Source organism: Vreelandella olivaria (genome assembly GCF_023507745.1).
Classification (GTDB): Bacteria; Pseudomonadota; Gammaproteobacteria; order Pseudomonadales; family Halomonadaceae; genus Vreelandella; species Vreelandella olivaria_A.
In genome coordinates this window covers 114874-171956 of the sequence record NZ_JALPZO010000123.1, presented here as the reverse complement: position 1 = coordinate 171956, position 57083 = coordinate 114874, and the positions used below count along the sequence as shown (strand labels likewise).

At 53.4% G+C, this 57083-nt stretch carries 58 protein-coding genes and 1 pseudogene (2 of these 59 only partly in view); 36 read left to right on the top strand and 23 right to left on the bottom strand.

Translation table 11 applies throughout. From position 1 onward, the window contains the following. The 3 genes in view from HP566_RS13905 to HP566_RS13895 are tightly spaced (at most 40 nt apart) and all read left to right on the top strand, a layout consistent with a single transcriptional unit that may run on beyond the window. On the top strand, positions 1 to 402 hold the 3' portion of the coding sequence (locus HP566_RS13905) for a TetR/AcrR family transcriptional regulator (protein ID WP_249977865.1). The gene continues 219 nt to the left of window position 1, outside the view; the window shows 402 of its 621 coding nt (coding positions 220-621); its start codon lies off the left edge, out of view; it ends in the stop codon at positions 400 to 402. 40 nt (positions 403 to 442) lie between these two features. After that, positions 443 to 703 carry a type IV toxin-antitoxin system AbiEi family antitoxin domain-containing protein gene (locus tag HP566_RS13900; protein ID WP_249977864.1) on the top strand — a complete coding sequence of 87 codons (261 nt, stop codon included), beginning with the start codon at positions 443 to 445 and terminating at the stop codon, positions 701 to 703. Beyond that, a complete protein-coding gene (locus HP566_RS13895) occupies positions 693 to 974 on the top strand; it encodes a hypothetical protein (protein WP_249977863.1) in 282 nt (93 codons plus the stop codon). The genes HP566_RS13900 and HP566_RS13895 overlap by 11 nt, the downstream gene beginning before the upstream one ends. A 62-nt stretch (positions 975 to 1036) precedes the next feature. Here the strand turns inward: HP566_RS13895 and HP566_RS13890 are convergent, their stop codons facing one another. After that, entirely contained in the window at positions 1037 to 1957 is a 921-nt protein-coding gene (locus HP566_RS13890) for a LysR family transcriptional regulator (protein WP_249977862.1), read from the bottom strand. Between the two features lie 160 nt (positions 1958 to 2117). Here HP566_RS13890 and HP566_RS13885 point away from each other — a divergent pair, with 160 nt between their 5' ends. Further along, on the top strand, positions 2118 to 2981 hold the full coding sequence (locus HP566_RS13885; RefSeq protein ID WP_249977861.1) for a DMT family transporter: 864 nt from the start codon (positions 2118 to 2120) through the stop codon (positions 2979 to 2981). Positions 2982 to 3161: 180 nt separating this feature from the next. Here the strand turns inward: HP566_RS13885 and speB are convergent, their stop codons facing one another. Genes speB through HP566_RS13850 form a run of 7 tightly spaced genes read right to left on the bottom strand, consistent with a single transcriptional unit; the run spans position 3162 to position 9275 of the window. Next, positions 3162 to 4148: an agmatinase gene (speB, locus tag HP566_RS13880; RefSeq protein ID WP_249977860.1), complete on the bottom strand. Its 987-nt coding sequence runs from the start codon at positions 4146 to 4148 to the stop codon at positions 3162 to 3164. Between the two features lie 10 nt (positions 4149 to 4158). After that, positions 4159 to 5448, bottom strand: a complete 1290-nt coding sequence (locus HP566_RS13875) for a M20 family metallo-hydrolase (RefSeq protein ID WP_249977859.1) — start codon at positions 5446 to 5448, stop codon at positions 4159 to 4161. Positions 5449 to 5468: 20 nt separating this feature from the next. Beyond that, the gene (locus tag HP566_RS13870; RefSeq protein WP_249977858.1) at positions 5469 to 6188 is read right to left on the bottom strand and encodes a DUF1989 domain-containing protein; all 720 of its coding nucleotides are present in this window, start codon (positions 6186 to 6188) and stop codon (positions 5469 to 5471) included. Positions 6189 to 6227: 39 nt separating this feature from the next. Then, a complete protein-coding gene (locus HP566_RS13865; RefSeq protein ID WP_340163081.1) occupies positions 6228 to 7046 on the bottom strand; it encodes an amino acid ABC transporter ATP-binding protein in 819 nt (272 codons plus the stop codon). A 10-nt stretch (positions 7047 to 7056) separates the two neighbouring features. Continuing rightward, entirely contained in the window at positions 7057 to 7728 is a 672-nt protein-coding gene (locus HP566_RS13860) for an amino acid ABC transporter permease (protein ID WP_249977857.1), read from the bottom strand. Between the two features lie 13 nt (positions 7729 to 7741). After that, positions 7742 to 8398 carry an amino acid ABC transporter permease gene (locus HP566_RS13855; protein WP_249977856.1) on the bottom strand — a complete coding sequence of 219 codons (657 nt, stop codon included), beginning with the start codon at positions 8396 to 8398 and terminating at the stop codon, positions 7742 to 7744. Between the two features lie 49 nt (positions 8399 to 8447). Next, positions 8448 to 9275 carry a transporter substrate-binding domain-containing protein gene (locus HP566_RS13850; protein ID WP_249977855.1) on the bottom strand — a complete coding sequence of 276 codons (828 nt, stop codon included), beginning with the start codon at positions 9273 to 9275 and terminating at the stop codon, positions 8448 to 8450. A 152-nt stretch (positions 9276 to 9427) separates the two neighbouring features. Here HP566_RS13850 and HP566_RS13845 point away from each other — a divergent pair, with 152 nt between their 5' ends. After that, positions 9428 to 10396: a LysR family transcriptional regulator gene (locus tag HP566_RS13845; RefSeq protein WP_340163080.1), complete on the top strand. Its 969-nt coding sequence runs from the start codon at positions 9428 to 9430 to the stop codon at positions 10394 to 10396. A gap of 105 nt (positions 10397 to 10501) precedes the next feature. On the opposite strand, the gene HP566_RS13840 is transcribed toward HP566_RS13845, so the two are convergent. Further along, positions 10502 to 11479, bottom strand: coding sequence for a LysR family transcriptional regulator (locus HP566_RS13840; RefSeq protein WP_249977853.1), 978 nt, complete (start codon positions 11477 to 11479; stop codon positions 10502 to 10504). Between the two features lie 102 nt (positions 11480 to 11581). Between HP566_RS13840 and HP566_RS13835 the strand changes: the two genes are divergently transcribed. From HP566_RS13835 to HP566_RS13815, 5 genes are all read left to right on the top strand, one after another. Beyond that, positions 11582 to 12214, top strand: a complete 633-nt coding sequence (locus tag HP566_RS13835) for an alanyl-tRNA editing protein (protein ID WP_249977852.1) — start codon at positions 11582 to 11584, stop codon at positions 12212 to 12214. A gap of 104 nt (positions 12215 to 12318) precedes the next feature. Further along, positions 12319 to 13086 carry a 2OG-Fe(II) oxygenase gene (locus tag HP566_RS13830; protein ID WP_425348197.1) on the top strand — a complete coding sequence of 256 codons (768 nt, stop codon included), beginning with the start codon at positions 12319 to 12321 and terminating at the stop codon, positions 13084 to 13086. A 1-nt stretch (position 13087) separates the two neighbouring features. Next, positions 13088 to 13753: a LysE family translocator gene (locus HP566_RS13825; protein WP_249977850.1), complete on the top strand. Its 666-nt coding sequence runs from the start codon at positions 13088 to 13090 to the stop codon at positions 13751 to 13753. Positions 13754 to 14201: 448 nt separating this feature from the next. Further along, positions 14202 to 14561 (top strand): 2OG-Fe dioxygenase family protein, encoded by a 360-nt coding sequence (locus tag HP566_RS13820; protein ID WP_249977849.1) that lies wholly within the window; start codon positions 14202 to 14204, stop codon positions 14559 to 14561. Next, positions 14558 to 15478: a lysine exporter LysO family protein gene (locus HP566_RS13815; RefSeq protein WP_249977848.1), complete on the top strand. Its 921-nt coding sequence runs from the start codon at positions 14558 to 14560 to the stop codon at positions 15476 to 15478. The genes HP566_RS13820 and HP566_RS13815 overlap by 4 nt, the downstream gene beginning before the upstream one ends. A 301-nt stretch (positions 15479 to 15779) precedes the next feature. Here the strand turns inward: HP566_RS13815 and HP566_RS13810 are convergent, their stop codons facing one another. From HP566_RS13810 to HP566_RS13785, 6 genes are all read right to left on the bottom strand, one after another. Next, positions 15780 to 17900 (bottom strand): TonB-dependent siderophore receptor, encoded by a 2121-nt coding sequence (locus tag HP566_RS13810; RefSeq protein WP_249977847.1) that lies wholly within the window; start codon positions 17898 to 17900, stop codon positions 15780 to 15782. A gap of 54 nt (positions 17901 to 17954) precedes the next feature. After that, positions 17955 to 19130, bottom strand: a complete 1176-nt coding sequence (locus HP566_RS13805) for an ABC transporter substrate-binding protein (protein ID WP_249977846.1) — start codon at positions 19128 to 19130, stop codon at positions 17955 to 17957. 34 nt (positions 19131 to 19164) lie between these two features. Next, entirely contained in the window at positions 19165 to 19950 is a 786-nt protein-coding gene (locus HP566_RS13800) for an ABC transporter ATP-binding protein (RefSeq protein ID WP_249977845.1), read from the bottom strand. After that, a complete protein-coding gene (locus tag HP566_RS13795) occupies positions 19947 to 21005 on the bottom strand; it encodes a FecCD family ABC transporter permease (RefSeq protein ID WP_249977844.1) in 1059 nt (352 codons plus the stop codon). The genes HP566_RS13800 and HP566_RS13795 overlap by 4 nt, the downstream gene beginning before the upstream one ends. Positions 21006 to 21168: 163 nt before the next feature. Then, positions 21169 to 22053 (bottom strand): PhzF family phenazine biosynthesis protein, encoded by an 885-nt coding sequence (locus HP566_RS13790; protein ID WP_249977843.1) that lies wholly within the window; start codon positions 22051 to 22053, stop codon positions 21169 to 21171. Beyond that, the gene (locus HP566_RS13785) at positions 22040 to 22252 is read right to left on the bottom strand and encodes a DUF1127 domain-containing protein (RefSeq protein WP_249977842.1); all 213 of its coding nucleotides are present in this window, start codon (positions 22250 to 22252) and stop codon (positions 22040 to 22042) included. The genes HP566_RS13790 and HP566_RS13785 overlap by 14 nt, the downstream gene beginning before the upstream one ends. Before the next feature lie 164 nt (positions 22253 to 22416). Here HP566_RS13785 and HP566_RS13780 point away from each other — a divergent pair, with 164 nt between their 5' ends. The 5 genes and pseudogenes from HP566_RS13780 to HP566_RS13760 all read left to right on the top strand — a co-directional run bounded on the left by HP566_RS13780 (position 22417) and on the right by HP566_RS13760 (position 27360). After that, positions 22417 to 23856 (top strand): PLP-dependent aminotransferase family protein, encoded by a 1440-nt coding sequence (locus HP566_RS13780; RefSeq protein WP_249977841.1) that lies wholly within the window; start codon positions 22417 to 22419, stop codon positions 23854 to 23856. A 569-nt stretch (positions 23857 to 24425) separates the two neighbouring features. Then, positions 24426 to 24590, top strand: a pseudogene (locus HP566_RS13775) (integrase core domain-containing protein); the annotation flags it as partial. Between the two features lie 282 nt (positions 24591 to 24872). Further along, the gene (locus HP566_RS13770) at positions 24873 to 25382 is read left to right on the top strand and encodes a HalD/BesD family halogenase (protein WP_249977840.1); all 510 of its coding nucleotides are present in this window, start codon (positions 24873 to 24875) and stop codon (positions 25380 to 25382) included. 226 nt (positions 25383 to 25608) lie between these two features. Beyond that, positions 25609 to 26517 (top strand): DMT family transporter, encoded by a 909-nt coding sequence (locus HP566_RS13765; protein WP_249977839.1) that lies wholly within the window; start codon positions 25609 to 25611, stop codon positions 26515 to 26517. 192 nt (positions 26518 to 26709) lie between these two features. Then, a complete protein-coding gene (locus HP566_RS13760) occupies positions 26710 to 27360 on the top strand; it encodes a phosphoribosylglycinamide synthetase C domain-containing protein (protein ID WP_249977838.1) in 651 nt (216 codons plus the stop codon). Here HP566_RS13760 and HP566_RS13755 read toward each other — a convergent pair. Further along, on the bottom strand, positions 27353 to 28276 hold the full coding sequence (locus HP566_RS13755) for a LysR substrate-binding domain-containing protein (protein ID WP_284041467.1): 924 nt from the start codon (positions 28274 to 28276) through the stop codon (positions 27353 to 27355). The genes HP566_RS13760 and HP566_RS13755 overlap by 8 nt on opposite strands. Positions 28277 to 28929: 653 nt before the next feature. Here HP566_RS13755 and HP566_RS13750 point away from each other — a divergent pair. Then, positions 28930 to 29943, top strand: a complete 1014-nt coding sequence (locus HP566_RS13750; protein ID WP_249977836.1) for a zinc-dependent alcohol dehydrogenase family protein — start codon at positions 28930 to 28932, stop codon at positions 29941 to 29943. Positions 29944 to 29952: 9 nt separating this feature from the next. Here the strand turns inward: HP566_RS13750 and HP566_RS13745 are convergent, their stop codons facing one another. The 5 genes from HP566_RS13745 to HP566_RS13725 form a co-directional block, all read right to left on the bottom strand. Beyond that, positions 29953 to 30357, bottom strand: coding sequence for a VOC family protein (locus HP566_RS13745; protein ID WP_249977835.1), 405 nt, complete (start codon positions 30355 to 30357; stop codon positions 29953 to 29955). Positions 30358 to 30380: 23 nt separating this feature from the next. Further along, positions 30381 to 30989 carry a DNA-3-methyladenine glycosylase I gene (locus HP566_RS13740; protein ID WP_249977834.1) on the bottom strand — a complete coding sequence of 203 codons (609 nt, stop codon included), beginning with the start codon at positions 30987 to 30989 and terminating at the stop codon, positions 30381 to 30383. A 96-nt stretch (positions 30990 to 31085) separates the two neighbouring features. Further along, positions 31086 to 31811, bottom strand: a complete 726-nt coding sequence (pcsA, locus tag HP566_RS13735; protein WP_340163079.1) for a phosphatidylcholine synthase — start codon at positions 31809 to 31811, stop codon at positions 31086 to 31088. Positions 31812 to 31952: 141 nt separating this feature from the next. Continuing rightward, positions 31953 to 33437: a PLP-dependent aminotransferase family protein gene (locus HP566_RS13730; RefSeq protein ID WP_249977833.1), complete on the bottom strand. Its 1485-nt coding sequence runs from the start codon at positions 33435 to 33437 to the stop codon at positions 31953 to 31955. Positions 33438 to 33706: 269 nt separating this feature from the next. Next, positions 33707 to 34375, bottom strand: coding sequence for an aspartate/glutamate racemase family protein (locus HP566_RS13725; RefSeq protein WP_249977832.1), 669 nt, complete (start codon positions 34373 to 34375; stop codon positions 33707 to 33709). Between the two features lie 184 nt (positions 34376 to 34559). Here HP566_RS13725 and HP566_RS13720 point away from each other — a divergent pair, with 184 nt between their 5' ends. From HP566_RS13720 to HP566_RS13690, 7 genes are all read left to right on the top strand, one after another. Continuing rightward, positions 34560 to 35459: a LysR family transcriptional regulator gene (locus tag HP566_RS13720; RefSeq protein WP_249977831.1), complete on the top strand. Its 900-nt coding sequence runs from the start codon at positions 34560 to 34562 to the stop codon at positions 35457 to 35459. A gap of 339 nt (positions 35460 to 35798) precedes the next feature. Continuing rightward, positions 35799 to 36800: a TRAP transporter substrate-binding protein gene (locus HP566_RS13715; RefSeq protein ID WP_249977830.1), complete on the top strand. Its 1002-nt coding sequence runs from the start codon at positions 35799 to 35801 to the stop codon at positions 36798 to 36800. A gap of 80 nt (positions 36801 to 36880) precedes the next feature. Continuing rightward, complete coding sequence (locus tag HP566_RS13710; RefSeq protein ID WP_249977829.1) at positions 36881 to 37420, top strand: TRAP transporter small permease subunit; 540 nt, start codon at positions 36881 to 36883, stop codon at positions 37418 to 37420. Next, positions 37417 to 38721 (top strand): TRAP transporter large permease, encoded by a 1305-nt coding sequence (locus tag HP566_RS13705; protein WP_249977828.1) that lies wholly within the window; start codon positions 37417 to 37419, stop codon positions 38719 to 38721. The genes HP566_RS13710 and HP566_RS13705 overlap by 4 nt, the downstream gene beginning before the upstream one ends. A 22-nt stretch (positions 38722 to 38743) precedes the next feature. Continuing rightward, complete coding sequence (gene pxpB / locus HP566_RS13700; protein ID WP_249977827.1) at positions 38744 to 39478, top strand: 5-oxoprolinase subunit PxpB; 735 nt, start codon at positions 38744 to 38746, stop codon at positions 39476 to 39478. After that, on the top strand, positions 39475 to 40473 hold the full coding sequence (locus HP566_RS13695) for a 5-oxoprolinase/urea amidolyase family protein (protein WP_340163078.1): 999 nt from the start codon (positions 39475 to 39477) through the stop codon (positions 40471 to 40473). The genes pxpB and HP566_RS13695 overlap by 4 nt, the downstream gene beginning before the upstream one ends. Next, positions 40470 to 41213 carry a GntR family transcriptional regulator gene (locus HP566_RS13690; protein ID WP_249977826.1) on the top strand — a complete coding sequence of 248 codons (744 nt, stop codon included), beginning with the start codon at positions 40470 to 40472 and terminating at the stop codon, positions 41211 to 41213. Before HP566_RS13695 ends, HP566_RS13690 begins: the two co-directional genes overlap by 4 nt. Positions 41214 to 41240: 27 nt before the next feature. Here HP566_RS13690 and HP566_RS13685 read toward each other — a convergent pair whose 3' ends face one another. Both HP566_RS13685 and HP566_RS13680 read right to left on the bottom strand, forming a co-directional pair. Beyond that, complete coding sequence (locus HP566_RS13685; RefSeq protein WP_249977825.1) at positions 41241 to 42494, bottom strand: Zn-dependent hydrolase; 1254 nt, start codon at positions 42492 to 42494, stop codon at positions 41241 to 41243. Then, complete coding sequence (locus HP566_RS13680) at positions 42491 to 43474, bottom strand: hydroxyacid dehydrogenase (protein ID WP_249977824.1); 984 nt, start codon at positions 43472 to 43474, stop codon at positions 42491 to 42493. Before HP566_RS13680 ends, HP566_RS13685 begins: the two co-directional genes overlap by 4 nt. 177 nt (positions 43475 to 43651) lie before the next feature. On the opposite strand from HP566_RS13680, the gene HP566_RS13675 reads away from it, so the two are divergent. The 13 genes from HP566_RS13675 to dgcN all read left to right on the top strand — a co-directional run. Further along, positions 43652 to 44461, top strand: a complete 810-nt coding sequence (locus HP566_RS13675; protein ID WP_249977823.1) for a LamB/YcsF family protein — start codon at positions 43652 to 43654, stop codon at positions 44459 to 44461. Next, positions 44458 to 45660, top strand: a complete 1203-nt coding sequence (locus HP566_RS13670) for a pyridoxal phosphate-dependent aminotransferase (RefSeq protein ID WP_249977822.1) — start codon at positions 44458 to 44460, stop codon at positions 45658 to 45660. Before HP566_RS13675 ends, HP566_RS13670 begins: the two co-directional genes overlap by 4 nt. A 643-nt stretch (positions 45661 to 46303) precedes the next feature. Continuing rightward, entirely contained in the window at positions 46304 to 47830 is a 1527-nt protein-coding gene (gene hydA, locus HP566_RS13665) for a dihydropyrimidinase (RefSeq protein ID WP_249977821.1), read from the top strand. Then, the gene (locus tag HP566_RS13660) at positions 47827 to 48615 is read left to right on the top strand and encodes an amino acid ABC transporter ATP-binding protein (RefSeq protein WP_284041465.1); all 789 of its coding nucleotides are present in this window, start codon (positions 47827 to 47829) and stop codon (positions 48613 to 48615) included. Before hydA ends, HP566_RS13660 begins: the two co-directional genes overlap by 4 nt. A gap of 38 nt (positions 48616 to 48653) precedes the next feature. Next, positions 48654 to 49529 (top strand): transporter substrate-binding domain-containing protein, encoded by an 876-nt coding sequence (locus tag HP566_RS13655; protein ID WP_249977820.1) that lies wholly within the window; start codon positions 48654 to 48656, stop codon positions 49527 to 49529. A 124-nt stretch (positions 49530 to 49653) separates the two neighbouring features. Continuing rightward, positions 49654 to 50337: an amino acid ABC transporter permease gene (locus HP566_RS13650; RefSeq protein WP_249977819.1), complete on the top strand. Its 684-nt coding sequence runs from the start codon at positions 49654 to 49656 to the stop codon at positions 50335 to 50337. A 1-nt stretch (position 50338) separates the two neighbouring features. Then, positions 50339 to 51004 (top strand): amino acid ABC transporter permease, encoded by a 666-nt coding sequence (locus HP566_RS13645; RefSeq protein WP_249977818.1) that lies wholly within the window; start codon positions 50339 to 50341, stop codon positions 51002 to 51004. 51 nt (positions 51005 to 51055) lie between these two features. Beyond that, entirely contained in the window at positions 51056 to 51976 is a 921-nt protein-coding gene (locus tag HP566_RS13640) for an N-carbamoyl-D-amino-acid hydrolase (RefSeq protein ID WP_249977817.1), read from the top strand. A 109-nt stretch (positions 51977 to 52085) separates the two neighbouring features. Next, positions 52086 to 53525: an N-acyl-D-amino-acid deacylase family protein gene (locus tag HP566_RS13635; protein ID WP_249977816.1), complete on the top strand. Its 1440-nt coding sequence runs from the start codon at positions 52086 to 52088 to the stop codon at positions 53523 to 53525. A 130-nt stretch (positions 53526 to 53655) separates the two neighbouring features. Next, complete coding sequence (locus HP566_RS13630) at positions 53656 to 54741, top strand: TRAP transporter substrate-binding protein (RefSeq protein ID WP_249977815.1); 1086 nt, start codon at positions 53656 to 53658, stop codon at positions 54739 to 54741. Between the two features lie 35 nt (positions 54742 to 54776). Next, the gene (locus HP566_RS13625; protein WP_249977814.1) at positions 54777 to 55295 is read left to right on the top strand and encodes a TRAP transporter small permease; all 519 of its coding nucleotides are present in this window, start codon (positions 54777 to 54779) and stop codon (positions 55293 to 55295) included. A gap of 54 nt (positions 55296 to 55349) precedes the next feature. Beyond that, the gene (locus HP566_RS13620) at positions 55350 to 56666 is read left to right on the top strand and encodes a TRAP transporter large permease (RefSeq protein WP_249977813.1); all 1317 of its coding nucleotides are present in this window, start codon (positions 55350 to 55352) and stop codon (positions 56664 to 56666) included. A gap of 93 nt (positions 56667 to 56759) precedes the next feature. After that, positions 56760 to 57083, top strand: the 5' portion of a protein-coding gene (gene dgcN, locus HP566_RS13615; RefSeq protein WP_249977812.1) for an N-acetyltransferase DgcN. It continues 678 nt past the right edge of the window; only the first 324 of its 1002 coding nucleotides appear in the window; its start codon is at positions 56760 to 56762; its stop codon lies off the right edge, out of view.

Genomic DNA, 57083 nt, shown 5'->3' with positions numbered 1-57083 from the left:
GCGCTGTGCTTTGAGCTCTACGATGACCCCCGAGTGGTCCTTGCCACTTATATCCGTGCCAAGATGAACCACTCCCGCTATCGTGCCCATGGCTCTAAAATATGGGCGGCAGAGGTCATGCAGGGTGCCCCAATTCTAAAAGAACGCCTGCGTGACAACCTTTACGAATGGGCCAAGCTGAAAGAGTCCAAAATCCGCGAATGGGTGGACACCGGCCAGATCAACCCCGTTGAGCCTTCCTACCTGCTTTATATGATTTGGGCATCCACCCAGCACTATGCCGACTTTGACTATCAAATTTACCTGTTAAACGACGACAAACCCCTTGATGACCTACAGTTCGAGAAAGCCGTGCAGTCGGTCACTTCGGTGATTTTGAGAGGGATTGGGCTGACGGCTTAATCGAGTAAAGATGACTTGAAGGCGTCTACTTATAGATCAAATGATCGCTCGCCAACGATTAGATGCCTGGGATCGTCAGGGGCGCAAGATTTTTACACTGCGAGATCTCGCCAAGCTGTTCCATGAGGATAGCCCGAAAACACTCCAAGGGGGCGTGAACCGACTTCGTCGTCATGGGGTGCTTGAATGTGTTGCGCGGGGTATCTATCACTATGCGCTATCTCGATCTCCAGACGCTTATCGGCTGGAGCGTATTGCTCGTGCCATGCGCCGGGGGGGAATACAACTACGTGTCCCATGAGAGTGTACTATCTGAATATGGTGCCATCTCACAGATTCCGGTTGAGCGACTGACCATTATGACGACCGGCCGAAAGGGAGTCTACCGCAAGCCTTATGGCACCATTGAGTATACTCACACGCGGCGCCCAGTCTCCGAGCTGATGGCCCGCATGAAGGATATTGGTCGCCCCCTCAAAATTGCGACACCTGAAGCCGCCTGGGCTGACCTTAAACGTGTAGGAAGAAATACCCACCTAGTTGATATCGAGGTATTGAATGAACCGGATTGAGCCTGGGGATTATGAATAAGTACTTAGCTGTTGTCATTTTTAGAGTTTAGATGATAGAAATATCATGTTCTGTTGCTGTTAAAGCAGTCTTTTATGAAGTTGATAAAAGCTCTAAGCTGACTGGTTATATATTTTGACTGAGCGTATTGTGCAATAATTTCCCCCTGATATTTTCCACCCACATGCCAATCCTGCAAAAGCTCTACAACCTCATTTGATACTAAGTGAGAGGATATAACAAAGTCTGGAAATATAGATATCCCCATGCCTCTTATTACAGCTTCTCTTCTTATTTCGCTGTGATTGGCTGTCAGTGTGCCTTTTACATTCACAGGGACTGACTGGTGACCTTTTGTAAAACTCCATACTCTGTCACGAGGACTCTCTCCAAGGCATAAACAGTTATAGCTTAAGAGGTCTTCAGGATGGCTAGGCCTGCCAAATGATTCTATGTAATTTGGGCTGGAGCATAATATGAGTCGGCAACGGCCTAAATGCCTGGAAATAAGCCCTTCAATTGGGTTTTCTGTGATGTGTATAAATACATCCACTTCATCTCCAATTGGGTCTACTAGATGATCGGTGACCTTGAGTTGGAATGATACTTTGGGGTTTTGCTTAGTGAACTCTAGAATCATAGGCATCAAGACTTGTTTAGATAGCGCTTTTGGTGCAGCTACTCTTAAAGATCCTGATACATCAATTTTATCAGATTGGGCAGCGGAGACTGCCATTTGTGCCGACTCCAACATATTCCGGCAGAGTAGGAATACCTCTTGACCTATAGGCGTTAAACGCATTTGCCTAGTTGTTCTCTCTAAGAGCTTTTCTTCTAACGAATATTCAAGTCGCATGATAGAGCGGCTGATAGAAGAGGGAGCTACTCCAAGTATTTTGGCAGTTTTTGAAAAGCTGCCAGACTCAACTGCTTTTACGAATACTGCCATCTCAGCCAGCAACGGGAGTAGTTTATTCGTGTCCACAGCGCAATTGTCCTTTGCATTTCACCGGTCTTGTTGTTTTCAACCTACTTATAGATAATTATTTTGTCAATAGATGATATTTGGGGATGGAGTTTGTTTGGTTGCTAGTTATCTGAAAATCAATACTGTTAAATTGTATTTTCGGTTAAGGAGTTGTGTAATGGGTAAGATTGCGAGTGCATCAAATAAAATAGGATATAAGATTCCACTGACAGAAATAATGTTATTAATGGTGGCTATTTTTTGGGGGACGAGTTATGGATTAACAAAAGATGCATTGGTTTATACAAGTGTCTTGATTTTTGTAGCGATTCGATTTTCTATTACATTTTTATGCATGCTGCCAGTAGTTATTAGAGACTTCCGTCGTGGCTTAAATAAAGATTGGAAGGTTGCTGTTCCTACAGGGGCTATACTCGCGGCAATTTTTTTTTGCGAAGTTTATGGTGTGTTTCATACTTCGGCCTCTAAAGCGGCTTTTCTTATCAGCTTGTCAGTCATCTTGACTGCTTTCGCCGAACTAATTATTAACAAGAGACGAATAACGAATGCGTTGTTAATGATGACATTGGTAAGTGTGTTAGGCGTACTTTTGCTAACTAGCTCAGAGGGGGCCGCTCTAGCATTAAATAAAGGAGACTATTTTATTTTAATGGCAGCGCTTCTGCGGGCATTGATGGTTACATTTACGAAGCGTGTTGCGGAAGGGAAGGTAATAACGACATCCACCTTAACTGCAATTCAGTCGTTGGTGGTTGTATCTATCTCACTGTTTTTAGCATTTGTTTTTCAACCTTTATCAGAAATTTCGATGCCTACTTCGATAGGTTTTTGGCTGATAATGGCGTATCTGGTAATATTTTGTACTCTTTTTGCTTTCTATATACAAAATTATGCGGTGCGCAAGACGTCTCCTACGAGAGTATCTCTGTTAATGGGGAGTGAACCTTTGTTCGGGGCTATATTTGCGATTATATGGCTAAATGAATCCCTCTCTGCATTACAGATGATGGGGGGGGATTGATTTTTGTCAGCGTAGTCATTACATCCTTAAGGAAAGAAGATGTAGCTGCATAGCTACTGTTGATCACATAAAGCCGATTACACCCGTTGCCGTAAACGCAAAATAGATACGCCCAATCCGATAAACGCACTGGGCCAATTATGCGATTCATTCTCTTAACTCGTAGTGTTCTACGGGAGCTTAACCCCTATCCACCGCTACCTGTTCAGCAATCAAACACAGCAGCTCATACATAAGGGTGGCACCAAGCAGGGCCGTGTTACCACTAGGGTCGAACGGCGGGGAGACTTCCACCACGTCGGCGCCGATGAGCGGTAGGCCACGAAAGCCGCGTACCAGTTGCAGTGCTTGCAGGCTGGTGAGGCCCCCCACTTCAGGTGTACCGGTACCAGGGGCGAAGGCGGGGTCGATGCTATCGATATCGAACGAGAGATAAACTGGGCCGTTGCCGACAACGCGGCGCGCCTCGGCGATCACTGCCTCAATTCCCAATGTATCCACTTCCTCCATAAATATCACCCGCATACCCATGGCATCGGAATAGTCCCACCCTTGGGTGGTGTTCTGGGCGCCGCGAATGCCAATTTGTACCGTGCGTTTGGGATCAATCAGGTCATGCTCACAGGCGAGCCGGAAGGGGCCGCCATGATGAAACTTCGAGCCCTGAAACTCATCCCAGGTGTCGGTATGCGCATCAATGTGAATCAACCCCACTGGGCCTTGGGCCGCTAAGCCGCGCAGGATAGGGTAGGTGATTGAGTGGTCGCCACCGGCACTGAGCGGAATAACGCCTGCTTGCTGAATAGCACGGTAATGGGCGGCAATATCGTTGGAGACCTGCTCAAGGTCGTAAATCGATGAAAAGCGTACATCGCCGATGTCAGCAATGCGGGCCTGTGCAAACGGATCTAGCCGGGTAACGTGGTGCAGGCTGCGCATCATGCTCGACTGGTTGCGAATTTCCCTGGGGCCGTGGCGGGTACCTGGGCGATTGCTGACGCCGCCATCAAAAGGAATGCCGACCAGAGCAATATCAAGCTCCTCTAGCGAGTCGGCTAGCGGTGAACGCAAGAAGCTGGCGATTTCTCGATAGCGTGGCTCCTGGCGTGGTAGGTAACTTTCCCTGGTGGCACTATTGCGGCGGGTGCCGTCGGTACCGTTAGTCATTTCGTTCTCCTTATTGGGCTAGGCTCGCTAGGCTGGCGGCCAGTAGTTGGGTGCCCACCACGGCATTAGCGAGTTCGATATGCTCATCCGGGTGGTGGCTAAGGCCATCGCGACAGGGCACAAACAGCATCGCCGTTGGGCAGTGTTTAGCGAGATGAATGGCATCGTGAAAGGCGCCCGATACTAATCGCGGTGCAGTAAGACCCAGCTCGTTGGCGGTACCATCAAGCAGGGTAGTGAGCGTTGCGGGAAACGCTACCGGCTCGACTCGTGAGAGTGGTATCAGCGTTGCGTGACAACCTGCCCAGGATCGTTGGGTGAGTTTACTGAAGGTGGCTTCCAGATTTTTTAGTGTGGCCGCTTCGGGGTGACGCAAATCGATACTAAAGGTGACCTGATCTGGAATCGTATTTACCGAACCGGGGCTGACGGTAAACTTGCCGATGGTAAAACGCACACGATCTTCGCTATCACGGGTGGCTTCCCGTAGCGCCGTTGCCAGCGCACAGGCGCCTTCCAGTGCATCGCGGCGCATGGCACGCGGGGTGGTACCCGCGTGGTTGGCGCTTCCCGATACGGTGACTTCAAACCAGCTAACGCCTTGAATACCTTCCACCACGCCGACTGACACACCGTCGCGCTCCAGAATGGGGCCTTGCTCAATATGTAGTTCCAGAAAGGCGTGCATGGGGGTTGCCAATGGGCGGCGAGGCACCCCCGCAGCATCAAGTTCAGCCAGACAAGTATCCAAGGCACTGCCCAGGCTGATGCCGTCGCTGTCTTCAACCTGGCGGGTTTCATCCAGGCTGCGTACGTCGCAAAAGACCGCTGAGCCTGAGGTGCCGGGTGAGAAGCGGGCGCCCTCTTCATTGGTCCAACTCACCAGCGATAGCGAGCGACGAGGAGTAAAGCCAGCCTGTTTAAGCGCACGTAGGGCTTCAAGCCCTGCCAGCACGCCCAGCGCACCATCGTACTTGCCACCCGTCGGCTGGCTATCCAGATGACTACCAGTCACCACGGGGGAGAGCCTGGGGTCGCTGCCGGGAACGTCAAGAAACACATTGCCGATGGCATCAACACTCGCTTTGGCACCCAGCGTGCTGGCTTGTTCGATCAGCCATAGTCGCGCTCGAACGTCATTGTTATCCAGTGCCAGGCGCGTCACACCGCCATCCGTGCGACCACCGAACCTAGCGACCGTTGCCAAGTCGTTCTCCAGGCGCTGTGGGTTGACCGCCGTGGCGATAGCGCTCAGGTTTATAGTAGTGGAGTTGTCTGGGTGATTAGCGTGGCTCTGCATCAGGCGCTCCTTGTCTGGCTTTATGCGTAAACTTCGAAATGTACTTCGACAGGTACGCAATCAGCGCCATTGATAGGAATGATGTCTTGCGGGCAGGCGGACATGGCCACAATACAGTCCATTTCGGCGCGTAGCTCCACATAGTCACCGGGTTTGGAAACCGGTGGGCACCAGTCAACCTTCATCTGCGCATCAACGGGGATATTCATCCATAGATTAAACGGCTGTGGCACTTCAGGTGCTTTAGAGCCAATGGCCTGCATGGCCAAACGCAGGTTATCAGCGCAGCTATCATGATAGCCCTCGACACCCAACGTCATATAGCGGAACAGGTCGCAGGCTGCCATCAGCGTATCGTGAATGCCTGGTGAGGTGTCAGCGGTAAGCGTCATAATCGGGCGGCGGCGATTACTCATCAGCGGGTCGCCTACTTGCGGAATCAGCCCGCTCAACCACGCACGGCCATGCTCCCAGGACATAAACTCGTTGGGGTTATCGGTACTAAACGCCCAGGTATCGCACACCTGGGTGCCATGGGTATTGATAATACGGACCGTCTGGCCCGCTTTTAAGCGTACCGCACGGCCACCACGGGCGGGGATTGCGTAGCGCGCGCCCAGTACCGGAGTTCCATCGGGAGAGATGGGATTTTCTAGCGTGTGATTGTGGCCGCAGGGCTCGCTGTTGCTGCGCGGCAGTTGCTCAATGCGCGCGTGATCAAAGCGTGGATCAGAATTCATGGGATTCTCCAGGTATCGTCATCATGTGGGGTGGCCGAACTAGTCGATATGGCGCTCGCGCCAGGTATTCAGAAATTGTTGGAGCCGCTCGCTTTTGGGGTGGCGAAACAGCGTCGCGGGTGGGCTGCTCTCCACCACGCTGCCCTGATCCATAAAAATCACTCGGTCAGCGACTTTGGCGGCAAAGCCCATTTCGTGGGTGACGATCACCATGGTCATGCCATCGGCGGCCAGCTTCTTCATTACATCCAGCACTTCGCCCACCAGTTCAGGGTCCAGCGCTGAGGTGGGCTCGTCGAAGAACATCACCCTGGGCCGCATGGCGAGTGCCCTGGCAATGGCGACCCGCTGCTTTTGGCCACCGGAAAGGCTCTCGGGGAAGTGGCCGGCACGCTCAGCAAGGCCGACCTGTTCCAGCATGGCCATGCCTTCCGCTTCGGCGTCCCCGCGGGAGAGTCCATTAACCAGGCGTAGCGCTTCAGTCACATTCTCCAGGGCCGTGCGGTGGGGCCATAAATGAAAGTGCTGGAACACCATGCCGACGGGGGCGCGCACTTCATCCACGCGCTTTTCGCTGGTGCGAACGCGTTTGCCACTACGGTCTTCATAGCCCAGCAACTTCCCGTTGATATAGACACTGCCGTGGTCGTACGGCTCCAAAAAGGCCAGGCAGCGTAGCAGGGTCGATTTGCCTGAACCGGAGGGGCCAATCACGCAGACCACCTCGGAAGGCGCAAGGCTGAAGTCGATGTTGGTCAGCACTTCCAGGTCGCCAAACTGCTTACTGATGCCATGCGCCTCGACGATCGCCTTTTGCTTGGCCGTTGGTGGCGGTGAGAGTGTGTCAGCCATTGGCATGGGGTTATCCTTATTGAGTGACATGGCGCGGTTGACGATCGGCCAGGCGCTTCTCCAGCGCATAGCCGCCGCGGGCAACCAGTTCAATCATCAGCCAGTAGAGTAGAGCGACCGCTAGATATGGCTCGATGACGTGGAAGGTTTGATTAACGATCGTCGTGGCATTTTTGGTTAGGTCGTCCACTGAGATAATCGAAATCAGCGCAGACTCTTTCACCAGAATAATCAACTGGTTGGTACCTGGTGGTACGATCAGCCGCGCCATTTGTGGAATCTGGACGCGTGTTAGCGTGTGCCAGGGTGAGATGCCAAGCATCCGGGCCGCTTCAAGCTGGCCTTTCGGAATCGACTTGAAACCGCCGCGGTAAATTTCCGCAAAGTAACCCGCGCCATACAGGCCAATACCTGTGACACCGGCAATCTCGGCATCCAGTCGCAAACCGATACTGGGGCCGCCGTAATAGAGTAAAAACAGCAGAATCAGCAAAGGCGTGCCGCGGCAAATTTCCACATAGCAGGCCACCGGGTAGCCAAAAAGGCGTGGGTTGGCCAGCCGCAGCGCCGCCAGGGCCAACCCCAACGAAAGCGCCAGTAAACAGCCCAGAAAGCAGATCCACAGCGTGTTCCACAACCCTTGCAGAATTAAGCCGCGCGCTTCCCATAGCAGGGCAATATCAAACATGGCAGACACTCCCCTATTCGGTGGCTAAGCCGCCGGTCATACGGCGTTCCAAGTAAGCGCTGATACGGGCCAGCACGAGATTGACGGCTAGATAAAGCAGCGCGGCAGCCAAATACGTTTCCAGCGGTTGAAAGGTGCGTGAGGCGATTTGTTCGCTAACGCGCATTAGTTCGGTGACCGCGATCACCGAAATCAGCGATGAATTCTTGAGGATGGTGATGATCTCGTTGGTCAATGGCGGCAGCGTCAGGCGAAACACCTGGGGCATAATGATGCGCCTGCGGGTTTGCCAGGCGGAGATACCCGCCATACGTGCTGCTTCTATTTGCCCAGCGGGGATATGGCTGATGCCACTGCGGAAGATTTCTGCCTGGAACGCTGCGGTGTTTAGCGTGAGGGCCAAGATAGCCGCTGAAATAGGCGCTATCTCAATGCCAATTTCGGGTAGCAGATAGTAGACCAGCAGCAGTTGCAGCAGGATGGGGGTGCCACGCCAAAAGCTGCGGTAAAGCCCGCAAGGCCAGCGCACCAGGTGGTATTGGCTGGTTAACCCAAAGGCCAGCAGAACACCTAATACCAATCCCAGTGCGATGGCGGAAAGCGAGACCACCAGGGTGGTGGTCAAGCCCTTCAGCAGCACAGGATAGTGGTTGAGTAGAATCTCAAACATGCGGCACCCGCAAAGAGAAATGAGTCGATGTTATGAACCTGGCGCCGATTTACTCGGCCACGGGCAGCTCTAAAGGCAGATCCATGGGGCCGCCGAACCATTTTTCCTGCAGCTCAGTCAGCGTACCGTCTTCATTAAGGCGCTGAATTTGCTCATCCATAAAGGCATTTAGCGATGCGCTCTCTTCGTCATCACGCCCTGCCCAGGTGAAGTAAACAGGGTCGCCAAAGGTGCCGACCACTGCAAACACATCCGGGCGGGTGCGCTCCGCTTCGAGCAGGTTGGGGAGGCTGTTGACCACCACATCGACACGACCGGTTCCAAGCTCGGCGTAGGCTTCGTCAACACCGGTATAGGTGCGAATGTTGGCAACCGGCGTACCCGCTTCTTCGAGCTGGGCGGCCAAGGCTTCCAGCGCCTCCAATTGTGCGGAACCCGCTTGCGCTGCGGCCACTTTGCCGGCGATATCCTCAGGCGAACTGATATTCTCTTCGCCTGCGCGTTTTAAAATCGCCATGGTGGCATCTGCAATCGGCGCGCTTAAGTGATAGCGCTGCATGCGTTCAGGGGTGGCGGTGACTGAAGTGATCACGTAATCAAAACGCTCGCGCTCCAGCCCTGGCAGAATGCCTTGCCAGGGGAGATCCATGCGGATCAATTCGACGCCCTCAAGCTTGCTCATGATGTGTTCCATGATATCGGCGGAGTAGCCGACAATTTCGCCATCTTCAATGTATTCAAATGGGGCGAAACGTGCTTCGGTGCCAACAGTGAAGGTGCCATCGGAGCGGATGTCGTCAAGCAAATCGCTGTGGGCGGTAGTGGTGAAGCAAATGCCAAGTAGGAGGCCAGCGGTAACAGTAGAGATACGTTGCATGGGGATACTCCTCGGGTGGTGATACCTGGCTCAGCGGCGAAGACCTGCTGAGTAAGAACTCCTTGAGTTAAGCAGGAGTTATGCAACAATAAAATTGTTATCTTTCGATGTTCATACCCGTTTTTTTGATGTTTTGTGCACTAACTTAGAGCATGCCGATGAAACTTTCTGCCGCTGACCTGAAAAGCTTGTCTGTGTTTCTTGCTGTGACGGAGCACCGTGGGTTTGCGGGTGCGCAAACGGCGCTTCACATGAGCCAATCCGCTGTGAGCTTCCACATCCGGGCGCTCGAAGAGCGAGTGGGGTTTACTGTATGTCACCGGGGGCGGCAGGGGTTTGAGCTGACGGAGCGTGGCCGCATTGTCTATGAGCGTGCCAAGGTGTTGTTATCATCCGTGGATGACTTTGATAGCGAGATGAGCGAGCTGCGTAGCTCCGTTTACGGCACGCTGCGTTTAGGTGTGGTGGATAACACGATTATGGATGTGGATCTCGACCTGCAGGGCGTGATTGGAGAGTTCCTGCGTAAGAACCCGAAAGCACGACTTAACATTACCGTCGGTAGCCCTGATCGCTTGATCGGTGAGATCGCTAGTGGTGAAGTGCAGCTAGGTATCTTGCCGGAAACCGCGCAAATGGAGGGCTTGCAGCATCGGCAGGTCTACACCGAGGTACATGGGATCTATTGCGCAAAACGGCATCCGTTATTTGCACGCGATAGCGCCAGGTTAACGGTAGAAGAGGTCATCAATCACCCCTTTGTCGTGCGCCCCTATGCCAACCTGCAAGAGCTTAAAAGTTTCCCCAATGCGCAGGTGGGTGCCCACGCTTCCAATATGGAAGCCCAGGCGTTATTAATTCTAAGCGGTCACTTTATCGGCAACTTACCCCATTACTACGCCAACCATTGGGTAGCGCGGGGAGAGCTCAAAGCGCTACTGCCTGATCAAGTTGAAATCGCCTCGCCATTTTGTGTTGTTACCCGGGCCGGGCGGCGTCCCTCGCTCATCGTGCGCACCTTTATCCAGGAACTGGTGGCTCGGCTTTGGCAGCAGTCGCATCTGGTTGAGGCGTATAAAGGGGATGAGTTGTTTAAAACCTCACCGACGCCTGCAGGCTGACTTCCAGTGGGTCGCCCACCACCACGCGTGTGCTGCTGCCTGAAGGGGGCAGCATTGCTGCGCCGCCTTGTATCGTTACCCATGCAGGACGACACCTGCATGACACTAAAAGGACGCCTCAGGCGATTCGTAAGGAGGAGCCAACAGCTCCAACTCATGGGGTGACTTTTTATGCAAAGTGGGTTCCTGTCCCAATCGCTCGGCCATAAAACTGATAAAAGCACTAAGCTTCGGCGGCAGGTACCGAGTCGGTGGATAAAGCACCCAGGCCTCACCACAATAATAGCTGGTCTTGAACTCCCATTCCGGAAGTACTTGTACGATATGTCTCTGCTGCAACGCATGGCGAGCGGTGAAGTACGGCAAGCTGCCAATGCCAAGGTGTTGCAATACCGCATCCAGCCTTGCTCCAGTGTGATTGACCGCATAGCGGCCATGCACATTGACGCTCACGTTCTTGCCGTTGCGCTGGAATTTCCAGCGGGAATCACCAGGCTCCTCGCCCAGAAAAATGCAATTGTGAACTTTCAGATCATGCGGATGCGCTGGTGTGCCGTGACGCTCGAGATAGTCCGGCGTCGCACAAAGCATATGGTCGATGTCAATGAGTTTTCTTCCCATAAGACCCGGTGAAGGACGATCAGTAATGCGGATCGCCAGATCCACCTGATCATCAATCAAATCCACATAGTTGTCCTTGAGCTGCAACTGAACGTTGATTCTGGGATAACGCGTCAGGAAGTCAGGAAGGTGGGGGTGGATGACGAAACGTCCTACCGCCTTCGGCACACTGACGCGTATTAGACCTTGTGGTTCTGGGTCGAACTGCCCGGAAACGGCCATCACGGCTTGCGCTGCGCTCACCATATCGACGCAACGTCTATGAACCTCATGCCCGCTTTCGCTCAACCGCAGTTTGCGGGTCGTGCGCTGGAGCAGCCGGGTACCCAACGCCTTCTCCAGGCGGGCAACCGAGCGGCTGATTGCCGAGGGTGTTGCGCCCAACTGGCGTGCCGTTTCTGAAAAGCTGCCGGTTTCGACGACCTTGACGAAGACCGCCATTTCGCCCAACAGGGTGACCATCTTATTTGTGCTCATGAGGCAAAAACTATTTGAATTTACGCTGGATTATCGCAGCCGCTCTTTATCAATACAATTGATAATTAATGATAGAGGAACCGAACCATGACGCGAAAATTGTATTGGGAAGGCGGCATAACGGAATCCGAAGTTGAAGTTCTATATTGCGAGAAATTGGCTGATGGCGGGTATGGCGTGCGATTGAATGCAACTCCCTTTCACCCGCAGGGAGGTGGGCAACCCGCAGACGTGGGCTGGATCGATGACGCGGATGTCTTCGCTGTGGAAATAGTGGACGGGAATATTATCCATTACACCCGTCAGAAGGTTGGCCCTGGCTCAGCTTTCGCCAGGGTGAATGCCGAACAGCGCCAGCGTCATTCCAAGCTGCATTCGGCTGGACATCTAATTGGTCACGCACTTGAAGCGTTCGCTTGGCGGCCCGTCAAGGCACACCACTGGCCCGGAGAGGCGCGAGTGACCTTTAAACCTGCTGGCGATGCTCAGGCCGTAGATGTGGAAACGGCACAAAACCTTTGTGAAGACCTGATCGCCCGCAACCTCCCTTGCAAGATCAAGGTACACGAAAAGCAATTCCGCCAGGTCGGCTTCGGTGAACTAAAACCCTATGGATGTGGCGGAACTCACGTCGTTGAAACGGCGGATTTGCAAGGCCTACAGATATTGTCAGCGCACCTGAGGAAAGGCCAGTTAATCGTTAAGTACGACATTCAATGATCTAGCCATGATCCCGCTGCTTATTTCGGCGACGTCACAGGAGCCAATAAACGTTGCCTGCCATCCGGTAAGTGGCTGCAAAGATAATTAACAGGGGAAGTATGTTGATCGAACTGGATGATTTAAAACAGGGGGCGGTCGAGAGGCTGGCGCGTGAAGAAGTTCTGGCGGTTCGTGTACGTCACTTTATTGACAAGGACATTGCCGCCAGGCTTTCCGAGCAGATCATGGAGCGCGGGCTTCAAAAATACTTGAATGCACCCAGTATTGGCCGGATTGGGATGGCCTTTTACGAAGCAGAGAACCAGCCGCCGCTCATCGCTAATTATTTCGAGAGTGTTTTCGACAACATCAATGAACTGAGGAAGCGCTGCGCACCTTATGTATCCCCTATCGATTTGCTCAGGTGTGTATTGGACGAACTATGGTCGGCAGGTGCTCAGCTCCAAACGCTATATGGTCGAAAGATGTATGTCGGATTGTCGCGTGCTGTTAAGCCAGGCGTCACTTTCCTGGCTCATCACGATATCTTCGCCAAAGACGCACCCAACAGTTTCCAGGCTTGTAGCTTACAGGCGCAAATGGCTGCAAACGTCTACCTATCCATGCCCGACGAGGGTGGCACGCTGCAGATATGGGATCAGCAGCTGTCTGCAGAGGCTTTCGACAAGATGCGAGGTGACAGTTATGGCATTGATCCAACGCTTCTGGGAGCGGCCACTTTGGAGGTATGCCCAGAGGCCGGAGACCTGATCCTGTTCAACTCACGCAAGATGCACGCCGTAACACCGGGCTCCGAAGGGGTGCGACTCAGCCTGTCTTGTTTCGTGGGTTATCGCGGCCCAGCGACCCCGCTCTCCTTTTGGAGTTGATATGACACCGGATTATCTGGGGGAATTTCTTGCCCTGGCCGCCATACACTTTCTTGCAGTCGTGGCGCCGGGGCCGGATTTCGCCGTCACGATTCGCCAGAGCGTGCTCTATGGGAGGCGTCTAGGCATCGCTACGGCGGTCGGCATTGGGGCCGGTATCTCGGTGCATGTGATCTATACCTTGCTGGGGGTCGGCGCGTTGATGCACACAACCCCCTGGTTACTGAGTGCGGCCGAGTTGGTGGGCGGAGCCTACCTGTTATATCTCGGCGTCACGTTCATCCGGCAGGCAGGTAAGCACACAGCCGGGCTGGCGCTGGATGCTGGAGCCGAGACAGGGGCAAGGAGTTTTCACCAGTCGTTCGCGCTGGGGTTTCTGACCAATGCGACCAACCCCAAGGCGACGCTGTTTTTCCTGGCCGTGTTCACGACTGTGGTCAGTGATTCGACGCCATTGCGCATTCAAATGCTTTATGGCGGTTGGATGTGCCTAGTCAATGCCGGTTGGTTCGTGTTGGTCAGCTTGGTGTTCACCAGCCTGCCTGTTCGCGAGCGTTTTCTGCGTATTGGTCACTGGTTCGAGCGGTTGATGGGAGTAATGCTCATCGCCTTTTCGATGCGTTTGTTATGGGGGGTCGGAGGAATGATGTTCACCTTTTCAAAATGAGAAAGCGCTTAAATCTTGTGCAGAGAATAACTGTTAACTCATAAAAAAAGAGATAGACAATGATTAGAGAAAGTCTTTTGAAGGATGGGTATTCCCGCTTTTCTGTGAACCACGCTTTCAGTGAAAAAGACGTTGCTTTTCTTCACAGAGAATTTAGGACACTAGAGCCAGATCCTTATGCGCCGACTAGTGTTCAACGATTCAGGCGATATGGAAATGGAGTGATCGTTCCATGGCGGGGCTGCGCTGGGGTGGATTGGATGCCCGTGGTAATTGATTCGCGAGGACACGGAATGTCTGGCAATAATCCTGAGCATGAGAACATACGCTACTTTTATGCATTGAGCGACATCATTAAGTCCACTGAGTTATTGACAGAACTTGTCATTAAAGATTTTAAAAATACTTTCTGGTCTGAGAGGGACTTGATATCTCAATATATTTCGGCGTGCATTTCGTCAGAATAGTATCTTCTTCGATCAACAATCGCGGCATAAGCTCGCCTAACTGTTTCCATCAAGATGGCGAACCTTTTACATTTGCTCATCTGGTTAGTCGGTCAAAAAGCACGAATGGCGGGGTGAACTATATAGGTTCTACCCACGTGAGAAACCTGACGCTGAATGAAGTTGCTGAAGAAGATATCTGTGCGAAGTTTGAACTACGCGAATTCATGGATAGCTTTGCTGTTCATGACCCACGGGTATCTCATTACGTATCACCAATAGTTAAATCTGAAGTTGATGCAGAAGATGCCGATAGGTGCATGATACTTATTGATTTCTCACCGATGATTCAAAAAATATGAAAATACTTTTTTCTCTGCTACCGATTCTGATTGCGCTACTTGCGGGGTATGCGATTGGAAGACTACTTCCCACCCAGTTCCGTAAGCCACTTCTACATTCGATAGCACCTTTAGTTTGGGTGCTTCTATTCCTTATTGGATTCGAATTTGGTGAGGTGATTTTGTCGGCAAGCTCGATAGGCATTGTGATGAAGGCCGCGTTGGTTTTTGCAGTCTGCACCACGGTGTTTCCATGCCTGCTCATTCTCATGCTTAAAAGCAGTCGGCAAAGCCTCCCTGCCAAAGCGCGTCAGCCATTCAGACTGAGCTATATCTGGCCGCCGCTTAAAGAGTGCCTCATCGCTCTGGTGATGGTTGGGCTGGGCGGTGTGCTTTACCTTCTACAGGAGCGCATTTTAGGGGGGGCGCTGGCGCTTCCGTCAAGCGGTGCCATGCTACTGCTGCTAATTCTTCTGGTCGGTATCGACCTAACACACGTCAAACTTAATGTGCAGTGGTTATCGTGGTCGATATTGGCCGTTCCCCTATTTGTTGTTCTGGGCTCCTTAGTCGGTGGTGCTATGGCTGCCTGGATTACTGGTGAAAGCTTACGGGTCTCCTTAGCCCTTGCCAGTGGTTTCGGTTGGTTTACGCTTTCTAGCGTCATGATCGGTGATGCGCTTGGGCAAGTGTATGGAACGATGGCCCTCATGACAGACCTGCTTCGTGAACTGCTTGCTATTATGGTGCTCTACGCCTTGGGACGGCATCAGCCGCAGGTTGGTATTGGCAGCGCCGGGGCAACTGCACTGGACTCTACGTTGCCGATTATCAAGCAGGCCTGTTCGCCTGATGCGGTGCCATTGGCTCTGGTTAGCGGGTTATTGTTGACGTTGCTGGCACCGGTGTTTATTACCATCATGATGCCAGGGACTTGAAAAAAGCCTTAAAATCGTTGCTTGGTTTAAAGTAGCTGGTGGTTCAGCTTCGAAGCTTGCGTAGGCCAGAATTTACCAGGGCTAACTGTGAATGCACGTAGCAGCAAACAATTCCCCCGTTTTATTTGACCGTTTTGGGGAGCCTTGATATCGCCCTGTTGCTAGCCGTCCGGCTTTGGCAGCAGTCGCATCTGGTTGAGGCGTATAAAGGGGATGAGTTGCTATCGATGGGTAAAATGACAACACCACCCCAGTAAAGGCGTACTACTCGGATAAGCCGCACGGGGCGGCTTACGTTTTGTCAAAACCGAACCGACGCCTGCAGGCTGACTTCCAGCGGGTCGCCCACCACTACGCGTGTACTGCCGCCGCTTGAGGGGTAGTAAGTGGTGTCGAACAGATTCTTGGCGTTAAGCTGTAGGTGGAGGTTGTCGCCCAGCCAAGGTGTATCCCAGCCGATAAACGCATCTGCGACGGTATAAGCATCCAACTGGAAGCTGTTGGCAGCATCGCCTTCACGTTCGCCCACGTAGCGTACTCCACCGCCCAGGCGCCAGTTACCCAGCTCAGGCGCGGTCGTTAGGTCGTGAGCCAGATAGAGGCTTGCGGTATGCCGTGCGGCGTTGCTTAGCCGGTTGCCCTGAGTGCCCTCGGTATCTTTTAGCACCTCGGTGTCGGTATAGGCATAAGCGCCCAGTAGCGATAGCTGTTCGGTTAGCTGGCCGGAAACCGTTAGTTCAATGCCTTGGGAGCCAGCTTCGCCCACTGTGCGAGTAACGCCGTTATCAGATACGGCAACATTCTCTTTGCGGATATCAAATAGCGCAATGGCTAACGAAAACTGATCGTTCCATAAGTGTTTTAGACCAATTTCGCTGCCCATACTGTGCTCAGGGTCCAGCGCTTGGCCGGTATCGCTATCGGCACCATTGGGCACAAACGCTTCGCTGTAGCTGGCGTATATGGATGTCTCTGGAGTCAGGCGATGCAGCAAACTGATAGAAGGCAAGAAAATGTCGTCGCTGATATCGGTTTCAGTGATGAAGTCCTCACCACGGCCACCGAACTGTTCATAGTGGGTGTAACGCCCGCCTAGCCCCAATGTCCAGCGATCGTTGAAGTGCCAACGGTCATTCAAGTAGATGCCGGTGGTATTGATCTCATCTAAACGCTGGCTAAGCGAGCGGTTAAGGCTATCGCTATCCAGATTAAGGCCCCCATAGCTAATGTCGTATATATTCTGATCAGTCACGGCAGTGCCACGATACACCTCGGCCAGATAATCCCTCTGGCGTTCATGATCAATCCCCACCGTCAGATCGTGCCGCATGCCTGCCAGGGTGGTGGTGCCCGTGGTGTCCCAGGCGGTGTATTGTACGCGACGGTCAAAGCCGTGGTTGGCATCGGCGCGGCGCGTGAGTGCGCCGGTTGACTCATTGACTCGCATCACGCGGGGCTGGCCGTCGCTGTATTGGCGACGGTTCCAGCCGTAGGTAAGCCGTGTCGACCAGTCAGCATTGATATCCTGTTCCCACCAGGCGGTGACCGCTTCGTCGTGACCAAATACTCTTGACCAGGGCTCATCAAGGCGCTGCTTGCGGGATATGTTGGCGGGTTCGCTATCGATAATGACCGTGCCGCGATCCAAGTCCAGGTCATAATCGCGATACTCATAGGAGATCTGTGCGCGACTGTCGCTGCCTTCCCAGCGCAAGGAAGGGGCGATAATGGTTCGCCGGTCATTACCAAAGCTGCGCCAGGAGGCTTCATCTTCATGATGGACGATAAACCGGAATGCCAGGCCGGTATCAGCAATCGGCCCGGTGACATCAACCGTGGCATTACCGCCGCCAAATGAAGAAGATTCGGCGTTTATCTGTCGTTGCCATTCATATTCAGGGCGCTTGGTTACCAGGTTAATCACCCCGCCGGGGTCTTGCTGGCCTTGAAATAGCGATGCTGGCCCTTTAAGTACTTCGACTCGATCCACCGTCGCCATTGAGAAGGTGCCACGTGGTTGGCGTATGCCGTCGATCAGAATTGAGCCATCGCTATTGCTGCCAAAGCCGCGTTTGATAAAGCCATCTTCGGTGCCTCCCATATTGTTACCTTCGGTCACTCCTGCGACCATTGTCATGGCCTCGCTAAGGCTATTGATATTATGGTCGGCCATCACCTGGGCGGTGATCGACTCCACGGTGCGGGCTTCTTCCAAAAATGATACCGGCCGTTTGTTAGCCAGGCTGGAGCGCTGAACCCGATAGCTTTGCGGGGCCACGTCGGTGAGGCGGTCTGAAGTGACCACCAGTGTCTCTTCGGTAATAGGGCTCTCGCTTGCCTGTTGAGCATAGACGCTGGGCAAGTAAGCGAGAGCCAACAGCGGTGAGAACAGGGCGATGGTCAGTGGGCGGGTCATGGGCATTGCGTATCCTTGTGTGGGTGGCAGGAGGATGCAGAAAGCGCAATAAAAAAGCGTTTATCGGCGGGTGTCGGGCAAAGAGCTACCAGGCAACGTCGCCGTGATCTCACCCCAGAATTGACCCTCGCGACTTAGCGAGAGTGTGGTGGGCAGTAGCGCGTCAAAGGTGGCTGCTGGGTCGAGATCATGGAAGCGCTCGGGGTAGAGCCATTGGGCAATCTGCTCAAGCGCCACGATAGAAAAAGGGCCCTGGTGAAATTCGTGCCACAGGGCATAAAACCGGCCATTCTGAATGGCGTTCAGATGCGTCCAGCCGGGGAGCGATTGGCTTAGGTGTCGTAAGTCCTGGTCAATGTCATGGTCGCTAATGCCCAGCCCTGCGCGCAGGCCATCACCCGCTGACCACTGACCTGCGGTGTTGATGATAACGTCGGGTGGGTAACTCAATACCCACTCGTTGCTGAGGGTTGCCGACGCGCCAGGGGCTAATACGTTGGCAACATTATTGCCACCCGCCCGCGCAACCAGATCGGCAAGTCCATTTCTGAGATTGGTACGGCAACAATCAACCTTAACGCCTGGTGCAACATTGATCAGAACGGTGGGTGGGTCTGTTACTGGTTCGTCGCCAGGATCTGCCAGGCCCTGGTCGATTCGCGCCAAGTGCTGCTCAATCAGGGTAATCATATCGCTGGCGCGGGGCACTGCATTTAAGGCCTCTCCCAGCAGGGCAAGGCTTTTAGGTGTGTTTTCCAATGGGTGGCGGTTAAAGTCGATATACAGGTAGGCAATGTCCAACTCGTCAAATAGCCGTGCCAGTGGGGAGCCTTCAATACTGCCAACGCGTGAAAGATCAAACAGCACCACGTCTGGAGCCAGATTAAGCAGTGCTTCGCTATCGAGCTGGGACGTCGGTGCTTGGGAAAGGGTGGGCAACTGGGCAAGCGCAGGCCACTGGGTGGTAAAGCGTTGGGCCATGGCCGGGTCGAAAACAGCCAGTGGATAGGCCCAGCCAGCCAAACGCATAACCGGGTCATCAAGCAGGCTGGCCAGTGCATAAAGCTGGCGCGGCTGGGTAAGAAACAGCCGAGCTGGCGGGGCAGTAAGCGTCACCTGACGTCCGGCGAGGTCGGTAAGTTGTTTAGGATAGTCCGCCTGTGAGTCGGCTGCCCAGCAGGAGGCAGCGCTAAATAAACCCACCAGGCACAATAGGCAAAAAACCATGCGGTGCATGTCGTTATCCTAAACTGAGGTCGCTAAATTGAGTTCAAAGGGGTTCGCTAACACGATCGCTTAGTACCACCGGCCGTCCCAGCGAGCACCGTTCGACCCGCGACTCCACTCCGTAAGCAGCGTGCAGCACTTCTGGGGTAATCACCTTGTGGGAATCACCTGCGGCCAACAGGCCACCGTTACCAAACAGCAGCACCTGGTCGCAGAAGCGCAGGGCGAGATTGATATCGTGAATAGCCATCAGGCACACCGCCCGGCGTTCGGCGATGACGGCGCGAACAGTATTGATCAGCGCCAACTGCCAGCGTAAATCCAGCGCGCTAGTGGGTTCATCCAGCAGTAATAGCGCGGGCTGGCGGGCAATCGCTTGGGCCAGGCCGACCATCTGGCGCTGACCGCCGGAGAGTTCGCTTAACGGGCGCAGAGCTAATGGGCGAATGGCTAACGCATCAAAAACACGCTCGATTAACGCTTCTATCTCTGCACGGCTTAAATCGGGGCGTACGGCACGACAGGCGCTAAGTACCGCTTCGTAGGCGACTAATGTGGTGGCCTGGGGGAGTGTCTGTGGTAAATAACCCACATGACGCATTCTTGCCGTGCCGCTTAGCGTGGTTAGGTCAATATCGTTAAGCTGCATGCGTCCGCTGGCAGGTTGCAGGCCGGCGATGGCCTTTAACAAGGTTGATTTACCCACCGCATTAGGCCCCAGCACCGCGACCAGCGAACCGGGTGGCAGCGTGGGAAGGCTTAGCTGCTCGAAGACACGCCGCTTACGATAGCGGGTCGTAAAGTTGCTGAGCGTAAAGCCTGCACTCATCGCGCTCGCCCCTGCATCATGATCAATGCCATAAAGAAGGGAATGCCCACCAGTGAGGTCACCAGTCCCACCGGTAGCACCAACCCATCGACCAGTGTTTTACTGACGATAGAGGCAAGCGAAAGCACCAGCGCCCCGGCCAGAGCGCTACCCGGTAAGTAAAAGCGGTGATCTTCACCCAGCGCCAGGCGCGCCATATGTGGGCCAACCAAGCCAATAAAGCCAATGGTGCCCACAAATGCGACGGCGGCAGCGGCCAGTAGACTCACCCGTAGCAGTGATATCAGTCTCAAGCGCTCAACCGCAATCCCGAAGCTACGCGCGTGTTCATCACCCGAGCGCAGTGCCGTCATCGCCCAGGCGCTGCGTAACGAGAAAGGCAGGCAGGCGATTAGCACTGCCGCCACGATGGCTACGGTCTCCCAGGATGCACGGGACAGGCTGCCCATGGTCCAGAACACCAATTGCTGTAAGGCATCCGGGCTGGCAACCAGCTGCAATAGTGCGACCAGCGCGTTCAACACAAAGACCAGCGCAATACCAAACAGCACGATAATTTCGCGGCTGGCCCCATAAAGGCGTGACAGCGCATTGATGGTCAGCATAGAGGCCGCCGCAAACACAAACGCCATCAATGCGGTGGCGTAGTGGGCATTCAAGCCAAACAGGGTGAGATTGAAGACAATGACCAGCGATGCCCCGAGCGTGGCCGCCGCGCCAACACCCAGGGTAAATGGGCTGGCCAGCGGGTTATTCAGTACCGTTTGCATTTCCGCACCCGCCAGGCCTAGGGTGGCGCCTACCAGCACGGCCATGAGTGCCGCAGGCATACGGATCTCCCAGACAATAACCCGCCGAATAGGGCTTTGCGACGGGGCATCAACAATCAGCGTGATCAGTTCACTAAGTGAGATAGACGCTGGGCCGCTGGCGATATCGGTGAGCAGCGACAATAACAACGCGATGGCTAAGCCGACGATAATCAGCAAACGGGTTACGATAAAACGCCGATAGGTAGATGCCAAAGGCACCGCAGGCGATGAATAGGCGGGCATCGTAATAGTGATTCCAGGTGGTAACCCATAAATGGCGGGCTTGGTCTTATTTGCTACTAAGACTCATTCGTGTTTTTATTATTATTCTTTGGTAGTAGGCTTGTCAACTGCTGAAAAGGCCCAAAAAATGGCTAGCTGCCCGCGCTTTGGCGGGCACTTATTTTCAGTCTTTTGGTGTATGCTCCAGGTAAAACTCTCCCTTACCCACTACAACAGCGTTGCCACCTACACTCACATAGCCAGACTTAATCTCTCCATTGGCGGCGGTGTAAATAACGCTCGGTCGGCCCATTTCAACGCCCTGGTGGATCTTAACTTGCAAGGCATCCGGCTGAAGTGATGCTAAATAGCCGGTTAATGCCGCTGCAGCGCTGCCGGTAGCGGGGTCTTCACAAATACTGGCGTGCATACAGAACATACGGCTTCGAATAACCAGTGTTGAATTGTTTGGTTGCTCCTTCACATACAGGTATACCTGTTCTGCGCTGCTGGATATAACGGCGCTCGCCCAACTGGCGGATGAAATCTCTACGCTCTCTAACGTTGCCGCATCGGCTAGCTCAATCAGATGGAAGGGGAGTCCACAGGAGGCCACCATGGGGGAGCTGACAACCTGACGTTTTTCCAGCCCGAGCAATGTTGCTGCGGTGGTACGATCAATCGTACTCTCCATCACTTTGACAGGTTGGGCGGTAGTAAACGTTGCCTTTCTTCGATCATAGCCAACCGCTAGCTCACCGATGGGCAGCTGCAGTACCAGGCCATGCTCACGGTTGACCAGGTTTAATTCCGCAAGCAAATGTGCGGTGCCTACCGTGGGGTGACCTGCAAAAGGCAGTTCATGGATAGGCGTAAAAATTCGCATTGGATAGTGGTTCGACCCAATGGGGGCGCCCAGAAACACTGTTTCGGCCAGATTTAGCTCATTGGCCATCGCCTGCATGGTACTGGTTGCCAGTTCGCTGGCATCTAGAAATACCGCGAGTGGGTTGCCTGTAAAAGGCCGGTCAGTAAAGACATCTAACAAGTGATACTCAGTGGTTTTCATATGGCCCACCATCCACAGGTGTATGCTTCCAAAATGCCTTTTGGCCCTCTGCTGTCGCCTGTTCGCGGCTGATGCCGATATCCTCTAACAGCCGGTCATTCAGGGCTAATAACTGACGTCGGCTACGGCGGTAGTGACCATAGGCGCAAAGTTGATAGCGCAGTCTATAGCGGAGCTGGGTGAGGCTGAAGCGTGGCATGGCGGCTCTCCTTGAGTGCGAGGTTCCTCACCAGATTACTGAGAACGGCTTGTATGATACAGATATAGAGTTTTATATTTTCAAGATACAGAAGAGGTGTTTTATCCCTCTGTATGGGCTATAAATAGCTATCTGTATTGTTCTTGGGTGGAAGGGGAAAGATTGTGACGCGCTATGAAGAGGTGGCTAATGTATTGCAGGAGCGCATCGAACACGGCATCTACCGTGTGGGTGACCGTTTGCCCTCTATTCGTGCCGTTTGCAAAGAGCTGAATGTCAGCATTTCCACTGCTCAGGAAGCCTACCGGCAGCTAATGGATGTGGCGTTGATCGAGTCGCGACCCAAGTCAGGCTATTTCGTATTGCCGAGCAGGGTGCCATCAGTACTGCCCTCGATCTCCCGTCCCGCCCAGCGGCCACTGGATATCTCCCAGTGGGATCAGGTGCTGGAACTTGTTGCCACCCAGCGTGATGACCAGCGGCTACTGCTGGGCCGTGGTGTCCCGAACCTGGATTATGAAACACTGCGACCGCTGTCGAAAATCCTGGCTGGCCTGCATCGCAGTAATGATCTGCACGGGTTTAATTACGATAAGCTGAGCGGCAGTCCTGAACTTCGTCAGCAGGTGGCGCGGTTAGCGGTTGCGTCTGGCTGTTTACTGCATCCCGACGACATCATGATCACCACCGGCTGCCAGGAGGCACTAGCCATTTCACTGCGTACGCTAACCCAGCCCGGCGACGTCGTGGCCGTTGATTCACCCAGCTTCTATGGCACCATGCAGATCCTCAAGGCCAATGGTTTAAAAGCGCTGGAAATACCCACTGACCCACAAACCGGTATCAGCCTGGAAGCACTGGAGTTGGCGCTTGAGCAGTGGCCGGTTCGTGCCATCCAGATCACGCCCACCTATAACAACCCCCTGGGCTACACCATGCCTGAGGCGCGCAAGCGGGCACTGTTTCAACTCGCCCAACGCTTCGATGTGGCTATTATCGAAGATGACATCTATGGCGATCTTGCCTATACCAGCCCAAGGCCACGCACGGTGAAATCCTTTGACGATGATGGGCGCGTCATGTTGTGCAGCGGGTTTTCCAAAACACTGGGACCTGGGTTACGGGTGGGTTGGCTGGCACCAGGTCGCTACCGTGACCAGGCGCTACATATGAAGTATGTATCCACCGGTGCTTCGGCGACGTTGCCGCAGTTAGCGGTGGCAGAGTTTGTGGCCAGAGGGCACTATGATCGGCACCTACGCTATGCCACCCGTCAGTATCAACGCCAGCGGGATATTATGATCAGCTGGGTACAGCGTTACTTCCCCAAGGGCGCGGGTATCAGCTACCCCCAAGGTGGTTTTTTGCTATGGGTGGAGCTACCCGCTGCGGTTGACTGTGTGCGCCTTAACACACGGTTGGCGCAGCATGCCATTCATGTAGCCCCAGGGTCGCTGTTTTCAGCTTCGGGCAAGTTTCGCCAATGCCTGCGGCTGAACTATGCGTTTACGTTAACCCCTGTGATCGAAGCGGCCGTGAGGACAGTGGGTGAGCTTGCCGTGGAGATGGTGGAAGAGGCCCAGCAGCATGAGGCGAGTATATAGGGTGATAAGAAATAGATGATTGGCACGCTACCTTAATTGGTTATGTAGCGGCCAACTAATCTTTTTTTCAGATAGGTTTCGATATTCTGAGGGAGGTATCTGCTCGGATTTTAAGCTTTGTAACAGTCACTCCATCGTGCATTATTCCAGCAGGTACCACGGCGGCTCATGCTTTGTTTTATTCGATAGCACTAGAGCCTTTGATACTGACTTTCTCCTGAATCCGTTGCGGTTCTCGGGTTAAAACTTTCCCCTTAGGCATGACTCCCTGACGCTTGTCCGTAATCTGTGAGGCTAGCGTAGAAGAATACTTTAACTAACGCTCTGTGAGGTGAAATCCTAAGCAAGAGTATATATCCCTGGTTAAAGACTAACGGGTAGCATTTATTATTAAACGCAGGCGAAAAGTATGTCTCTTCCTGACCATCAGCCACCTCTCTTATGATGGCAATATTACCACCTACGTTGGTGTCTGGTTTTACTTATCAACTATATTACCTCCCTGCTATATTCTGTGCGCGCTTCACGAAAGCTGGCTGGTTCCAGACAGCTTATTCAGCAAGTGCTATGGTGACGAGTTATCGAGAAAATCGATGTTCCTCTGGAGTAAAGAGGCGGTGGTGTCACTGGGAGTTATCTAGCCTGGTAAGAATGAATTTGTTGAGAGCTTAAACGGTAAGTTCCGAAACGAATGCCTAAGCCGTCACTGGTTTAGAGCAAGGGATGATGCGAGAGCTGCATAATACAGTAAGAAGATGAAGGTTGAATACTATAGGACAGGTTTATATATGACCTAGGGTATGGTTTTTCTAACCCTAAGGATTAGAAAGGTTTTTGTTGCGAAATTCTTACGTGCGTAGATAATTAATCTGAATGCTAGGGCTGGTGTGTGATTTTAGGTGGATAATGTTTTAGTTGGCTTAATTTTCTCTTTTTTATTGAGATGTGTGGTTATTTTTAATAATTTAAATTCGCTAGTTGTATGCACTTAAAAGAAATATTAGGAGGGGTTGATTATGGTTGATGGTGCTAAAAACGAAAATGTGGTGGAGTGCCCAGGTTGTATCATTGAGAAAAGAATTCAGATGTATAGTGATATGGAAATTGAGGAGTATGCCACTAAATTTAAAAGTATGAGATTTGTTAGTATTCCCAATTTTTTGGGGCCAGAAATGCTTGATGCAATTCGTAATGAATGTGAGTACATCACAGAGTATCATGGAAAAAATAAAAACCTACTAATAAAGAGCACCGGCGATACTCCGCAGCAAATGAGAACTGTCGGACAGCACATACTATCTAGAAAAAGCACCTTTATTCCCAAAATTTATTCATCTGGTGAACTTTGTAATTTTATTAGCAGGCTCGCTGGAGAGGAGGTTTTTCGTGCTCCTTGGGCACCTGAGGAGTACGTGCTTTCAAACCTCTATCGCAATGGTGATACACATGGTTGGCATATAGTTAAGCCTTATTATGCCCGTATCTGCTGTAGCCCAACGCCACAGAATGCCTCTTTCTTCTACTGAGCTTTATGGTGGACTGAGGCTTTATTCGTCCATGTTCCAACTCGCTTATTTATTGTGGTTGGAGATACGGTTCAGCACGATCTACATCATGTTGCTCCTGGTTGTGACTGGCCAAATTCAGCTCAGGAACGCCTGAAATATAAAGCTAAAGCGCCCGAGCGCTTTACTGAAGTATGGGGTGGCTACTTGGTTCATCTAAAAGAATGTAACTTGAAGGGGAAACCTTATGACATCAAAAATCAATATTCAACTGGAGGTTGAAGGTTCCTCCAGTTCCCTACTCATCGGTGTAACTGCGGGCATTTTCGCGGCAATCATCTGGGGGCTGTGGCCTGTACTAACCCGCTTTGGCGTAACCAGTAACTTTACCGCTCAAGAAATTGTAGCAGTGCGCTTTGTCTTCGCTGGTCTTATGCTTTTGCCTTATTATTTTCGCAAGCGGGTTTGGCAACGTATATCACCAATAAAGTCATTCATAATAGCTTCAGGGGCAGGGGCGATATACGTTTACGTTTCCGCACTTGGACTGCAATATGTACCTGCGGGTCATCTGGGAGTCGTGGAGACCGGTACTATGCTGATACTCAGTGCGCTTGGTGGTTACCTCTTCCTTAATGAGAGAAAAACCTACGTACAGGTTATGGGGTATTGCTTGATCTTCGGCGGTTTGGCTCTCGTGAACTGGCAAAGTCTCGCCATCAACGCGACCCCTGAGATACTCCTCGGTGATCTATATCTTGTCTTGGGTGGCGTACTCTGGGCTTCTTACACAATTTTGACTAAAAAATGGGGCCTAGTCTCCTGGGATGCGGTGGCAGCAGTATCTGTCTGGTCATTACTGACTTGGGTACCTCTAATCATCTTGTTTGGCGACTTCCATCTGGATGTGGAAGAAGCGGGGGCTTGGCTAGTGCAGGGGGTAGGACAGGGAATTATCACCGCAGTATTGGGGCTTTGGCTTTATTCCGTGGCCGTAGAGAAACTAGGCGCCTCACGTGGCTCTCTCTTTGGTGCGCTGGTTCCGGCATTCGCCATGATTGGTGGGCTTCTCTTCCTCTTAGAAGTTCCCACCTCTTACGAAATCATCGGTGTGTTTTTGACCACACTCGGTATCCTGGTTTCCATTCGTAGGTGACTTTAATATGACACATACTATCGCTGTTATTGATAAAACTGGTCGTGGTCACGCGATATGCCAGACATTGATCTCAACCAGCCCAGATGATGTGAGCATACATTATATTCCTGGTACCGCAGGTGTTTTTAAGAGCGTATTCGTGCGGAGATCCTTGATCCACTACGTGCAGTACTCAAGTCCCGAGGCATCGTGTTTAATGGGGCGATATATCTAGGGCTGCGTGTCGATGCCAGTGGCAAGCCTCATCTGATCGAAATAAATGCAAGGATGGGTGACTCGGAATCAGAAGTCATCTTTCCCCGTGTTAAAGAGGATTTATCTGCTGTCTTTACATTAATTGCAGAGGGGGGAAGTGATATTCGAAAGATTGAAACCTGTTCACGAGCGAGTCTTGCTATCAGTCTCGTTACAGGCGTTGAAAGCAACAGCAATGATCCAGCCAAGTGCTGGCCTACTACAATGAGTTTTTTGCCTCAGAAAATTGATTTCGACCCCACAAAGCTCAAAGGCTCAGCCCAAGTATTCTGGGCTAATGTCACAACCAGTTCCGACGGCAGATTGCAGACCGGAGTTGGTCGTATTGCGCACATCTCTGCTTTGGGTGCGACGGTCGAACACGCCCGCCGTGAAGTTTATAGCTCACGAGGTAGCTTGTTCTTCAAAGGGGTGAGAATGAGATGCGATATTGGTGGCCGTATTAAGGTAAATGGGCGCATTGCCGAAGACTGGCCTTGTGCTTTGCATAAACAGTATCACGCAAACGGCAGTAGGACTCTACCATTGCTGAGAGAAAAGCTGACTGAACGTCCGATAGCAGCTACCGCCGAACGCATCAGTTAGGGGTGCTTTTACTCATCTGGCTGACCTGAGTATTCAGCCAGGAGCGAAAGGCGATGACTCTGGGAGAAAGAGCCATCAGGTTCGTTGTGAGCGTGTAATAGGCGTGTTCTGCGCTTTTGCGAGTTTGCAGTGGTGCAATTAGCTTTCCTGACACGAGGTAATCGTGTACCAAGGCGCTTCGCCCCAACGCAACCCCCAAACTCTGCGATGCGGCTTCTAACATCAAAGTTGCGTTGCCGAAGTGAAGGCTTTGTCGTGGACTGGATATCGAGAGCTTTTCATCTTCAAACCAGCGTTGCCAACGCATGCTTGCTTCGCTAGCGCCAACGCGAATGTCATGAAGCAATACGTGGCTCATAAGATCAGAAAACTCTGTTACTGGCAGACTGTGGTAAAGCTCTGGCGTCATCACCGGGAAGACATCGTCTTTGAGTAACATCTGAGAGTCGAGATAAGGGTGGTTACCGCTACCGTGAACGATCCGCAAATCGAGTTGATTGATGGTGTCCTGGCTAGGCATCTCGTCGGCAAGGATGGTAAGGGAAATCTGTGGATAGTGTTGAATAAAGTCGTCGATCCTGGGTAGCAACCAGTGTAAAGCGAAGGATGGTGCTACATTGATGGTTAGAGTTCCCTCTAACTTTCCTGTGGTGATGTTGCCGACAGCTTCGTCGATCATTTTGAGGGCATCAGCTATCCGAGGTAGTAGTGTTCGCCCTTCATTTGTGAGTGCAAGACTATTGGGAAGGCGCAAAAATAGTTCTACACCATACTCATTCTCGAATGAACGTATCTGTTGGCTGACGGCCGCTGGGGTGACATTAAGCGCCTCTGCAGCAGCAGCGAAGCCACCCAAGCGCGCTGACGCCTCGAAGCTTCGTAATCGGTTTAAGTTCTTTACCTTTAGTCTTCTCATTTTTAAATACAGTGATGATCCAGTAAATTTGAACAGTAGTTAATCGATCTTAAGCCGCTATTCCGACTAGCCTTATTGGTAGATAGTAGCCCACTGCATTTGATAGGCATGATTAAAATATGTAAACGTGACGAGCAGGTAAATATATCCTATCACACTCATATTGCTAATTTTGATTAGTGTTGATGTTTTTTACACGTTATTGTCTGCAAATCAGTATCAGTGGGTGTCGTGAGAAAGGTTTGTAGAAGGGACACGATATGCGCAATGATTACATTTTTTCTAAATCCGTTAAAAATCCGCATATAAAGAAGCTGAAAAAGCAGGCCACGGTTCGGATTGATGAAGATACGATTGCCGTATCAAAGTCGTATAAATCTCTATCCAAAAACTATGTACAATCCTGTAAAGCTTTCAAAATGGAATGGCAGTGAAGGTTTAGCGGCCTTTTCCAGAGCGTGTCCCGTTTAATGGGTGGTGATGGCTCAAGCGGATGAGGGTGCGTGATTATTGTCCAAGAGTTAGATGCCAAAGCGTTTGATTCGACCGTTACCTACGTCGTGGGTGTCATAGCGTCACCAGCATGCTGATGAGCTCAAGCAGCATATGCGGAGGCCCTTAAGTGACTCGGCGTCTAGGCTGAAACCTTGAACATGCGACATGATTCATGTGGTTCAGCCCGCGAAATTCATCCCCCCATTTTCGAGGTATCTATGCGGCGTCATGCGCTCACCTACCGCTCGTTTGGAAGACCGCTGGAAAAATTAATAATGGAAACAACGGAAGTTCCACGCATGGGTGAGGGCAAACTCAGGGTGAAGATGACGTGTGCTCCTGTAAACCCGTCCGACCTGATTCCCATCAGCGGTGCCTACTCTCACCGTATAAGGCTTCCCGCTGTCGCTGGTTATGAAGGGGTCGGTCGCGTTATTGATGCGCCACGAAAGTATGCCTATCTGGTCGGGAAGCGAGTGCTTCCATTGCGCGGTGAAGGTACTTGGCAGACGATCTTGGATTGTGATTCGGCTCTTGCAGTGCCCGTCCCGGATGCCATTTCTGACGCTGTTGCAGCACGCGCCTATATCAACCCCTTGGCTGCCCTAACCATGCTTGAAACATGGCCTGTAAAGGGCAAGCGTGTGCTGCTTAGTGGAGCAGGCTCAAATTGTGCTGATTACCTCGGGGCGTGGGCATATCATCACGGCGCCAGCGAAGTTGTTGGTATATACCGCTCCGAGAGTAGAGTTACCCGCCTGGAAAAGATGGGTATAAAACCGGTATCTATGCAAGATACCTCGCAGATATTGTATGTTGCGCGTGGGACAGACCTGGTATTTGACGCTTTGGGTGGTCCCATTGCGACAAATATCCTGCAGTCAATGGCTCCTGACTCGACGTTTATCGCCTATGGGTTATTGACGGGGCAGGCTATTCGATTGGATTTCAAGCCATTGGCTCACTATCGAAGGTTTCATTTACGCGATAGTTTGGCCAGGGTGTCTGCAGAGGCCTGGCAGCACAAATTCTTGGATATCTGGAGACTGTTGAGCCAGACAGATATGCCTGGTTATCAACGGTTCCCTGCCCAGGGCTGGCGACAAGCTATCGAGATGGCGTTTTGCCCGAGTGGTCAGAAGGTGCTGTTGGATTTCGCAGATCTGGCTTAATGGTGGAGTTCACGTCAAATCCATAAACGGATTATAGGCGACTTCCCAGTAGTGACCCTCCGGATCGCGGAAATAGCCAGAATAGCCACCCCAGAACACCGATTCGGCCGGTTTGATGAGCTCTGCACCTGCCGCAACTGCTTGTTCAAGCACCTTATCAACAGCGTCTTGGCTGGCAACATTATGGGCTAGTGTGATGCCGCTGAAACCGTCCGGCGTATCATCGGTAATACCGATATCCTCGGCCAGTGCTTCACGGGGAAACAGCGATAGCCAAGTCCCTTCCAGCTTGAAAAACGCAACCTCATCGCTATCTGTTTCGTGTTCCGGCAGGCCCAGTCCATCACGGTAAAAGTGAATGGCGCGAGCTAGATGTTTCACGCCTAGCGTAATCAAGCTGATTTTTGGCTTCATAGTGCTAGCTCCTATGTACTACGTTAGGCGGGAGGCTGAAACTGTTGCCTTGCCTGCTCAACGCGTTTGCGTGTAACGCAAGTGAGTGAGTGATCATTAAGCAACCCCATGGCCTGCATGAAAGCGAAAGCAGTGGTGGGGCCGACAAATTTCCAGCCCCGCTTTTTGAGTGCCTTCGAAAGCGCAATGGATTCCGGGGAGGTGGTCTGGGTTTGCGGCGCTGCTAATGCGTCAGGCGCTGGTTCATAACGCCAGAAGAAAGCGGCCAGAGAGCCTTCCTGTTCGACCATTTCCTGAGCTCGTGCTGCATTATTAATCACCGCTTCAATCTTGCCTCGATGGCGAATAATGCCCGCATCCTGCAGTAAACGCTGCACATCCTCTTCACTAAAGAGGGCGATTTTACGGAAATCGAAGTGGTGAAAGGCAGTGCGAAAGTTCTCGCGTTTGTTGAGAATAGTGCGCCAGCTTAAGCCTGACTGAAAACTCTCTAAGCACAGCTTCTCGAACAGCCGCTGGTCGTCATCTACCGGGAAGCCCCACTCGTTGTCGTGGTAGGGCAGAAACTCTGGTGCTCCACCACACCACTGGCAGCGGGGGAGTCCATCAGGGGCAATAAAATCGTTGCTCATCGGCTCCTCACCTTCTGTTATTTCGTACTACTGCGTTGCGTTACAGGTGTCGTGAAGGTTTGCCTTCGGCACTATCAGAAAAGTAGGTGCGATACCTCAATCGAACCACTCTCGGGCGGTACGCCATAGGCACATACCGATAAAGTAAACGGATGAAATACCCCACCCCCACAGTGCCCAGGCGGCGTGCTCGGGGCTGGAGAGTATCAGTGACGTGGCGCATGCACACCACACCAGGGTGACGGTGATATTAAGCGGCATAAACAAGCGCACCCGAAAAGGGTGAAGAAACTTCATCCTTGTCACCGTGAGGATGGCCAGAAAAACGATAGTGGCAAAGGTGATGAAGGGAGGGAAGTCGAGAATATAGAAATAGGCAGCGGCGATATTCCAGGCGGCAGGAAAGCCAACGAAGTAATTATCCTGGCTTTTCATATCGACGTTGCAGAAACAGAACATGGATGACAGCAGAATAATGAATACTGCGAACAGTGCAAAATTGGGCGGCAACTCAATGAAGAAATAGATGAAAAGGGCGGGAATAAAGGCCCAGGTAAGGTAATCGACCACCATATCAAGTGTCGAACCATCGAAATGGGGCAGTATGGTCTTTACTTCATACTTGCGTGCTAGCGTGCCATCGACACCGTCGACCATCATGGCGGCACCCAGCCAGAGGAGACAGGCGACCGGATTATTGTCGATCAGTGAAAGCAGCGCCATGGTGCCGAGCAGTACACCGCTGGCAGTAAATACGTGAACACTCCATGCCTTACATTTCGAAGCGCGGGATTCTGTGTGTGAAGAGAGCGATTGAGACACGTTGACCCCATTGGGAACGTGTTGTCCCCTTTCTGTTCAATTTATAGATAGGCTTGTAAAGGACGATACACTACTACAAGAATACCTCCAGAGAATATGCTGGCATGTCTTGCCTGAACAATATATCGCGATAAAGGAGCGTTATGGAGTGTCTCTTGTCGCTAAATAGGCATCGTTAAGCCACGTGCCCGCCTGCAGTAACGCTTGTTCCGTAGAACCAGCATAGCCAAGCACCAAACCAGGGCGTTTGTGCTCGGAAAGGTAGTATCGGGAAAGCGGAGAGAGGGTAATACCCTCGTCATTGGCACGTTTTACCAGTAGTGCTTCTTGGTCGAAACTATTGAGTTCGGCTAACAGATGCATACCAGCATGGCCATCAGAAAGGCGAAGCCCCTTTGCCACCGCTGGAGCTAATGCTGTGCGTAAACAGGCTTGCCGCTGCCGGTAGGCAGACCGCATACGTGTTACGTGGCGAGTAAAGTGTCCGTTAGCAATAAATTCCGCAAGCGCCGATTGAATGGGGTAGTTGCCTTCCCGGTGTAAGCGTGCATGAGCTCGTGTGAAATCGGCGGCAAGTTCATCGGGCAGCACCAGGTAGCCGATACGCAAACCTGGGTAGAGCACTTTGCTGAAAGTGCCCACGTAGATAACTGATGCCTGGTCGGCAAGCCCCTGTAAAGAAGGAGTGGGGGGAGTGTCATAGCGAAATTCACTGTCGTAGTCATCCTCGATAATCCAACAGCCTGAGCGAGAGGCGAATTCCAGTAACGCCAGACGCTGGGGAACCGGCATGGTGACGCCGGTTGGGTACTGGTGGGATGGCGTCACATAAATCAGCCGCGGGGTGGGGGAGTGAGCCGGGCGTAAGGCAATATTCAGCCCGCCTTTATCGACCGGAACGGGGGTGATTGCTAACCCCGATGCCAGAAAGCAAGCCTGGGCACCGCCATAGCCGGGTTCCTCCACCCACACTGCATCACCACTATCGGTAAGCAACTGAGCGATCAATTCAAACGCTTGCTGCGCTCCCTGGGTGATGACGATTTGTTCAGGTTGGCAGCGTACTGCCCGGGAGAGCCTCAAATAGTCACAGAGGGCTGCTTTGAGTTCAGGCAGGCCACCGCTGGTTTGGTAATCCATCCATGACATATCGGCATGGCGATAATGTCGCCGCAACAGCCGTTGCCACTGTTCCCTTGGGAACAGGTCCAGCGCGGGGACGCCAGGGGAAAAGGCGCGATAGCCATTACTGAGAGTGCTGCTTAACCCCAGCAGTGTGTTGCCGCGGGATGAGTAGCAGGTAGGCCGTGGGGTGGAAGCTGCTGATCGCCTCAATAACGTGGGTAGTTGCGCCACATAGAGCCCCGCCCCTTGTCGGGCAACAAGCAGCCCTTCGGCCAGCAGCCGGTCCATGACTGCCAGCACTGTATTGCGGCTTACTCCCAGCAACTGAGCCATATGGCGGGAAGAGGGCAGTACCTGCCCGGCTGCTAGCTCACCATGCTGAATCCACTCTTTCAGGGGGCGGTAGAGCTGTTGGGTGAGGGGGAGCGCACCCTTTTTTAGATCCACGCGAAGCGCTAACGCATCGATTATCCAGGCACTACCTGTATCACGACGTTTCACTGGTTCCCTCTATTTAGCGGTAAGTGGCTCTTTGCTATGGATCACTATAGCGGCAAACTCTGTTTGATCACTACCCCGATCACAACCAGTGATTTCTTCGTCTGCCTAGCACTGTCCTATATCACACCTCTTCCTTAGCTGCTGAAGATACTTGACAACGAATCACAGCGATTTTTCACTAATAAACCTAATGCTTATATTTATGATGACTTGTGAGTAATTGAAAAGGATGCTGGACTGTTGACGTCAATCGGTACAACTCACACGTACTATTTGCCAGATGCAGCGAGGTGAGCGGCTGTCAGTGCCATACCTGCTGCCGCAGTACACGGTTCCACGACGGGTAGGCCGAGTTCCTGCTCCAGTTGGAGGCGATGGTGTGCCAAGCCTGCGCAGCCTAGCACCACAACATTAGCACCATCTTCGTCACGCAACTTTTGTCCTGTTTCTAAGAGCCGCATCCAAGTCTTTTTTTCATTTATCAACTCACCTACGTTCAGTCCCAGTGCTCTTTCGCCCGCAAGACGTGAAAGTATTCCCATGGCACCCCAGGCTCGCAAATGGCGAGATATGGAAGTCGGCTGGATTGCTACGACGCCAACACTCTGGCCCTGCGTTAGTGCAGTCAGCATGGCGCTTTCACCAATACCGTACACTGGTAGCCGGGTCGCCTCTCTAGCCATGGCGAGGCCTGGGTCACTAAAACAGGCGATTACAAACCCGGCTGTCTGCTCTTTGTGAGCGTTGATGAACGCCGACAGCAGTGGCATGACTTGCATGATATCGGCCTCGCTCTGGATGCCAGAGGGGGCATCAGTAAGGGTGTGACACTCGATATTAAGCCCATTAGTCAGCCTGAGAGGGGCTAAGGCAGCGTCAATGCTTGCAGTCACACTGGTTGAAGAGTTGGGATTAATAACAACGATACTGCGGCTCATGGGCAGCTCCACTGTTGTTGTAGGATAATTCTCCAGTTTATAGCGACAGTAACTGCCTGCGTGATTAGCGAGATGTGGGAAGAGGTTAACCTGATGTTATGCCTGAATATGGCGTGACTCTTGCATATATGTTTGCCAGTTCCAGTTAACTTTTTGTTAAGGGTTGCTATGGGAGCTTTTTGGTATGTCGCTCAATCTTCGCCAGATAGAAGTCTTTCGTGCGGTCATGGTCACCGGGTCGATTAGCGGTGCTTCTCAGTTGTTGCTAGTCTCACAGCCAGCGGTTAGCCGGATGCTCTCTTACAGTGAGCAACGAATTGGGTTTCGGCTGTTTGAGCGAGTCAAGGGGCGACTCCACCCTTCGCCGGAAGCACGTCGACTGTTTCGCGATGTCGAGCATGTATATCGCGATGTACAGCGGGTCAACGCAACGGTTAATGATCTGATTCAGCAGCGCCATGGAGTGGTGCGTCTGGTTTGCAGCCCGAGCCTTGGCCATCAACTTATTCCTAAGGCCGTGTCTACGTTTCGGGACCACCATCAACAGGTGCGTGTCAGTCTGGAGTGTGCCCGTAACATCACGCTGAGAGACCTCTTGCTTGAACATCGGGCTGATATGGGGATATCCTTGTTTCCTGTCGATCATCCTAATCTTGAAATATCGCCGCTTTTCGAGACCCGGTTAGTATGCATCTGCCATCGCGAACATCCTCTGGCAGTTCAGCGTAGGGTTGAGGTCGATATGCTGCCACGTTATCCGCTGATTGGTTATGGCGTCGAGACACCATTTGGTCAGCTTGTACAACAATTGCATGAAACCCATGGGCTCGTCTATCAGCCCGCGATCGAGGTCGACTCCCCGCACTATGCGTGTGGGTTGGTGCGGAATCAGGCGGGCATCGCGCTAGTCGACGACTTCTCGATGCATAGTGATATATCTGATTCACTGTGTGCATTGCCACTGTCATATACGCAGTCGCTGGTGGTCAATTTGGTGCATCCACGCAGTGAACCGCTCTCCCAACTGGCACGTACTTTCATTGAGCACTTGAAAGACACTTTCCGCGAGGAATTCTTCGCATGAGATGAGCCTGTCTCATTTATCAGGGGGCGAATGAGCATGTTGAACCAATAGGTTTCTGGTATTAATCCACGTCAATGCCATCCCGAGTAGTCTATTTCCTTTTTGTCTCGTGGGTCGTCTATTCATAACGTTTAACCATCAATGCCGTGCAGCCGTGACTGCCGACCCCTTCCGCCAAATTCCAAATAATAGACTAGAGTCTAATTGCGCTCAGTTAATTGACTTGTCTCCTTTGGTATGCCAAAGATATTCCAGTACGGTGCCAGAAGTGATGTGGCCGCTTTGATCTGGGAAAGCTGCTACTTGGCAGCATTCGAAAACAACTCTTGGGAGTCGAACATGAAAACAACCTTTTATCCTCTGGCTACGCTTTGTACGGCAGTGGTTCTCTCTATGGCAGCATTTGGCGCTCATGCGGCGACACAGCTGATAATCGTGACTCCCTGGCCGGAAGGTAATTTCCAGGTCAGGGCACTTAATCAATTTGCTGACGCTGTGAAAGAAGCCACTGACGGAGAAGTGGAGCTTGATATCCACTCCGGTGGCGCTCTTGGTTTAAAAGGGCCCGAACTGCTTTCGGCGGTGCGCGATGGCCTCGTTCAGGGTGCTGACATGCTGCTGACACAGCAGGTTGGGGAGGAGCCGTTGCTGGGTATCGAGTCGGTACCGTATCTCACCCGCAATATCAATGACGCTGCGCTGCTGCGGGCAACCGCCTGGCCTTATTACGAAGCGGTTGCGGCTGAGTACAATCAGAAGTTTCTCTATACTGTGCCTTGGCCGGGTCAAGGCGTATTTACCCGGCAACCAGTGGAAACCGTGGAAGACCTTCAGGGAGTCAAATTGAGAACTGTCGATAAGAACGGCACCGAATTCTTCAAGGCGCTGGGGGCTTCTCCAGTGCAAATGCCTTGGGGCGAGGTTGTGCCGGCGCTGGCCTCTGGGGTGATCGACGGGGTGACCACATCAACGCCCTCCGGTGTTGACGGCAGCTTTTGGGAGTTCACCACTTACTTCAATAAACTCGATTGGCAACTGGCGCCGGATGTCGTCTCAATCAATCTCGATGCATGGAACGCATTGACGGCAGAGCAGCAACAGACGATCGAAACGCTGGCCCAGGAGATGGAGCCTCAGTTTCAGCAGCTCTCCCAAGACGAGGACGAACGTAACGCTCAGATTCTTGCCGACCATGGCATTCATATGTCTGCCCCCAGTGCCGAGTTGTCGAAGCAGCTTACTGACGCTGCTCGGCCACAGTGGCAGCAGTTTCGTGAATCGGCCGGCACACAGGCCGACGAGCTGATGACACGCTATCTTGAGGCACGCGACGCGCAGTAACCGAGCAACCGTTAGTCAAGGCCAGCGGGTTGGTCTCTGTTACCCGCTGGAACCGTCCTATTCTATAGGGGTGTCTTCCCATGATCTCTTGCTTGCTACGACTGAGCGATCGTTTGTCCTGGGCGACTGCTGCTCTTGCTGCGCTTGCCATGGCGCTGCTATTTGTGCTCATGCTGTCGGAAATTATTTCCCGCAATCTGTTTGGGCGAAGTCTTGGATTTAGCTGGGAGGTGAGTGGCTATCTGCTGGGGCTAATTATTTTCATGGCAAGCAGTTGGGCGCTGCGGAATGACAAGCACATCCGCATCACATTGCTACGTGACCATATACCGGAAGGCTACGCGCGATGGTTGGATCTACTCGCAACGCTGATCGGTGTGGTCATTGCCGGTTTCTTCTCAGCGGCTTTTATCGGCTTCTGCCTGCAGACCTGGCATGGTGGCACGGTGTCGAGCACACCACAGGAAATTCCATTGATCTATCCTCGTGCACTCATGGCGCTGGGACTGATCGTCTTTACGTTAACGCTGATTGTGCGTGCGATGGTGCTGTTCTCCTTGCCTGGGCTGTTGGCGCATCCGCCCGAGGACGCAACGATGACGACGAAGGGTAAGTTATGATCACGATCATGTTGACAGCGTTTGCGCTACTCTTGGCGATACTCGCTAGTGGTGTCTGGGTCGGGTTGGGGTTGGCCGGAGTGGGTATCGTCTCGCTAGAGATGTTCCGGGGATTCATGCCGGTGGAAAAGCTGCTCGCGCAGACGCTCTGGAATTCAACCACCACCTCGGGATTGGTGGCGCTGCCACTGTTCATCCTGATGGGCGAGCTGCTATTTCGAAGCCGCCTCACACAACTGTTATTCGACGGCCTTGCGCCCTGGGTCGATCGCGTGCCGGGGCGGCTCCTGCATACTAACGTGCTGGGCTGTACGCTGTTTGCAGCTATCTCCGGCTCCTCTGCGGCGACCACGGCAACGGTCGGGCGTATCACCTCGAACGAACTGATGCGGCGTGGCTACGATGCGCGTATCGCTGCCGGCTCGCTGGCTGGTGCTGGCACGCTCGGTTTTCTGATTCCGCCCAGCACTATCATGATCATCTATGGAGTATTGGCGCAGGTGTCAATTCTCAAGATGTTCATGGCGGGGATCATTCCGGGGTTGCTGCTGGCACTGGCATTCATGATCTATCTAGGCGGTTACGCTTTGCTGCGACCGGGCGAACTGCCGCCTCGTCAGCGCGGGCTTCGAGTCGGTGACTATTTGCGGGCTCTGATCCAGTTAGGCCCGGTTGCACTGTTGATTGCCCTCGTCATCGGCAGCATGTTCACCGGCATGGCAACACCCACTGAAGCGGGAGCCGTGGGGGTTCTCGGCGCCCTTATTGTTTGCCTTCTTCAGCGCTGCCTGAGTTGGAGAAATCTGTGGAGTGCGCTGATGGGCGCGGCACAGCTCACATCGATGATCGGGATAATTATCGTCGGTGCCATGTTCCTGTCGGTGGCGATGGGGTTTCTTAACGTGCCGCGAACGATTGCCGACATGATCAGCTCGCTAGAACTGTCGCCGTTGGCGCTGGTCGCTATCCTGCTGGTTTTCTATGTAGTGTTGGGTATGTTGCTCGAAGGCATGTCGATTATCGTCATGACGCTGCCGATCACACTGCCGCTTATCACCCAGGCGGGGTTTGATCCAATCTGGTTTGGTGTCTTTCTGGTCTTAGTGGTGGAGATGGCGCAGATTACGCCGCCGGTCGGTTTCAATCTGTTCGTGATCAATGGCATCACGGGGATGAAGATCAGCCAGGTCGCGCGTGCCGTACTGCCTTTCTTCCTGATCATGGTTGCTTTTACGCTGCTACTGGCGGTGGTGCCGGAAATTGCGACCTGGTTGCCGGATCATTTGTCGCAGCATCGCTGATGAAAGAACGGGACTTCTCACCATGACACCATATTACCAAATCGCGCCGCTGGCGGATCAGGGTGTGCTAATCGACTGCGGGGAGATGATAGATATTGAGGTCAACCGCTGGATAGAGGCGGCTGCGCAGGCGGTGCGGGCTGCGCAGATCGCTGGAGTGATTGGCATAGTGCCAACCTATCGCTCGCTGTCGGTGGAATACGATAGCGTGGCGATTACCCAGCGCGAGCTGATCGCACGGCTCGAACGCCTGCTGAGCATGCTGAGCGTGAGCTCGAAACCGAGCCGACGCTGGCGAATTCCCGTGGTCTATGGGGGCGAATTCGGCATAGACTTCGACGATGTTTGTGGCCACCTTGGCCTGGATCGTGACGAGTTTATCATGCGCCATACTGCGCCAGATTATCGCGTTTTCATGATCGGTTTCATGCCCGGCTTCGTCTATCTTGGGGGGCTTGATGCCAGATTGCATGCGCCGCGTCGCCTTTCACCGCGAACGCGAACGCCAGCGGGTAGCATAAGTATCGGCGGTCAACAGACCGCCATTTCATCTGTGGAAGCGCCCAGCGGTTGGCACCTGCTCGGATGTACTCCGGTGCATAACTTCACCGCTGAGCGAACCCCTCCGATACTGATCGAAGCGGGCGACAGCGTGCGTTTCGAGGCGATCAATACCGAACAATTCAAAGCACTTCAGCAGAAGCCAGATTGGCGCCCCGAGTGGGAGTGGATTGATAACGCTGGGCCGAGTAGATGAGCACCAGTCGAGATAATCTTGATGTCGCGTTCGTGGTCGCCTCGCCGGGCATGATGACCACGCTGCAGGATTCTGGGCGCATCGGACAAGGTCATCTAGGGTTGCCGCCATCGGGGGCACTTGACTCCATGAGTCTGGGATTGGCCAACGCCTTGGTCGGGAACGCGCAAACGAACGAATCACAGACGGGCCATCTCCAGGAGTGCGGCGTGCTGGAGGTGACGCTGATGGGGCCGCGGCTGCGACTCGTAGGTGGCGATTGCGTGGTCGCGATCACGGGGGATGCAGAGGTTCTGGTCAATGGTCGGCGTGCTGAAGCGTTTCGTGCACTGGCGCTGCGCGACGGTGACGAACTGCACATTCGACGAGTGCTTTCCGGTGCCAGAGCTTATTTGGCTGTGGGTGGTGGTTTCGCCGCGACACCGTTTCTTGGTAGCGTGTCGACGCTGGTGCGCGCCGGTATTGGGGGCTTCAGTGGGCGTGCTTTGGCGGTCGGTGACCGGTTGGCCTTGAGCGATCCCACCATTGGTGCCAGCCACGCCGGACAAGTAGGCGAGCAGCATCTGCCGCAGCGTGAGAAACGGCCCATCCGCGTCGTGTTGGGCCCTCAGTCGTTTTTTTTTACACGCGCCAAGATTGCCCGTTTCCTGTCGGCTGAATGGGAGATATTGACGCTCGCTGATCGCATGGGCTATCGTCTTGCCGGCCCTGAGCTGACCAGTACCGTAGGACACAACATCGTCTCCGATGCATTGATGACCGGTAGTGTGCAGATTCCCGGCGACGGCCGGCCGATCATCGCCATGAACGATCGTGGTACAACGGGTGGCTATCCCAAGATCGCCACGGTGATTCGGGCGGATCTGGCTCGGCTCGGGCAGATGAAACCGGGAGATCGACTGTGTTTCGAAGTGATTGATCCCGCTCATGCCGAGACTTTGTGGCGTGAGCGTCAGCGGGCTTTTCGAGCCTATTTGGCGCGACTTGCGATGTGAGTGTCGTATACTCGAACACTACATTAACGACGTTAATTATTCACTGGCAGGGAGCCGCGGCAATGCAAACGCTGGATATCGACCGCATACTTCAGGGAACGCGCATCCAGAGTCTGGCGGGGCAGGCATATCAGCAACTGTTTGAGATGATCCAGTTGGGCCGTCTACCGGCAGGCACGCTGTTGCAGGAGCGTAATTTGGCTGAGGCGCTGAACATTTCTCGCACGCCCGTTCGAGAAGCGCTTAGTCGGCTGGAACACGAGGGGTTCGCGATTCGCGTGGCTCGTGGCCAGTTGGCGGTCAAGGCGCCCTCGGTGCATGAATACATGGAAATTCTTCGGGTGCGAGCCCTACTGGAGAGCGAATCGGCGGGGCATGCTGCACAACGTCTCGCTATTGAGGCAATCGACGTGCTCACGCAGCAGGTAATCACCCTGCTCAAGATGCCCGAGGACGCCCGTACCTCGGAACAGCTGCACCGAGTCGATGATGCGCTGCACAACGGCATCGCGCTGGCCAGTAACAATAAGCTGTTGGCTCGGATGGTCGCCGACCTGCGCCTAAAGACGCGAGTATTTGATCTGGCGCAGGTGCCCGAACGCTTCGAGCCCGGCTGTCACGAACATCTGGCTATTCTGGAGCGGCTGCGTGAGCGGGACAGCCAAGGCGCGAGGAAGGCGATGGAGGCGCACATCGACAACGTGCGCCAGAGCATCATCAATCGTCTGGCGCATATCTGAAACGAACCCCGACGCAATGATGCTCGCTCATTCCTGAATCAACGCCGCAAGCAGCCGAACACCCTCGGCAAAGTCCTTCAGCTGCATTGCCTCGTTTGGGTTGTGGCTACCGTTCTGATTGCGCACGAACAGCAACTGCGTCGGTATTCCCGCCTTGGAGAATGTTGCTGCGTCGTGCCCTGCCCCGCTCGGCAGTAGGCGATGGGGGATATCAAGCCCTGATGCTAGCATCTGGCAACGGTCAGTTAGAACGGTGCTCATCGGTGCCGGCGTGCTGGCGGTGCGCGGTCCCAGGTCAAAGCGTACACCACGCTCGCGCTCGATCCGCTCAGCGTTACCGAACAGAAACTGTTCCAGGTACGTCAATATCTCGGGGCTTTCGCTACGCACGTCGAGACAGAAACCGACTTCTCCGGGAATCTTGCTGAATGCGTGTTGCGCCGGCGGGGTCGCAATCTGACCTATGGTCACGGTGGCTCTCTGGCCTTCAGTCTCAAGTGTGGACCATTCCCGCTCCAATGCTAGTGTCAGTTCGCAGAAGGCCATCAGTGCATCGTGGCGGTGCTCCTTGGCTACGGCACCGGAATGCCCCCATTCGCCGAAACAGCGTGCTTGTCGGTAGCGAAAGCTGCCCGCGATACTTGTGACGATTGCGATCGGTAGGTTCTCTATCTCAAGTGTAGAACCCTGCTCGATATGGAGTTCCAGCATGCCACACAGGGCGCGTTGTCCCAGCCAGCTGTGGCCTGCCGCCACCGCATCAGGGTCACCGCCACAGTCGCGCATATGATCGGAAAGCGGGCGTCCGCTATCCGCTCTCGGCACGGTCAACTCCTCGGCTTGTAACTGGCCCAACGCTGAGCGGCTGCCGAGGTAGGAGGTGGGAAACCAAGTGCTCTCCTCGGCGCGGAAGGCTGCCACGATGATATCGCGTTGGGGCGTAATACCTGCGGCCAGCAGCCCGGCGATCGCCGCGAGGCCAGCAACGACACCGGCAGCTCCGTCATAGTTGCCGCCCTGGGGAACGGAATCGAGATGTGAGCCGACCAGCCAGGCGGGCAGGGTGTCGTCGAGCCCACGACAAAGGGCGAAATGGTTGCTGGCGGCGTCCTGATGGATCTCCAGGCCAAGAGCTTTAGCGGAGGCCACGAACAGTTCATGGGCCCGTTGTTCACCAGGGCCATAGGCATCTCGGGTGATACCGGTTTGATGCTCGTAGGGGGCGGCCAGCTCGGTAAAGAGTCGCTTGGACAGTTGCATGTCAGGCACGATGCTATTCATGGGGCCTCCTGATTGGTTATGACCAAGGGGTTGAGCACCTGGGTTGGGAGCTGGCCGCGACTCATGTCGACGACGTGTTGAGCGACCGCACGTGCCGTGCGTGACATGCTGGTGGCGGTGGAGCCGCCGTTGTGCGGTGAGAGCACGACATTGTCGAGCGCCAGCAAAGGATGATCGTACGGTATCGGCTCGACGGCGAACACATCCAGCCCGGCGCCAGCAAGACGCTCCTCTGCCAGCATCTCGGCCAGCGCGATCTCGTCCACCGTGCCTCCGCGTCCGGTATTGATCAATAACGCTGTGGGTTTCATTCGCGCCAGTTCCTGGCGTCCGATGAGGTTGTGTGTCTGCTCGTTGAGAGCGACGTGTATTGAGACGATATCGGCGTCACCAAGCAATACTTCGAGTGACTGAGCGCGTTTGACCCCTACCTCAGCCAGCGCGCTATCCGGTGCATTGGGAGAATAGGTGATGACACGCATGCCCAACCCCTTCGCCATTCGTGCCGTGCGCTGGCCAATATTGCCAAAGCCGACCACACCGAAGGTACTCCCCTCCAGTTCGATCATCGGCACGCTGTACTTGAAGGCGAAGAAATCACCCTCACGCACGGTGCGATCGGCCAGCGGCACCCGTCTGGCTGCCGCGAACATCAGTGCGATCGCCTGCTCCGCTACCGCCTGGGCATTGCTGCCGGGTGTATTGGCGACGATCACTCCATGCTCGGTGGCGGCGGCGATATCGATGGCGTTGACACCGACACCGTGGACGCCAATCAACTTGAGCCGCCGAGCCCGATCCAACATGGTGCGATTAACTTCGGCGCTACGCACGATCAGCGCATCGGCATTGCCTAGAACGGAACCCAGCGACACTGGATCAGGCGCTGGTGTATGAACCACTCGAATGCCTGCTTCATGCAGTAGCTCGATGCCATCTTGGTGGATTGGCTGGGCGATTACGCAGGTGAAGTCGGTCACATAGAACTCCTTGAGTTGTGTTAGTCGAATTGAAAACAACCGTTCCGCCCCGGTCTTATAGTGACGTTATCTGAAGCTGAGCTTTGTGTATACTATTGGTATACCATGGCTGGTGCCATTCGATACCGTGAGTACGGATTGCGTGGTGCCTTTTCAACAACCCTGTCAGGGGAGAGTATGATGAGTGTCCATGTGGACTTAAACTGCGATATGGGGGAGAGCTTCGCCGCTTGGAGCATGGGCGATGACCGTGCCATGCTCGACATTGTCACGACGGCCAATATCGCCTGCGGTTTTCACGCCGGGGATCCAGTGGTGATGCACGAGACGCTGGTGCAGGCGCGTGACCGAGGCGTGCAGGTAGGGGCGCATCCGAGTTTTATGGATCTGGTGGGTTTCGGGCGTCGCCGCATTGAGGGTGAATCGCCGTCCGACCTGGAAAAACAGCTGATCTATCAGATTGGTGCTATTCGCACCATGGCCGAAGTAGTGGGGCACCCCATTCGCCACGTCAAGACACATGGTGCACTGGGCAACATGGCGGCCGAGGATCGGGAGCTGGCACTGGCTGTCTCGCGGGCGATCGCTGCCATTGATCCTGAACTGATCCAACTAGCCATGCCGGGCATGCAGACGTCACTGACTGCGCAAGAGCTGGGACTAAGGGTCGGCAATGAAGTCTTCGCTGATCGGGCCTATGCCGATAACGGCAATCTGCTGTCGCGCAAGTTACCCGGTGCGGTGATTCATGACCCTAAGGCCGCGGCTGATCGTGTCCTGCGCATGCTCGAAGAGCAGGCCGTCACAACGATCTCCGGCAAGCGTATTGCCCTCGATATCGACAGTATCTGTGTCCATGGGGACACTCCCGGAGCCGTCGAGATGGCTGCCACCTTGCGCCGTCGGCTCGAGAATAACGGTGTCGCGATCCGGCCGATGGCCGATATCGTCGCCGCCCGCCAACCGTCAGGAAGTCCTCAGCAATGACCCGATTGGCCAAGCGTTTGTCGATTGTTCATCCCTCTGCTTCCATCGAAATCAGTGGTCGCGCCGCCAAAATGCGTGCCGAAGGGGTTGATGTGATCTCTCTTTCCCAGGGCGAGCCTGATTTCGATACTCCGGCCGTCATCCGCAAGGCTGCCAAGGCGGCGCTGGATGCCGGTGAGACCCGCTACACTCATGTCGACGGCACGCTAGCGCTCAAGCAAGCGGTCATCGAGAAATTCCGTCGCGACAATGGTCTCAAGTACCGGGTCGATGAGATCAGTGTCGGGGCCGGAGGCAAGCAGGTCATCTTCAATGCGCTGATGGCACTGGTCGATCCGGGCGACGAAGTCATCTTCGCTGCGCCGTACTGGGTTTCCTACCCTGACATGGTGCGCCTTACTGGCGGTATACCGGTGGCGGTGGCATGCCCGGCCGAGAGCGGCTTCAAGCTGACCCCTGAGCGACTCATGGGCGCGATCACGTCGCGCACACGCGTGCTGATTCTCAATTCACCGGGAAATCCGTCCGGAGCCGGCTATACCCGCGACGAGCTGGAAGCGCTGGCGGCGGTGCTGTCCAGGCATCCCGATATCTTCGTGCTGACCGACGATATCTATGAATATCTCGTCTACGACGACTTCGAGTTCTGCACATTGGCTCAGGTCGAACCGAAGATGAAACTACGCACGCTGACTATCAATGGTGTTTCCAAGGGGCATGCCATGACTGGTTGGCGGATCGGCTTCGGTGGTGGGCCGGCGGAATTGATCCAGGCCATGGCGGTAATACAGTCGCAAACGACCTCCAATCCCGCCTCGGTTTCCCAGGCAGCAGCGGTCGCGGCATTGACCCAACCCCTTGATGTTATTCAGGCACGCAATGCAGTCTTCGCTGAACGCCGCATACTCTGTGCCGAGGCAATCAGTGCGATTGACGGTCTGGTCTGTCGACTGCCGGAGGGGGCGTTCTACCTGTTTCCGAATTGCGAAGCGCTACTGGGACGCGAGACGCCGGAAAGTATGAGAGTCGAGGACGATCAGGCGTTGGCTCGTTATCTGCTTGAATCAGCTCGGGTAGCGGTGGTTCCTGGCAGTGCCTTCGGCTTACCGGGTCATTTCCGAATGTCGTTCGCCTCGGATACCGAACGGCTACTGGAAGCGTGCCGACGTGTTCGTGAAGCATGCGAGGCTCTGAGATAGGTAATGACCTACGGTTGGAAGGGTGGGTAGGCTACATCTGCCCGCTCCTTCATCAAATGCTGATCAACTCTTCCTCACTTGCAGAACGGTTTTCCTCCCGGCGGGCAATTTTCCACAGTCCTGGTGTTCAAAATCTATCTTCCAGCGAGATGTGCACTGGAATACGCCGGTTCACCGATGACGTATGCCGCGTGGAAAGGAGATGATCGACATGATGTACTTCGGTATGAGGCTCCCGCGGTTAATTTTTCTAATCTTTTGAATAGTAATGCTTATCCTGCCTTTTTTTCATGTCTCGTAAGATGCTTAGAGTATGTCAGGCATATATGCAGCCGTAACGGTCTTGACCTTATGTTAAGGGGTGGAGACAAAAAGGTATGCGACATCAACACATTCGGCTCGCAGAATGATTTTTACAGGGTTTCAGACCCGGGTGATGTGTCGTGTTACTGACCATGACGGCAAGCCTGGAAATCCTGAGACATTCGAATCGAGGCCTGAATCGAAAAGCCGTACGTATCGAAAACCAGATCCGCTGGAAGTGGGTATTTTTGACTGGAATGGCGTGCCGGGCAGCATGCAACTCAGAGATGGGATTAGACCGTTTGGGCATTGAGGCAGTATTTCTCTCTCAGGAGCTAGTATGACAACAATCACCACTCAAACTCATCTGAATAGAGCCTTCGACATGGTGGTTCGCAATGGTCAGGTGGCGACGGCAACCGATATCTTCGCAGCCGATATTGGCATCATCAACGGTAAAATCTCCGCAATTGCCGAAGGATTGCCAGCAGGTAAACGTGATATTGATGCGTGTGGTCGATGGGTGTTACCCGGTGGTATTGACAGCCATTGCCATGTTGAGCAGTTATCGGGGATGGGGCTGATGTGTGCCGATGACTTCTATTCGGCTACTGTCTCCGCAGCGTTTGGTGGTAACACTACCATCATGCCGTTTGCGGCCCAACATCGCAATGATAGTGTGCGCGAGGTGCTTGAGGATTACAGTGCGCGAGCCGAAGAGAAGGCGGTGATCGATTATGGCTTTCATGTCATCGTCACCAACCTGGATGACTTGGCTCTGAAGACGGATTTGCCACGTGCTATTCGCCAAGGGGTGACCTCGATCAAGGTCTTCATGACCTATGAGCGTATGAAGTTGGACGATTATCAGATTCTCGATGTGCTAGCTCTGGCGGATCGTGAGGGTGCGTTGGTCATGGTGCATGCCGAGAACAATGATGTGATTCGCTGGCTTGGCGACCGCCTTGTCGAACGGGGATTGAACGCACCAAAATACCATGCGGTGGCACACAGTGGGCTCGCCGAGACCGAAGCTACCAACCGGGTGGTGACGCTATCTCGAATCCTGGAAACACCAATTCTAATCGTGCATGTCTCGGAAGTCGGTACCTTGGACTGTATCCGCCAGGCACAGCAAAAGGGCGCCGCACTTTATGCAGAAACCTGCCCACAGTATCTGTTCCTGACCGCTGCCGACATCGACAAGCCTGGTGTCGAAGGGGCCAAATTCTGTTGCAGTCCGCCACCGCGTGACGAACGCTGTCAGCGTGCCATGTGGCAAGGACTGATGGAGGGGAGTCTGTCACTTTACTCCTCTGATCATGCGCCATACTGCTGGGATGAAACCGGCAAGCTGCCGAAAGGCGAAAAGACGGGTTTCCGAGAGATGGCCAACGGTTTGCCCGGCCTGGAGGTGCGCATGCCTTTGCTATTCAGCGAGGGCTACTTGAAAGGACGTCTGACGATCAATGAGTTTGTGGCACTCACCGCGACCAATCATGCTCGTACCTATGGCTTATATCCGCGTAAGGGCACTATCGCAGTGGGTTCGGATGCCGACATCGTGATATGGGACGAAGAGCGCGAAGTCACGATCACTAACGATCTACTGCATGACAATGTTGACTATACCCCTTACGAAGGCATGAAGGTGACCGGCTGGCCGGATGTAGTGATCAATCGCGGCCGTGTCGTCATCGAAGATGGCGAGATCAAGGTTGCCCGCGGTAGTGGTGAGTTCCTAGCCTGTGGGCTTCCCGAGCCAGTCGCCAAGGTGCGTGCCTTACGCGATCCGAAAGCGCTGATCCGCCAATTGGTGAATCCGTCAACAGATGGACCCACCAGCCTGGGTGAGAACAGAGCATGAACGATACCATAACACCCAGTTCATCAGTGGTCGCTGGGGCGAATGCCCACAACCCTTTTCCGATTCTGGAGCTGATCGGGTTGCGGAAGGTGTTTGGGCAGCAGGTGGTGCTTGAGAGCCTCGATCTGAGTGTTCTCCCAGGGGAGTTGGTCTGTGTGATTGGTCCCTCCGGCTCAGGAAAGAGCACCATGCTGCGCTGCTGCAATTGCTTGGAAGTGCCCAGTGGTGGCCAAGTGATCATTGATGGTATCGATCTGATGGATCGCAATACCTCGATTGATCGTATGCGTCAGAAAGTCGGTATGGTCTTCCAGCAGTTTAACCTTTATCCCCATTTCACGGCGCTCGGTAACGTGGCATTGGCACTGCGGCTGGTGAAGAAAATGACACGCCGTAAGGCTGAGGCGGTAGCGCTTGAAGCGTTGTCTCGTGTGAAGCTGTCGGAACGTGCCGGGCACTATCCACACCAGCTGTCGGGCGGACAACAGCAGCGTGTAGGCATTGCCCGCGCCATCGCCCTTAATCCGATGATTGTTCTATTCGATGAGCCAACAAGTTCGCTGGATCCAGAATTGGTCGGCAGTGTGCTGGAGGTGATGCGGGAATTGCGCGAGAGCGGCATGACGATGTTAGTGGTGACTCATGAGATGGCATTTGCCCGAGCTGTGGCTGATCGTGTGGTGTTCATGGCCGATGGTTATATCGTTGAGCAGGGGCCGCCCGAGCAGATTTTCGCAGCGCCACTGCAAGAGCGTACGCAGGCTTTTGTTGAGCAGTGCCACTAACAAACCGGTTCTACATCCATAAAACGGGAACAACACCTATGTCTCCAACTTTCTCTTCATCGCTGTCTAGCCTTCTAGGATGCTGTCTGAAACCATCACTGGTCGTCTTGGGCTTGGGGGTATCCACAGTTCATGCCGGTGAGCCGACTCACTATCATGTAGCACTGGATGGCACCTTCGCACCGCACGCCATGCAAACTATGGATGGTGACGTGCAAGGTTTTAACGTCGATCTGGCCAATGCACTGGGTGAACAGATGGGTGTGGAAATGAGGATTACAGCTGCGCAGTTTTCTGGACTGATTCCGGGACTGCAGGCTGGCACCTATGACTTCTTAATGGCCCCCACCACTGTGACCGAGGAGCGCGCTGATAACCTGCTGTTTAGCGAAGGCTATTTGGATACGGATTTTCAATTCGTAATTCAGGCGGGGGCGCAGGAAATCACCGACTTAAATCAGTTGAGGGACAAGGTGGTTGCTGTCAATAGAGGGTCGGCATACGACAGCTGGGCACGCGAGCATGCCGATGAATATGGTTGGCAAGTCGAAAGTTATGGCACCAACAGCGATGCGATTCAGGCAGTGATGAGCGGGCGTGCCGCAGCGAATGTGGCTGGAAACACGGTTTCTGCCTATGCAGTGAACCAGAACCCTGGTCTCGAACTTTCCTATCTAGTCCGCACCGGTCTGGTGTGGGCGATCCCTTTTCGAAAGGATGATACCGATACTCGGAATCGAGTTGAAGATGCTCTTGAGTGCTTGAAAATCAACGGCACTATAGCCGAGCTATCCAAAAAGTGGTTTGGCGTGGAACCTGTCGAAGGCTCCACAGCGGTAACGCCAATTTCTGGATATGGCCAACCTGGGTTTTCGGGTTATGTCGCGGACGACCGTGTCTTCACATGTAATTGAGCGCCTGCTCTAAAAACTCGCATAAAGGTGAGAAAAAGTTTTAGAGATTAATACATAAAATGTGAGCGACAACCGCTGGTCACTCGAGTATATGGCTTTTTTGATTGTCCAGGAGTAGGCACTTATGGATGGACTTCGCCATTTTATGCAGGTGTTCTTCGATCCTGTGATTATAAAAAAGTACTGGCCACAGATCCTTGACGGATTGTGGGTTACGTTGGGATTGGCTGTGGCCATAGTGGTCTGTGGACTGGTGATGGGTCTGCTGCTGGCCTGTATACGAAGTGCCGGTATAAGGCCTATTAGTCTGCTGATTGTGGTGTTTGCCGACATCTGGCGAGCTTTACCTCCGCTGGTGGTTGTGCTGATTTTTTATTTCGGATTGCCCAGTGTCGGGGTCACGTTAACAGCGTGGATGGTGCTGTTTCTGGTACTGAGTCTGGTATTGGCGGCTTTCGCAGAGGAAATTTTCTGGGCAGGTATCCGCGCAGTGGAGCCGGGGCAATGGGAGGCTGCACGAGCCACTGGCATGCGCAGCCTCACAGTACTGATATGGGTCGTGCTTCCCCAGGCGATGCGTATGTCGATACCTTCACTGACCAATCGCTCTATTGCGATCACCAAGATGACCGCATTGGGGACGGTGATCGGTGTTCCAGAAATTCTCTATCAGGCATCGAGTGCCCAATCCTTTTCTGGGAGTGCAACACCTCTGACGTTGGGAGCATTGGCTTACGTCGTACTGTTCTTGCCCTTCGTCGTTATGGGGCGTTGGCTTGAATCTAGTGTGAACTGGCGGAGGCGGTGATATGGATGTCATTGCAAACCAATTCTTCAACCTCGATTTAATGCTGCAGTCGTTGCCCCTTCTATTAAAAGGGCTCAGCGTTACTCTACTGATCTGTGTAGTGGTCATTTCTTTGGGTGGCATCGTGGGGTTATTGCTGGCTATCGCATCGGGTAGTCCCCGTCACTGGGTGAGTTGGCCGACCATTGTATTCGTCGATCTGTTTCGTGCTGTGCCGCCCTTGGTGTTGCTGGTCTTTGTCTATTCAGGGGTGCCGTTTACCGGCATAGAGTTATCGCCCTATGCTGCGGTAGTGATTGCATTTGTTCTCAATACCTCGGCCTATTACTGCGAAGTCTACCGTGCAGGGCTGCTATCAATTGCGCCAGGGCAGTTTGAAGGTGCCCGCTCGACAGGGTTGACACAGTTTCAGACCATGCTGTGGGTGATTCTCCCTCAGGCGGTACGCAATGTACTTCCTGACCTTCTCTCGAATACTGTGGAGGTGGTCAAACTGACATCATTGGCCAGTGTGGTGTCACTTGGCGAGCTTTTATACCGTGCGGATATGGTGCGCTCGATGAGCTATAACTCCTCCCCAATTGTTCTGGCAGCGCTAATTTATTTGCTGTTGCTCTGGCCATTGGTGCGCTTAATTAGTCGTTTCGAACGCAAGTTTAATCGCTGAGCCTAATATGCAGTAACGATTTCAATGCCGTAACGATAAAAGGAAATAAACATGCGTGAGTGGGTGATTGGTGGTGCTCAAATGGGGGCGATTCAAAAAAGTGATCGTCGGGAAACTGTGGTTGTGCGAATGATCGCGCTATTGGATCAAGCCGCTGAGCAAGGCTGCGATCTAGTCGTTTATCCAGAATTGGCGCTGACTACCTTTTTCCCGCGCTGGTACATGGAAGATCAAACTGAGGTCGATACTTGGTTCGAGCGCGAAATGCCCAATGCGGCAACCCGTCCCCTGTTTGACCGTGCTTGTGAGCACGGCATCGCTATCTCTTTTGGCTATGCCGAGCTGACGCCGGGAGGACGCCATTTCAATACTTCCATCCTAACCAATCGGCAGGGTGAGATCGTCGGTAAATATCGCAAGATTCATTTGCCGGGTCATGTCGAGTACGACACCGAGCGTGACTTCCAGCATCTTGAGAAGCGTTACTTCGAACCCGGCGACCTTGGCTTCGAGACCTTTGATAATGAGAACACGCTAATGGGCATGTGCATCTGTAATGATCGCCGCTGGCCGGAAACCTGGCGCGTTATGGGCCTGCAAGGTGTCGAACTGGTTCTGCTGGGTTACAACACGCCTGCGGTTAATGCACAAAATAGCGACGAAGGCATGGAAAAACGCTTGTATCACTCTGAGCTTTCGATCACCTCGGGCGCCTATCAGAACGCCACCTGGGCTGTGGCCGTTGCTAAAGCCGGGGTTGAGGATGGTTTTCCGCTGATGGGCGGTACGGTCATCGTCGATCCTAATGGCTTCGTTGTTGCACGAGCTAAAGGAGAGGGTGATGAACTGATTGTTGCGCGGTGTGATATGGATCTCTGCCAATTTGGCAAGAAGACTATCTTCGACTTTGCGCGTCACCGTCGTATCGAGCATTACGGGCGAATTACTTCGCAAACTGGGGTCGAGCGCTAGGTAAGCTTTTCATTGAACCAAGCGCACTGCTCAGTGCAATGCCATCACTATCCATGCTCCGGCACTGACAGAACCATATACTCAGGCGCGTCACTCTCAGGAGAGAAGCATGACATTCGATGTAGTTATTCGCCGGGCCTACGTTGTTGATGGTACCGGTAATGATCCGTTCGTTGCTGATATTGGCGTTAAGGCAGATCGAATCGTGTCTATCGGTGATCTGGGTACCACGCAGGCCGCACAGGTGGTTGAGGCTGAAGGTCGGTATCTCTCTCCTGGTTTTATTGATGTCCATACCCATGATGACAGTTGCGCCATCCGTCAGCCAGAGATGCTGCCCAAGATCACTCAAGGCATCACTACGGTTATCGTCGGCAACTGTGGTATCAGTGCCTCACCGGTAAAACTTGTTGGTGATGTCCCGGACCCAATGAATCTCTTAGGTGAAAGCGACGCCTTTTTTCAGACATTCGATGCATTTGCCGAAGCAGTCGAGATGGCTGTGCCGACGGTGAACGTTGCTGCTTTGATCGGACATACTACGCTGCGTGCTGGAGCCATGACTGGTTTCGATCGTTCCGCTAGCGACGAGGAGATACTGGTCATGCGCCAAGCACTTCGTACTGCGTTACGAGGTGGTGCGATTGGGTTGAGTTCTGGTCTCGCTTATACCAATGCCCGTCAAGCCACATCCCGAGAAGTTAAAGCACTCGTGGAGGTCGTGGGTGAGGAAGGTGGTATCTACACCACGCATATGCGTAACGAGCGCGATCTGTTGTTCGAAGCAATGGATGAAGCGTTCGAAACAGCCCGTCATGGTCACGTACCCTTGGTGATATCGCACCTGAAGTGTGCTGATGTCGATAACTGGGGAAAGAGTGGACACGCTCTGGAAAAGCTTGAGCTGGCAGTTCGCGGACAGCCATGCAACTGTGACTGTTATCCCTATTCGGCCTGTTCGACCACGCTCGACCTGTGGCGAGTCTCGGACCAATTCGACATTCTGGTGACTTGGTCAAAGCCATATCCAGAACAGGGGAGACGCCTGCTGAGCGAAATCGCGGCGGAGTGGGAGGTCGATCTAACGGAAGCAGCACGCCGTCTGATGCCGGCTGGTGCTATCTATCACAATATGGATGAGGCGGATGTACGTCGCGTTCTAGCTCATCCTCTGACTATGATCGGCTCCGATGGACTGCCCAGCGACCCTAACCCCCATCCACGACTGTGGGGTAGCTTTCCGCGCGTCATTGGTCATTATTGCCGTGATGAAGCACTGTTCGACCTCCCGGAAGCGATTCGCAAAATGACATCTATGTCGGCGGCCCGTTTCGGGTTAACCGACCGGGGGGTGATCCGCGAGGGGGCCTTTGCCGACCTAACCCTGTTTGATTTCGATAGGATCTGTGATGAGGCCAGCTTCGTTGAGCCAACAAAACCGGCGGTAGGTATTGATTGGGTTATGGTCAACGGGCAGCCAACCTGGATGGAGGGAACAGTCCTCAATCGTGCAGGGCGTTTACTTCGGCGAGAGGGAACGATTGAGTAGCGTCACTGGATTAACATCAGTTTATAGCCCGACGACAAAAAGGTATGAGACAGGCGTGTGTTATATCACTGATTATTTTTCTGTCACTTGATGACGCACTTCAACTGCAATGATAACGAGGTTTATCCCCATGCCCTTAATGAATCAGCAATATCTTCAGTGGCACCGTCAGATGGCCGTCGTTGCCTTCACTCTAACCTTTGGGGCTAGCTTGGCAATGATGCCCGGCACTACCGCTGCTGCGGAAACGCTGACGTATGCGACCAATACTGCCCCGAATGGTCTGCGTGGTGCTGCTGAACAAGGCTTTCTGGATGCCTTGAGTGAGGTTTCTGCTGGCGGGATCGAAATAGTGCCTTACTGGGGAGGCTCAGTCATGCAGGGCGATGAAATTCTCGGCGGTGTCAGAAACGGTGTTGCTGACATTGGGTTTATCAACATCAATTACTATCCCAATCAGTTATTTTTAAATGGTGCGTTTCAACTGTTTCCGGCAGGCCCTGAGAACTACTCGGACATCATGTCAGTTTATCATGCCATCTATGACCAAGTTCCTGAGCTTCGTGAAGAGTTCGCCAGGCAGGGTCAGAAAATTGTCTATATCTATCCTTTTCTTCCTTACTCGGGTGTCTTTCGTGAACCCGTGATGTCGCTCGATGATTTTCGAGGTAAGCGGATACGCGCTTCCAGTCAGTGGATGCTCAATCTTTTGGGTGATCTGGGGGCAACGCCGGTATCTGTACCCTGGAGTGATACCTATCAGTCGCTTCAGTCGGGAGCTATCGATGGTGTCTTTACCAATTACGATAGCCTCAACCGTACCGGTATGGACGAGGTTGCACCTAATATTCTGACGACACGCCGCTTGTGGTTAGCGATCCCAATGATTCTTACCGTTAATCAGAGTAAGTGGGAGGCAATGTCTGCAGAGATGCAGGGCTGGTTTGAGCAAGCAGCGGCGCAAGCGGGACAGACCTTCGGTGAATACTACGCCAACGAGTTCGACCGCATCGTCGAGATTCAGGAAGCTGCCGGATATACAGTGACAGCTGCCTCTGACGAAGACATTGAGAGGTTTATCTCGTTACCGGCAGTAGAACGCAATCGCCAGACCTGGCTACAAAGTGCGGAGGCTGCAGGAGTCGAGAATCCCGCGCAGATTATCGAAAAGATAGAGGCGATCATTAATGACGACTCCTCGGTCAGCGACTCATGAATGATAAGTCGAATGTCGACACTAAGGAGTGTCCCGTGGCTCGACAATCCAGCTCTGAATTAGCCGCTAAAGTGCGCAGACCACGCTTATTGACTTTGATCAATCAGAGCTTGGCGGAATTGTGCGGCTGGCTATTGATGGTGGTGGTGGTGTTCATGGTTGTCGATTTGGTGTCGCGAGGCTTTTCGCGTCCACTCTACGGTGTCTCTGAGTTGGCCATGTTTACAATGATTGCTGTGGTGTATCTCGGCTTATCGCATGCCGAAGAGCGTGATGCGCATATCCGAGTCGAGTTCTTGACAGATAAGCTGACCGGTACCGCCGTGCGGCTACTGAATGGATTCATAACGTTGGTTTCGCTCGTGACTGTGGTCATCGTTGTGTGGGCGGTGTGGACCAACGCTATCGGTGCTTGGGAGAGTCGCCAGGCGATTGCTGGACCCCGCCCGATTTTAGTGTATCCGGTTAAGTTCATAATGTTTGTCGCCCTGGCGCTATATGGGCTTCAGCTAAGTTGCAGGTTGGTGGCCCTGCTTCGACTCAAAAGTTCATGAAGTCCAAAACTACAGTTCCTGGTTTCTGACTTTTCCTCTACTACGGATCTCATCATGGACTTCACACTAGTAGGCGTCGGCGGCGTAGTGGCATTACTGATACTTCTCGTGCTCGGTGTTCCCTTGGCGATTAATTTCCTGCTTGTCGCTTTTGTTGGAATTGCCACAATTCTGACCCCATTCAGTGCCACTTCACTACTGGGGGATACTATGTACACGGCGATCGCTTCGCCGACTTTTACAGTCCTGCCTTTATTCGTCTTGATGGGCGCGCTAGCAACAGCCAGTGGATTCGCCGAGCTGGCTTACAAGGGGTTGCATCGAGCAACGGCACGGATCCCCGGATCGCTGGCGGTCGCGACCGCGTTTGGGAGTGCTGCATTCTCTACTGTATGTGGCTCCTCTCTAGCTACCGCAAGCGTATTTGGGCGCATTGCCTACCCGGAGATGCGTCGCTATCAGTATGACAAGCGTTTCGCGCTGGGCAGCATTGCTTGCGCGGGTTCGTTTGCTGCAATGATTCCACCTAGCGGCATGTTCATCCTGTTTTCGATCTTCACCGGCGTACCGGTAGGGCAGCTCTTTATTGCGGGTATCATTCCTGGAGTGTTGACCGCGCTAGTCTATGCGATTTCGATTGTATGGCGTGCTAAGCGCAACCCTGAGCTTGCACCAATGCTGGAGGAGGAACAGCGTGTCATGCTGGGGGATCGCTTACGAGGTATTCTCGATTTATGGCAGATCCTACTGCTAGGTGGTGTGGTTATCGGTGGTCTTTATGGTGGTCTGTTTACGGCAACCGAAGCTGGTGCAGTTGGGGCCCTGGGGGCAATCATTCTAGGCGTCGCAATGGGGCCGCTGCGCTCTCTCGATAAACTTCGCGCAGCACTTCGAGAGTCAGCCGGAATCACAACCACCCTGTTCTTTATTATTGTGGCGGCGCTCTTCTTTAGTCGTTTTTTAGGGTTAACGCGAATTCCCTTTGAAATCACGAATTTTATGACTTCTTGGGATGTACCCTCATGGATCATCCTGGGGCTAATTCTAGTCATCTGGTTTCTGATGGGGATGGTCGTCGTGCCCGCAGCCGCATTCGCTTTAACGCTACCGATCATGTTCCCAGTCGTAGTGGAACTAGGCTACGAACCGATCTGGTTTTGTATCATTGCCATGAAGATGTGCGAGATTGCAGGGGTAACGCCACCCGTCGGTCTCAACGCCTTTGCCCTGGCCAGCGCTGCAGGTAAAGGAGTCAAAATCAGCGAAGTTTTTGCCGGGGTCTGGCCATTTGTGGCGTGTGACCTGGTTATTCTTGCACTGTTGCTGGCGTTCCCCGCCATTTCGCTATGGTTGCCTCAAAACATGATGTAACGGCTTACACGGTTCACGAAACCATGTCGCGGTGCATCGTTATGATGGTGGAGGATGACTCCGTCAGTATCTATTTAACTGAGACAAAACAATATGCTCAAGACACCATATTTACTGTTCCTCGGGGATGTGCCCGATCCGTTATCTGCCAAGGTTGCTCAGGGTATCCGCGACTGGCGTCCAGAGTATGCGTTGGGACAGTACCGGCTACCAGGATGCCAAGCGGACATGAATCTACCGGACCTTGATATTGATACGGCTGTAGCTCAGGGTGCCAGGACACTGGTGATTGGCGCTGCCAATCGAGGTGGCATCATTTCTCGGAGCTGGATCTCCGTACTCAAGGAAGCGCTGACTGCTGGGATGGACATTGCTTCCGGCTTGCACAATCTATTGCGTGACGAACCGGAACTGGTA

Coding starts and splice junctions, on each gene's coding strand:
- HP566_RS13900 (WP_249977864.1), top strand. CDS start 443: ATGATCGCTCGCCAACGATTAGATGCCTGGGATCGTCAGGGGCGCAAG.
- HP566_RS13885 (WP_249977861.1), top strand. CDS start 2,118: ATGGGTAAGATTGCGAGTGCATCAAATAAAATAGGATATAAGATTCCA.
- speB (WP_249977860.1), bottom strand. CDS start 4,148: ATGACTAACGGTACCGACGGCACCCGCCGCAATAGTGCCACCAGGGAA.
- HP566_RS13875 (WP_249977859.1), bottom strand. CDS start 5,448: ATGCAGAGCCACGCTAATCACCCAGACAACTCCACTACTATAAACCTG.
- HP566_RS13870 (WP_249977858.1), bottom strand. CDS start 6,188: ATGAATTCTGATCCACGCTTTGATCACGCGCGCATTGAGCAACTGCCG.
- HP566_RS13865 (WP_340163081.1), bottom strand. CDS start 7,046: ATGCCAATGGCTGACACACTCTCACCGCCACCAACGGCCAAGCAAAAG.
- HP566_RS13860 (WP_249977857.1), bottom strand. CDS start 7,728: ATGTTTGATATTGCCCTGCTATGGGAAGCGCGCGGCTTAATTCTGCAA.
- HP566_RS13855 (WP_249977856.1), bottom strand. CDS start 8,398: ATGTTTGAGATTCTACTCAACCACTATCCTGTGCTGCTGAAGGGCTTG.
- HP566_RS13850 (WP_249977855.1), bottom strand. CDS start 9,275: ATGCAACGTATCTCTACTGTTACCGCTGGCCTCCTACTTGGCATTTGC.
- HP566_RS13845 (WP_340163080.1), top strand. CDS start 9,428: ATGCCGATGAAACTTTCTGCCGCTGACCTGAAAAGCTTGTCTGTGTTT.
- HP566_RS13840 (WP_249977853.1), bottom strand. CDS start 11,479: ATGGTCACCCTGTTGGGCGAAATGGCGGTCTTCGTCAAGGTCGTCGAA.
- HP566_RS13835 (WP_249977852.1), top strand. CDS start 11,582: ATGACGCGAAAATTGTATTGGGAAGGCGGCATAACGGAATCCGAAGTT.
- HP566_RS13825 (WP_249977850.1), top strand. CDS start 13,088: ATGACACCGGATTATCTGGGGGAATTTCTTGCCCTGGCCGCCATACAC.
- HP566_RS13815 (WP_249977848.1), top strand. CDS start 14,558: ATGAAAATACTTTTTTCTCTGCTACCGATTCTGATTGCGCTACTTGCG.
- HP566_RS13810 (WP_249977847.1), bottom strand. CDS start 17,900: ATGCCCATGACCCGCCCACTGACCATCGCCCTGTTCTCACCGCTGTTG.
- HP566_RS13805 (WP_249977846.1), bottom strand. CDS start 19,130: ATGCACCGCATGGTTTTTTGCCTATTGTGCCTGGTGGGTTTATTTAGC.
- HP566_RS13800 (WP_249977845.1), bottom strand. CDS start 19,950: ATGAGTGCAGGCTTTACGCTCAGCAACTTTACGACCCGCTATCGTAAG.
- HP566_RS13795 (WP_249977844.1), bottom strand. CDS start 21,005: ATGCCCGCCTATTCATCGCCTGCGGTGCCTTTGGCATCTACCTATCGG.
- HP566_RS13790 (WP_249977843.1), bottom strand. CDS start 22,053: ATGAAAACCACTGAGTATCACTTGTTAGATGTCTTTACTGACCGGCCT.
- HP566_RS13785 (WP_249977842.1), bottom strand. CDS start 22,252: ATGCCACGCTTCAGCCTCACCCAGCTCCGCTATAGACTGCGCTATCAA.
- HP566_RS13770 (WP_249977840.1), top strand. CDS start 24,873: ATGGTTGATGGTGCTAAAAACGAAAATGTGGTGGAGTGCCCAGGTTGT.
- HP566_RS13765 (WP_249977839.1), top strand. CDS start 25,609: ATGACATCAAAAATCAATATTCAACTGGAGGTTGAAGGTTCCTCCAGT.
- HP566_RS13755 (WP_284041467.1), bottom strand. CDS start 28,276: ATGAGAAGACTAAAGGTAAAGAACTTAAACCGATTACGAAGCTTCGAG.
- HP566_RS13750 (WP_249977836.1), top strand. CDS start 28,930: ATGCGACATGATTCATGTGGTTCAGCCCGCGAAATTCATCCCCCCATT.
- HP566_RS13745 (WP_249977835.1), bottom strand. CDS start 30,357: ATGAAGCCAAAAATCAGCTTGATTACGCTAGGCGTGAAACATCTAGCT.
- HP566_RS13740 (WP_249977834.1), bottom strand. CDS start 30,989: ATGAGCAACGATTTTATTGCCCCTGATGGACTCCCCCGCTGCCAGTGG.
- HP566_RS13725 (WP_249977832.1), bottom strand. CDS start 34,375: ATGAGCCGCAGTATCGTTGTTATTAATCCCAACTCTTCAACCAGTGTG.
- HP566_RS13720 (WP_249977831.1), top strand. CDS start 34,560: ATGTCGCTCAATCTTCGCCAGATAGAAGTCTTTCGTGCGGTCATGGTC.
- HP566_RS13715 (WP_249977830.1), top strand. CDS start 35,799: ATGAAAACAACCTTTTATCCTCTGGCTACGCTTTGTACGGCAGTGGTT.
- HP566_RS13710 (WP_249977829.1), top strand. CDS start 36,881: ATGATCTCTTGCTTGCTACGACTGAGCGATCGTTTGTCCTGGGCGACT.
- HP566_RS13705 (WP_249977828.1), top strand. CDS start 37,417: ATGATCACGATCATGTTGACAGCGTTTGCGCTACTCTTGGCGATACTC.
- pxpB (WP_249977827.1), top strand. CDS start 38,744: ATGACACCATATTACCAAATCGCGCCGCTGGCGGATCAGGGTGTGCTA.
- HP566_RS13695 (WP_340163078.1), top strand. CDS start 39,475: ATGAGCACCAGTCGAGATAATCTTGATGTCGCGTTCGTGGTCGCCTCG.
- HP566_RS13685 (WP_249977825.1), bottom strand. CDS start 42,494: ATGAATAGCATCGTGCCTGACATGCAACTGTCCAAGCGACTCTTTACC.
- HP566_RS13675 (WP_249977823.1), top strand. CDS start 43,652: ATGATGAGTGTCCATGTGGACTTAAACTGCGATATGGGGGAGAGCTTC.
- HP566_RS13670 (WP_249977822.1), top strand. CDS start 44,458: ATGACCCGATTGGCCAAGCGTTTGTCGATTGTTCATCCCTCTGCTTCC.
- hydA (WP_249977821.1), top strand. CDS start 46,304: ATGACAACAATCACCACTCAAACTCATCTGAATAGAGCCTTCGACATG.
- HP566_RS13660 (WP_284041465.1), top strand. CDS start 47,827: ATGAACGATACCATAACACCCAGTTCATCAGTGGTCGCTGGGGCGAAT.
- HP566_RS13655 (WP_249977820.1), top strand. CDS start 48,654: ATGTCTCCAACTTTCTCTTCATCGCTGTCTAGCCTTCTAGGATGCTGT.
- HP566_RS13650 (WP_249977819.1), top strand. CDS start 49,654: ATGGATGGACTTCGCCATTTTATGCAGGTGTTCTTCGATCCTGTGATT.
- HP566_RS13645 (WP_249977818.1), top strand. CDS start 50,339: ATGGATGTCATTGCAAACCAATTCTTCAACCTCGATTTAATGCTGCAG.
- HP566_RS13640 (WP_249977817.1), top strand. CDS start 51,056: ATGCGTGAGTGGGTGATTGGTGGTGCTCAAATGGGGGCGATTCAAAAA.
- HP566_RS13635 (WP_249977816.1), top strand. CDS start 52,086: ATGACATTCGATGTAGTTATTCGCCGGGCCTACGTTGTTGATGGTACC.
- HP566_RS13630 (WP_249977815.1), top strand. CDS start 53,656: ATGCCCTTAATGAATCAGCAATATCTTCAGTGGCACCGTCAGATGGCC.
- HP566_RS13620 (WP_249977813.1), top strand. CDS start 55,350: ATGGACTTCACACTAGTAGGCGTCGGCGGCGTAGTGGCATTACTGATA.